Origin of the sequence: Bacteroides sp. OF03-11BH (genome assembly GCF_003604005.1) — a bacterium.
Taxonomy (GTDB): Bacteria; Bacteroidota; Bacteroidia; order Bacteroidales; family Bacteroidaceae; genus Bacteroides; species Bacteroides ovatus.
On sequence record NZ_QTMW01000014.1, the window covers coordinates 57,672 to 115,342 of the forward strand.

Annotated in this window: 30 protein-coding genes (2 of these 30 cut by a window edge); 25 read left to right on the top strand and 5 right to left on the bottom strand. The window is 42.7% G+C overall.

What is annotated here, in order from left to right; translation table 11 throughout:
- The 3 genes from DXA54_RS12610 to DXA54_RS12620 form a co-directional block, all read left to right on the top strand.
- On the top strand, positions 1 to 489 hold the 3' portion of the coding sequence (locus DXA54_RS12610) for a DsbA family protein (RefSeq protein ID WP_004307474.1). It extends 123 nt beyond the left edge of the window; only the last 489 of its 612 coding nucleotides appear in the window; its start codon lies off the left edge, out of view; it ends in the stop codon at positions 487 to 489.
- A gap of 476 nt (positions 490 to 965) precedes the next feature.
- Positions 966 to 1,310, top strand: a complete 345-nt coding sequence (locus tag DXA54_RS12615; RefSeq protein ID WP_004307475.1) for a hypothetical protein — start codon at positions 966 to 968, stop codon at positions 1,308 to 1,310.
- 333 nt (positions 1,311 to 1,643) lie between these two features.
- On the top strand, positions 1,644 to 2,120 hold the full coding sequence (locus DXA54_RS12620) for an HU family DNA-binding protein (protein ID WP_004298336.1): 477 nt from the start codon (positions 1,644 to 1,646) through the stop codon (positions 2,118 to 2,120).
- A gap of 96 nt (positions 2,121 to 2,216) precedes the next feature.
- Here DXA54_RS12620 and DXA54_RS12625 read toward each other — a convergent pair whose 3' ends face one another.
- From DXA54_RS12625 to DXA54_RS12640, 4 genes are read right to left on the bottom strand one after another with little or no spacing between them, the layout of a single operon-like run.
- Positions 2,217 to 3,872, bottom strand: coding sequence for a RagB/SusD family nutrient uptake outer membrane protein (locus DXA54_RS12625; protein ID WP_120079621.1), 1,656 nt, complete (start codon positions 3,870 to 3,872; stop codon positions 2,217 to 2,219).
- 8 nt (positions 3,873 to 3,880) lie between these two features.
- Positions 3,881 to 6,652: a SusC/RagA family TonB-linked outer membrane protein gene (locus tag DXA54_RS12630; RefSeq protein WP_120079623.1), complete on the bottom strand. Its 2,772-nt coding sequence runs from the start codon at positions 6,650 to 6,652 to the stop codon at positions 3,881 to 3,883.
- Between the two features lie 27 nt (positions 6,653 to 6,679).
- Positions 6,680 to 8,476, bottom strand: coding sequence for a RagB/SusD family nutrient uptake outer membrane protein (locus tag DXA54_RS12635; RefSeq protein WP_120079647.1), 1,797 nt, complete (start codon positions 8,474 to 8,476; stop codon positions 6,680 to 6,682).
- An 11-nt stretch (positions 8,477 to 8,487) separates the two neighbouring features.
- Complete coding sequence (locus DXA54_RS12640) at positions 8,488 to 11,613, bottom strand: SusC/RagA family TonB-linked outer membrane protein (protein WP_061447849.1); 3,126 nt, start codon at positions 11,611 to 11,613, stop codon at positions 8,488 to 8,490.
- Between the two features lie 484 nt (positions 11,614 to 12,097).
- Here DXA54_RS12640 and DXA54_RS12645 point away from each other — a divergent pair, with 484 nt between their 5' ends.
- The 5 genes from DXA54_RS12645 (at position 12,098) to lpxA (ending at position 22,204) form a co-directional block, all read left to right on the top strand.
- The gene (locus tag DXA54_RS12645) at positions 12,098 to 15,205 is read left to right on the top strand and encodes a glycoside hydrolase family 2 TIM barrel-domain containing protein (RefSeq protein ID WP_120079625.1); all 3,108 of its coding nucleotides are present in this window, start codon (positions 12,098 to 12,100) and stop codon (positions 15,203 to 15,205) included.
- A 184-nt stretch (positions 15,206 to 15,389) separates the two neighbouring features.
- The gene (locus DXA54_RS12650; RefSeq protein ID WP_032841908.1) at positions 15,390 to 16,565 is read left to right on the top strand and encodes an efflux RND transporter periplasmic adaptor subunit; all 1,176 of its coding nucleotides are present in this window, start codon (positions 15,390 to 15,392) and stop codon (positions 16,563 to 16,565) included.
- Between the two features lie 15 nt (positions 16,566 to 16,580).
- Positions 16,581 to 20,012, top strand: coding sequence for an efflux RND transporter permease subunit (locus DXA54_RS12655; RefSeq protein ID WP_120079627.1), 3,432 nt, complete (start codon positions 16,581 to 16,583; stop codon positions 20,010 to 20,012).
- Positions 20,013 to 20,023: 11 nt separating this feature from the next.
- The gene (locus DXA54_RS12660; protein WP_120079649.1) at positions 20,024 to 21,415 is read left to right on the top strand and encodes a TolC family protein; all 1,392 of its coding nucleotides are present in this window, start codon (positions 20,024 to 20,026) and stop codon (positions 21,413 to 21,415) included.
- An 18-nt stretch (positions 21,416 to 21,433) separates the two neighbouring features.
- Positions 21,434 to 22,204: an acyl-ACP--UDP-N-acetylglucosamine O-acyltransferase gene (lpxA, locus tag DXA54_RS12665; protein WP_004307481.1), complete on the top strand. Its 771-nt coding sequence runs from the start codon at positions 21,434 to 21,436 to the stop codon at positions 22,202 to 22,204.
- Between the two features lie 84 nt (positions 22,205 to 22,288).
- Here the strand turns inward: lpxA and DXA54_RS12670 are convergent, their stop codons facing one another.
- A complete protein-coding gene (locus DXA54_RS12670) occupies positions 22,289 to 22,930 on the bottom strand; it encodes a carbohydrate-binding family 9-like protein (protein ID WP_004307482.1) in 642 nt (213 codons plus the stop codon).
- 187 nt (positions 22,931 to 23,117) lie between these two features.
- Here DXA54_RS12670 and DXA54_RS12675 point away from each other — a divergent pair, with 187 nt between their 5' ends.
- From DXA54_RS12675 to DXA54_RS12755, 17 genes are all read left to right on the top strand, one after another.
- A complete protein-coding gene (locus DXA54_RS12675) occupies positions 23,118 to 24,128 on the top strand; it encodes a LacI family DNA-binding transcriptional regulator (protein WP_008023950.1) in 1,011 nt (336 codons plus the stop codon).
- 125 nt (positions 24,129 to 24,253) lie between these two features.
- A complete protein-coding gene (locus DXA54_RS12680; protein WP_032852686.1) occupies positions 24,254 to 26,890 on the top strand; it encodes a family 78 glycoside hydrolase catalytic domain in 2,637 nt (878 codons plus the stop codon).
- A 124-nt stretch (positions 26,891 to 27,014) separates the two neighbouring features.
- Positions 27,015 to 29,417, top strand: a complete 2,403-nt coding sequence (locus DXA54_RS12685; protein WP_120079629.1) for a glycoside hydrolase family 2 protein — start codon at positions 27,015 to 27,017, stop codon at positions 29,415 to 29,417.
- Positions 29,418 to 29,422: 5 nt separating this feature from the next.
- Positions 29,423 to 30,391 (top strand): ROK family protein, encoded by a 969-nt coding sequence (locus tag DXA54_RS12690; protein ID WP_120079631.1) that lies wholly within the window; start codon positions 29,423 to 29,425, stop codon positions 30,389 to 30,391.
- Between the two features lie 5 nt (positions 30,392 to 30,396).
- Positions 30,397 to 30,975: an SIS domain-containing protein gene (locus DXA54_RS12695; RefSeq protein WP_004310374.1), complete on the top strand. Its 579-nt coding sequence runs from the start codon at positions 30,397 to 30,399 to the stop codon at positions 30,973 to 30,975.
- A 22-nt stretch (positions 30,976 to 30,997) separates the two neighbouring features.
- Positions 30,998 to 32,599: a hypothetical protein gene (locus DXA54_RS12700; protein WP_008641751.1), complete on the top strand. Its 1,602-nt coding sequence runs from the start codon at positions 30,998 to 31,000 to the stop codon at positions 32,597 to 32,599.
- A gap of 136 nt (positions 32,600 to 32,735) precedes the next feature.
- Positions 32,736 to 33,890, top strand: a complete 1,155-nt coding sequence (locus DXA54_RS12705) for an MFS transporter (protein ID WP_008649023.1) — start codon at positions 32,736 to 32,738, stop codon at positions 33,888 to 33,890.
- A 12-nt stretch (positions 33,891 to 33,902) separates the two neighbouring features.
- Entirely contained in the window at positions 33,903 to 36,002 is a 2,100-nt protein-coding gene (locus tag DXA54_RS12710; RefSeq protein WP_008649021.1) for a glycoside hydrolase family 36 protein, read from the top strand.
- Positions 35,999 to 39,508: an alpha-galactosidase gene (locus DXA54_RS12715; RefSeq protein WP_004310366.1), complete on the top strand. Its 3,510-nt coding sequence runs from the start codon at positions 35,999 to 36,001 to the stop codon at positions 39,506 to 39,508. The genes DXA54_RS12710 and DXA54_RS12715 overlap by 4 nt, the downstream gene beginning before the upstream one ends.
- Positions 39,509 to 39,545: 37 nt before the next feature.
- On the top strand, positions 39,546 to 41,294 hold the full coding sequence (locus tag DXA54_RS12720; protein WP_049701572.1) for a leucine Rich repeat-containing domain protein: 1,749 nt from the start codon (positions 39,546 to 39,548) through the stop codon (positions 41,292 to 41,294).
- 28 nt (positions 41,295 to 41,322) lie between these two features.
- Positions 41,323 to 44,562 carry a SusC/RagA family TonB-linked outer membrane protein gene (locus DXA54_RS12725; protein ID WP_008641742.1) on the top strand — a complete coding sequence of 1,080 codons (3,240 nt, stop codon included), beginning with the start codon at positions 41,323 to 41,325 and terminating at the stop codon, positions 44,560 to 44,562.
- Between the two features lie 19 nt (positions 44,563 to 44,581).
- The gene (locus tag DXA54_RS12730) at positions 44,582 to 46,420 is read left to right on the top strand and encodes a RagB/SusD family nutrient uptake outer membrane protein (protein WP_120079633.1); all 1,839 of its coding nucleotides are present in this window, start codon (positions 44,582 to 44,584) and stop codon (positions 46,418 to 46,420) included.
- A gap of 12 nt (positions 46,421 to 46,432) precedes the next feature.
- Entirely contained in the window at positions 46,433 to 49,465 is a 3,033-nt protein-coding gene (locus tag DXA54_RS12735; RefSeq protein ID WP_009039092.1) for a SusC/RagA family TonB-linked outer membrane protein, read from the top strand.
- Positions 49,466 to 49,476: 11 nt separating this feature from the next.
- Positions 49,477 to 51,249 (top strand): RagB/SusD family nutrient uptake outer membrane protein, encoded by a 1,773-nt coding sequence (locus DXA54_RS12740; RefSeq protein WP_004310361.1) that lies wholly within the window; start codon positions 49,477 to 49,479, stop codon positions 51,247 to 51,249.
- A 22-nt stretch (positions 51,250 to 51,271) separates the two neighbouring features.
- The gene (locus DXA54_RS12745; RefSeq protein ID WP_004310360.1) at positions 51,272 to 52,342 is read left to right on the top strand and encodes an endonuclease/exonuclease/phosphatase family protein; all 1,071 of its coding nucleotides are present in this window, start codon (positions 51,272 to 51,274) and stop codon (positions 52,340 to 52,342) included.
- A 5-nt stretch (positions 52,343 to 52,347) separates the two neighbouring features.
- Entirely contained in the window at positions 52,348 to 53,643 is a 1,296-nt protein-coding gene (locus tag DXA54_RS12750) for an acetylxylan esterase (protein ID WP_008649016.1), read from the top strand.
- A gap of 195 nt (positions 53,644 to 53,838) precedes the next feature.
- On the top strand, positions 53,839 to 57,671 hold the 5' portion of the coding sequence (locus DXA54_RS12755) for a two-component regulator propeller domain-containing protein (RefSeq protein WP_120079635.1). It continues 226 nt past the right edge of the window; 3,833 of the gene's 4,059 nt are visible here — the first part of the coding sequence; its start codon is at positions 53,839 to 53,841; its stop codon lies off the right edge, out of view.

Below are 57,671 nucleotides of genomic sequence, written 5' to 3' on the forward strand. Positions count from 1 at the left end.
CACAAATTCACAGGAATAAGCCGCAGTTTACTGGCGGGCGCCATGCAGTCTTTCCAAAACGAGTTGAGAGATTTGATTGCCAACGGATGGATTGTGGAACTGGGAGATATCGGATATTTTTCAGTGTCTTTAAAGGGACCTCGTGTAATGAAGAAAAAAGATGTGCACGCACAATCTATTGAGCTGAAGAATGTCAATTTCCGGGTAGGCAGCCAGTTTAAGAAAGAAGTAGGCCAGCAAATGAGACTAGAACGTGGAGAATCGATGACTCGTCACCATGGGAAAGGGCACAGTGAAGAAGAATGTTTGACAATAATCAACCAGCATCTGAACAAATATCCCTGCCTGACCCGCACCGACTATAGCCGATTGACAGGACACGACAAAAAACGTGCTTTGAAAGAACTGAATGCTTTTATCGAACGTGGACTCTTAATCCGTTATGGAACAGGCAAACAGGTGGTTTATGCAAAGAAAACAGAAAGTTAAGTTAAAATCATCTAGCAGAATTACCTAGAATTCCAATTCTGAACTGAACAAAAAAACAATAATTCAGTGTAGGGTTCTTTTTATATTAATCATATTTATACTGACTTTTAGTAAATCAGAACTATCTATGAAATTATAAAACAAGATTACTTGCTTTATCAATATTTATTGCTACTTTTGTAGCGGTTTCCTTTCATACGTAGAGAGGAACATTTTATTTTTTATAGAGAACGATTATTTATTGCATTCAACCATAAATTCGGCAAAAATTTACCGCGAATGGCAATAAGTGATGTCAGGTCTCGCGCACACTTCTGTATATAATTTGTTTATATACCCAATGGGCGTGGGACTATCACTTATGTCGCGGAGGGTCTTTGCCGAGCCTATGGTTGGCGTACAGTTGGTAGTTTCCCACGCTCTCTTTTTTTAAACCGCGCACCACAGGGAAATGATGCGACAAACATAACAAAGATATGTACGACGACCTGAAAGAAAACATTATTCTAGTAATGCAGCACCCTATCGCGCGCCGCCCCATCTCCAACTTATCAGATGAAGAACGAGAAAAAGCATTTGACTTGTTGAACTATCTTTCAACTTTATCCGTTGACGAAAACTATACCTTGTTAGATTACATCCAAATGGCACGTCTTGAATATGCACTTGGAGAGCTTGAGTATAAAACAACCAATGATACAGAAAAAGTAATACGACATTTTAGAACCGCCCTCCAACATCTGGAGAAAGGAGGGTTCGACTTAAGTATAAGCAAGTGGACAGAGTTAGTCAGCCTGCGAACCAAAGAAGACACGGAATAATTCAGAATCATAACCCTTACCAGTATATATAGAAGATAGACAACAAAGCGAAAAAGATTGCTTGTGCAAGTAGTCCTTTCGTTCTATCTTTGAAGAGGATGCCTTCCCCACACTTGATACCCCAATATCTTAATCGGCATCCTCTTCTTCTATCTTTCTGCTAAATCTTTTTTACATAAAATTCCCCAATACAGCAGCATTCTACTTATTAACTAATTTATTAACGCACAATTCTTTTTCAGCTTGGTCATGAATTTCGGAAACCATATCTTTGCATCGTGATCACAAAACAACAATAAAACAGATTAACTAACTATTAAAAAAAGAAAGACTATGGCATTAAAGTATGTTGTCAAGAAAAGAGTTTTCGGCTTTGACAAAACAAAGACTGAAAAGTATGTAGCACAGAATGTAATTACCAATACGGTAAATTTCAGAGATTTATGCAAGGAAGTATCCATGTTCGGTATGATTCCCGAAGGCGCAGTGAAACACGTGATTGACGCACTGATTGATGCGTTGAACACGAACCTAAACAAAGGATTGTCTGTGCAATTAGGTGACTTCGGATGTTTCCGTCCGGGCATGAGTTGCAAAAGCCAGAAAGAGGAAAAAGATGTAGATGCCGATACCGTTCGTCGGGTGAAAATTGTATTTACGCCGGGATATAAATTTAAGGATATGCTGGATAATGTAAGTATTTACAAGACGGAAGGAAACGGCGGCACCTCTTCCGGAAATGGAGGGGGAAATAAACCGGAAAATCCGGACGAAGGCGGTAGCGGTGAGGCCCCGGATCCTGCAGCATAAAACTGGAACAAGGGACCACACATAGAAAAGGACTTCTTCCCATAAAAATGAACCCTAAAAGTTAGACAAAAACTTTTAGGGTTCGCTTAGTCATAGTTACCAGCCTGTATTTTGACCTAAATTAGGATTCTTATAATATTCAGTCTGTGGTATAGGATATAAGTACATCTTATCATCCCAGTTACGTGTTTCAAGCAATTCTTTCTTATAAACAGGCAAGCTGTTTTCCAAAGTGATCTTGATGCAATAAATAGCTTTGGTTTTATCACCGATTTTCCAACGGCGGATATCCCAGAACCTATGGTCTTCGAACGCAAGTTCCACTCGTCTTTCACGACGGACGCTTTCAGTAAACGCATTGCCGCTTGTTGTAATGGCAGGCATATCAGCAGCAGCACGCACCTGATTCAGTGCCGCACGTGCAGACAACGGATGATCATTATCCGTATAATCAGCGTCTTTCCAGGCATCCATTGCTTCCGCATAGTTCAGGAGAATTTCCGCATAACGGAATATGATGAAATGGTGCGGTTTCTTTTTCTCATTGGAAGGAGCTAGAGAAACAGTCTCATTCATATACTTCTTCAAATAATAACCTGTAGTAGTCGCTCCGGTTGTTCCGGCACCGTCTTTTCCTCCTTCATAAGACTGGATGGTCAAGTTCATCCATGTATCGCCATTGCAAAGCACCGTTTTATAGAATCTTGGGTCTCTGCCTTCATACGGATTCTGCCCCGGTGTAATCTGTTCCCAGTCAAAGTCTTTTCCATTAGTCATCTGGAAGGCATCCACCAGGTTCTGGGTGGGCACGTTGCCTGTTTTCCCCTTTTCATAACTGATGGGCAAATTGTTAGCTTCAAAATCAAAGCTTTCCCCATTTCTACGTTCAAAAATTAATTGCGGAGATTTCAATACATCGTTTCCACCATTCTTGTCATACAGAGGATCTACATTCGTCTTCGGCAAACTGTACCAGTTCTCTTTTATGATAGCATAAGCCGCATCGGCAGCCGCTTTCCATTTATCAGCATCCTGTGCGGGATTATGCAACAAACTCGCCGCATAAAGAAGAGCACGGGATTTCAATGCCAACGCTGTACCTTTGGTCACACGTCCCGTCTCCGCCCAAAAGTCCTGATGACTGACAGGCAGAGTTTTGGCCGCGTCACTACATTCATCACAGATATATTTTATCACTTCATTGAAAGAAGTCTTTTCCACGCCGTTGATTTCATCCAAAGCATACGTACGTGTCAAAAGTGGAATATCACCGTATCGTTTAGCCAGTTCGAACAGATAAAAAGCTCGCAACACCCGTAATTCTTCACGATACATGGTAGCTTTGGCTATGTCTTCTTCATACGTGTCGTTCCAGCGGAAACGCTCCAGTTTTTCCTGTGAATAGTTTTCAAGAAATGAATTGACGGAACGGATAGCTCCATAGCACTTCGACCACATATTATCGACTGCATTGTTGGGACTCCAGGCATTGTTATAAAAGTCGTGAACACTATTATCACTCCAGATATAAACAGAATTATCCGTTGCAGACTCCCTCAAAGCCCCGTCGAGCACTCCGAGATCTCCGGGCAACTGGCTATAAACGTAGGTAGCCAAACCTTTCACATTGCTAAAGTAGGAATAGGCCTCTTCCCTGTCCAAGCCTGTCGATTCGTCCAATTCGAGCAAGCTACACCCCGATACGGATAATAGCAAACCTGTATATAATAGGATATATTTTCTCATGGTCATCTCACATTTTAGAAGTTAATATTCAACCCGAAATAAACAGAAGTCATATCCGGATAATTGATTTTCAGATCTTCACAGTTCATATACTTCACATGATCGAGCGAAAAAAGATTGTTAGCTCTCGCATACACCTGAATCTTCTCCATTTTCACTTTCTTCGCCCAAGAGGAAGGAAGGTTATAGTAGACATTCAGGTTACGAAGTTTGAAATAGCTCCCGTTCTCCAACCACTGTGTACTGTTTCTGAAGTTATTGGCATTATCCAGCGTGGTCAGGCGGGGGACATTTGCGATGTCTTTCGTTTCTTCCGTCCAGCGGATTCTGTCATTCAGATACCAGTTGGAAATATTCGTGTTGTTTCTCAACGGCCAGTATACGCTGGCAGTGTTCAACATCACACTATAATGGGCTACTCCTTGAAACAGAGCATCCACGCCGAAACCTTTATATTCAAATCCCAAATTAATGCCATAATAAATCTCCGGTATGGCAGTGGAATATCCTATCGCCTTCTGGTCATTGTTGTCAATCACGTTATCGCCATTCAGATCCCTGTACTTGACATCACCTGGACGTACTTCCGAGAATTTCTGCACCGGACTGCTCTTTATGTCCGCCTCATCTCTGAAATAACCGATAGCCTCCCAGCCAAAACACTGCCCGACAGGGTAACCTTTTTTAGACAAATAGCCATACGGCTGATATCCCTCACCATTTTCTACGACTTTACTTTTGGCATAGGAGAAGTTGGCTCCGATATAATAGTTGAAGTCCTTGTATTCCTTTTTCCACATGGCAGAGAGTTCCGTTCCTTTTGTTTCCACTTTTCCTGCATTCATCTGCGGAATAGTAACCCCGATTGCCGATGAGATCAGCCCACTTCCGTCAATCAGGATATTAGTACGCTTGTCATAAAAACCGTCAATAGAAAAAGTCAGTCCCTTGAACAGGCTCATATCCAAACCGATATTATATTTATCCGCAACTTCCAGATCCAGTTGTTCCATTGCCAACACTCCTTCCTTCAGGCTACTTCCGGCAGAAGTATTTCCGGCCTGAAAATAGTAAGCACCGCTTCCTACCCAATATTGCTTATCCATGTCATAATCATAAATATCATATCCGGAGCGTCCGTAAGAAGCACGAAGTTTCAGATAATCAAAAGCGGAAATTTCTTTCATGAAATTCTCGTTCGAAAGTATCCAGGCGGCAGAAATGGCGGGATATGCACGATACTTGTCGTTCTTCCCCAATACGCTACTTCCAAAACAGTTGGCTACGATATCCACCATATAACGGTTGTCAAAATTATAACCTGCGGTTCCGATGATGTATTGACGGTAACGACTGTTATTAGCCCCTGTCAACGTCATTGATTCTTGACGAAACATAGCACTGGCCGTAAAATCATGTTTATCCCATGTCCGGTGATAATTGACCTTCGCTTCAAAATTGGCATGTATGTATTGATTGGCCAATCCTTTGTTGCTGATTTCCAGTTCATCGTTAGGATTTCCGTAATTCGTGTAAATCGGTTCTCCGTCTGTGCCTTTTTCAATGGTCTGGTACATAAAACTTTTCTTGGCTGTTTCCTGATAGGTCGCATTATTATCATAAGCAATAGCGAGTTCCGCACTCAACCCGCGAGTCAATACAGACAAATCCTGCACCAACCGCAAATCCGCCTGCAACATACGCTGATTCAGTTTATAATAACCTACGTCCGCCAGATTGGCTATCGGGTTTGTTTTCAGCACATTGTTACTGCCCCAGAATCCATTCAGTGTCTGCACGGGAAATGCGGCGGACGGGGTGTTGAAAATCTGTTCAAACAAAGTAGCTTCCGATGTGGTGGGACGCTTGGTCTCTCGCAGCATACCGAGCATACTCAATTTCAATTTTGTCGCGTCCGTAATATCCACATCCAGATTCATGCGAAGATTGAGGAAGTATTTCTTCATCTGGGAGTTATAGCGATCTGTATAATCAGTGTACTTGCTATTCAGCAGCCCCATATCGTTTTTGTAATTGAGGACACTGAAATAACGAAGCCGCTTGCCACCTCCGCGGAAAGTGATGTCCAGTTGATGACTGGTTGTATGATTACGTAACGCTTCTTTCTGCCAGTCCACATTCGGATAAAGATCGCTATTGCCTCCGGACAGGAAAGAAGCCTCATCCATGTCCGGTTGCAAGCCATCATATCTCAATGCTTCATTACGGGCTTTGGCATAGGTATAAGCATCGGCAAACTCCGGCTGATTAACAGGGAAGCCTAAACCAAACTTGTAGTCTACTTTTATATCCTTCTGGCTATATATACCGCGTTTGGTAGTTATCAATACCACTCCGTTAGCGCCTCTGCCTCCCCAAAGAGCAGTAGCAGCACCGTCTTTCAAAACGGATATTGATTCTATTTCCGAAAGGTTAATATATTCGAGAGGGCGTGCAAAACCATCTACTACAAATAAAGGTGTATCTCCATTCAAAGAACCGCGTCCCCGCACATTGAGACGAGATTTATCTGTGCCCCAGCTAGTGTTCTGCATCACACTCAATCCCGGCAACAAGCCATAAATGGCATTGTAAGGACTAGTGGCAGCATTTTTATCTAATTCATTCGAATAAATGGTAGAGACAGCCTGTGTCTTCCGTAATTCGGTGGTCGTCTGTGTGCCCAGATCGATTACCTTATCTTGTCCTTCATTATTTTGCGCTATACCCGTAGTGGCAAACGCCAACGAGAAAGCTACGATATAAAGTGATTTATTCATAATCATTCTTCTTATTGTTCAACGATTTGATTATTACCAACCCGGATTCTGAATCAATCCATATTTCTTGTTTATCTCATCTATAGGCAGAGGCAACAGGAAATACTTGTCGTTCCACTTTTCAGGTTTTGCATACTGACGCGTTTCCGCCATTGCATGAGATACGGCATAAGAAAAGCCGCTTGGCTCACCGGCCGCTTTTTTAATAATCAGACGTGACAATTGTCCGGTAAATATATCTGCGCGTTTCCAACGTACCAGATCGAAATAGCGTACTTCTTCATAGCCGAATTCAATGGCTCTTTCGCGTAATATTGCTTCACGCAACGGTTTGCCGGCCGGAACATCTGTTGCCGAAATCGCAGGCATACCCGCACGCAGTCTGGTTTTATTCAGATAATCATAAGCCGTATTGCCAAACTCATCACGGACTTCCGCCTTATTCAATTCGTTCATCGCTTCGGCCATATTCAAATAAACCTCCGGAAGGCGGATCAACGGACAAGAATAAAATTTACCATTCACTTCGTCATTGAAGTTCCGTATGAATTTTCTCATGGCAACCCCATTGTAACTCATTCGTCCGTCTTTATAAGGCGCCTGGGTGGCTCCTTCATAAATCTGCACTTTCTGGGCGCCCTTAAACTTATCTCCATTCACAGCAACCGTTTCATATAAGCGGATGTCTCTTCTGGGGTTTCCGTCCTTATCAAAGAAAGGGAATTTATTATGGTCCGGATTGTTCCAGTCGAATTCTGTTCCGTCTTTCATCTGAAACATATCGACATAAGTCAATGTAGGAGAAGCAACTCCATAACGCATCTGGGCAAACGGAAGCTTTCCGGTAGCATAAGTGGTGAATCTTCTGGAAGAAATCAAGACTTCACCGTTATGGCGATTGAAATATCCTGCTGCAAAATCATCGCGGGGATTACCTGTATTCACCAGTTGATAAGCGTCCAAGTTCTTTTTATTAGCCCGCATAAATTCTAATCCGGCATCCAACGCCTTCTGCCACCTGTCTGGTGAATAGTTACCATACCAAGTAAGGAATTGAGACGAAGCATCTCCTTCCAGATAGGGTTTTTCAGCATTAAATAAAGGACTCGCCACAAACTGAAGCACCCTGGACTTTAACGCTAAAGCAGAAGCAGCCGTCATTCGTCCGTCATTATCTGCATTCACCTGCCAAGGCAGTACAGAGGCTGCCGCATCCAGTAATCCAACAATCTTCTGTACGGTTTCTTCCACTGTCATACGAGGAAATTTCATCGCATCTTCTGCCGTATATGCATGGTCTATCCACGGCATACCACCATAATAACGGAGCATTTGAGAATAATGATAGGCAATGATTACTTGCGCTTCCGCTTTTCCTATCGCTTTCTCATCCGCAGTCATATCCGGCACTCTATCCACATTCTCAATGTAAATGTAGGCTCTTCGAATACCATAAACCGGCCCTACTCCTATCGTAGCACTGGCGACATCCAACCGATATGGAAGATGTTCCAGATATGTATTTGTTCCGTCCACTGTTCCTGTATAGAATTTAGGCGCTCCCTTTTTCGTCCAGTCACCCAGATCGGTTAGCATTTCCAGAACGCCATATCCCAGACGTCCTTGCATCGGCAGATAATCCGGCAGGGAATGATAAGTTTCCGCCAGTGCCTGCTCAGCATATACCTTTTTGTTAAAAACAGAATCGATATTCTGTTCGTTACTTATCGGCTTATCCAGAAATTTCTCTCCAAATTTAAGGTCTTCGCACCCTATCAGTGTCAATACAGAGAGAGAAAGACAGCCTATATATTTTTTATAGTTTTTCATTGTCAGCACTATTAAAAGGTTAGATTAATACCTAAATTATATATTTTAATGATAGGGTAAGAATCCGCATTATTCGGATTACATTCAGGGTCCATGATGTCAAACTTATCAAAAGTCAGCAGATTATAGCCTGTCAGTTTTATACCTAACTGCTGGATACCCAGTTTCTTCAACATCTTCTTATCTGTGAAGTTATATCCTATTGTCACATTCTTCAGCTTCAAATAAGAACCGTCTCGCACCCACAAAGAGGAGGAACGCATATTATAGACTGCATTTGTCTCTGTAAACCGCGGTGTAGTAGCTGTATTAGCCGTTTCCGGTGTCCAGCGCGTATCTGCATGGAACTGCATCAAACCACGGATTTTACCATTACCAAAAGGTTCTCTGAAAGCTCCGTCCAGCAACAAAGAGCGTTGTGCAGCACCAGTCCAGTTCATCGTCAGGAAAAAGCCTTTGTAATTGATGCCATAATTCAATCCGAATGTATAAGCCGGACGAGTCGGGTTTCCAATGATAGTCTGGTCGTCGGAAGTAATTTCCTCATCACCGTTCAAATCCCGGTATTTCACATCACCCGGTTTCACGGACACACCCGGATCGGGCAGACCTGCTACCAGTTTGCCGTTCTCTCCGAAGTCCGCTTCTGTATAGAAACCGTCCGCTACATACCCGAAGAGTGTCCCGACCGGATTTCCTGTCCGCCACATATAAGGTTCATTAGGCTCAACCTCGTCTTGGAAAATAATCTTATTCTTTGAATAGGAAACGTTTGCCTGAACATTATACTGAACCTGCCCAATCTTGTCATTCCACCTCACTTCTACCTCATATCCACGGTTTTTCACTTTACCCATATTTACGGCAGGTAGAATTGATGAAGTCAACCCCGTTAATAAAGGTACTGTCTTACGATTGATGAGAATATCCTTACGTTCTTCGAGGAAATAGTCCAAAGAGATTTTCAGACGGCTCTTCAAGAAATGAACGTCCAATCCATAGTTCTGTTTCAGCGCAGTTTCCCAAGTCACGTTCGGATTACCCAGACGCTTCTCCAATGCACCCAGAATTAACGCCTTACTGTTATAACCAAAGTTGAATCCATACTTATTGTTATTCCATCCGTCTACTCCGCTCAGATTCACATCATAAGAGTCCGGCAGGAATAAGAAGCGGTTATTTCCAAGATTGTCATTTCCGACCAAGCCGACAGAAGCACGGAATTTCAGATAATCAACCACCTTCTGTTTTTTCATGAAGGCCTCTTCCGACAGGATATAACCGATGGAACCGGCAGGAAACGCACCGAATCTCTTACCCGGAGCAAAATTCTCAGAACCATTATAACCGAAGTTAACTTCTGCCATATAGCGGGATTTGTAATCATACGTCAGACGGCCTACAAAACCGATGTAAGCAGACGGTACTCCCACCCATTGAGCGGGATAGTATTTCTTACTCTGATTGTACAAGAACAATCCCCCGACATTATGAAAACCAAACTTACGGTTATATCTCAAGCTTGCTTCCAGATACCAGTCTCGTGCCCGCGAGGAAGTTTCCTCATATTGCAAGCTCTTATTTTCTCCTTTGATCTTATAAACAATATTCTTGTTGAAATCTGGCGAATCATAACCAAGTGACGGATCTTCCAAAGAAGATTGATAGAAAGGCATAAATTGTTCCACTTGCCCTTTACGCTTTTTGGTAAAACCATAACTCGTATTATAAGCACCTTTTATTTCCGCCGACAATCCTTTGGTTATGAAATCCAACTTCTGATTCAACAGAAGGTCCAGATTCATCGTATTATTAATAGCAGTTGAGTAACCCGTTCCATAACATTTAGGCAAAGCACTGTTGCCCAGATTTATTTTATTATCAAAACGTTCCTCGGGGGTAACTATGAGTTGTCCGTCAATTACACCCGGACTACTGAACGGAGTTGTCTGATTAATCAGTGTCCAGATCGAATTAGTCGCATCATTAATCATCGGCTCATTCCGGTTACCTACAATCCCGCCGATACCAATCTTCAGCGTGGTAGTCTTAGTTACATTAAAGTCTAAATTCGCACGATAATTGTATCTTTTGTATTTATAATTATTATCATACCCCACTCCTTCAAACTGTTTCAACAGACCATTCTGATATAAGAAACCTAAAGATATGAAGTAACGTATATCCTTTGTTCCTCCGGAAATATTCAGGTTATGCTGTGTCTGCATAGATGTTTTATTAAGCAGATACTTTCTCCAGTCGATACTGGGGTACATAATAGCTTCATCATTCAATCTGAACCGTTCAACTGCATAATTATTGAACACCAAATCGTTCTCGGTAGCATTTGGTTTGTCATTTGTTATAATCTCGTTTCTTAAAGTAGCATACGTATAGCTGTCTGCCATTTCAAGCATACGGGTGGGCATCTGGATACCAACTGAAGAATTTACGGAAATTTTCGCTTTGCCTTCCTTACCACGACGTGTAGTCACCAAAATTACGCCATTTGCACCACGCACACCGAACACGGCAGTAGCAGAAGCGTCTTTCAGAACCGTCACGCTCTCTATTTCATTCGGGTCCATTTGATAAAACGAACGTTCTATACCATCCACCAAAATCAAAGGAGAGGAAGCACTTTCTGTCAAGGACCCCACTCCGCGAATAAACACCTTAGGGTCTTCCTGTCCCGGCTGACCGCTAGTCTGGACGGATGAGAGTCCTGTAATCTGACCCGCCAGGGAATTGGCCACACTTGCATTCGGCGAACGTATCAACGCTTCATTGTTTACAGCAGAAATAGCTCCTGTCAGAGTTTCTTTCTTTTGTGTACCATAGGCCACAACTGTAACTTCCTGAAGTTCATTGGCCGTTTCTTTTAAAATAATTTTCAGTTGTTTGCGTCCATTTAATGGCACTTCTTGAGGTTCATATCCCATGAACGAAATTTGCAGAACTGCTTTTTGAAGATTGCTTACTTTTAAATGGAAAACACCATTCATGTCAGTAATAGCACCGTTGGCCGTGCCTTTTTCCTTTACATTGGCACCAATCACCTCTAAGTTAGATTCATCCAATACAGTTCCCGTTACTGTATTTTGCGCCCATGCCAAGAGCGAACAACACATAAGCATTAACGTACTGATGCACCTCTTGCATCTTTTTAGTCTCGTCAGTTTGTTCATAATAATAAATTTAAGAATTTGAAATAGGTTTGTTAAAAACACTCGCCACAAATTAAGTGAATGTAATAGTTTTTAAGATACAATTATCATACTAAAAAGGGACAAAATAGTACAAAATAAGAAATAAAAAGCATTAAAATTAGCTGTATTACTCATAGTATCAGGATGTCACGCTAGAAAAATACAGCCTATTCATCGTTTCTTCTTGACTTTACCATACTCGAGAGGTGATACTCAAAAAGTTAATTTACCAAGTTCTTCTTTCACCGTAAATCTATGCCAACTCCACATACCATTACCAGACTCCATTGAATAGTTCATAAATAAATTAAAATTGAACTATTGACATACCTATTAGACTTATTATTCTCCTTTATTAATCAAATTATTCCCTATCTTTGACTCCCGAAATTCAAACCTAATACAAAAACCCATGAAGAAACAACTACTCTCTTGCTGCTTGGCTGCATTGGGACTGACAGCAATTCAAGCACAAAGCTTCAATGAGTGGAAAGACCCGGAAGTGAATTCCGTAAACCGCTCCGCTATGCACACTAATTACTTTGCTTACGCATCGGCTGATGAAGCTAAAGCCGGCATTAAAGAAAATTCAACGAATTTCATGACCCTGAACGGTCCGTGGAAATTCAACTGGGTAAGACATGCAGATGCACGACCGACCGACTTTTATCAAACTAATTTCAACGACAAAGGTTGGGATGACCTTCAGGTGCCTGGCGTTTGGGAGTTGAACGGTTACGGTGATCCTATCTATGTCAACGTAGGATATGCCTGGAGAAGCCAATTCAAAAACAATCCTCCGCAAGTGCCGACAGAAAACAATCACGTAGGCTCTTACCGGAAAGAAATCATCCTTCCCGCCGACTGGAAAGGCAAAGAGATTTTTGCGCATTTCGGCTCGGTAACTTCCAACATGTACCTTTGGGTGAACGGACGTTACGTAGGATATAGCGAAGACAGCAAACTGGAAGCCGAGTTCAACCTGACCAACTACCTGAAACCGGGTAAAAACGTGATTGCCTTCCAGGTATTCCGCTGGTGCGACGGCAGTTATCTGGAAGATCAGGACTTCTTCCGCTACTCTGGCGTAGGACGTGACTGCTATCTTTACGCACGTGACAAGAAATACATCCAGGATATTCGCCTCACTCCAGATTTGGATAGCCAATATAAAGACGGTACGCTGAACATAGCCGTTGATCTGAAAGGAAGCGGCACAGTTGCCTTGGACTTGACAGATACTCAAGGTAACAGTGTAGCAACTGCCGACCTGAAAGGCTCTGGCAAATTAAACACTACCCTATCCATCTCCAACCCGGCCAAATGGACTGCCGAAACGCCTAATCTCTACACGCTGACCGCTACACTGAAAAACGGCAACAACGTAGTAGAAGTAATCCCCGTTAAAGTAGGATTCCGCAAGATTGAGCTAAAAGGCGGACAGATACTCGTCAACGGGCAACCGGTACTCTTCAAAGGAGCCGACCGCCACGAAATGGACCCGGACGGCGGTTATGTCGTTTCTCTCGAACGTATGTTGCAGGATATCAAAGTAATGAAAGAATTGAATATCAACGCTGTGCGTACCTGCCATTATCCGGACGACAACCGTTGGTATGACCTTTGTGACCAATATGGTCTGTATGTAGTGGCCGAAACCAACGTAGAATCTCACGGAATGGGTTACGGCGATCAGACACTGGCAAAGAACCCGAGTTACGCTAAAGCTCACATGGAGCGTAACCAACGCAATGTACAACGCGGATACAACCATCCGTCCATCATCTTTTGGTCACTGGGCAACGAAGCCGGCATGGGACCGAACTTTGAGGAATGCTACACTTGGATTAAGAACGAAGACAAGACACGTGCCGTACAGTATGAACAAGCAGGAACCAGCGAATTCACCGATATTTTCTGCCCGATGTATTATGACTACGACGCTTGTATCAAATATAGCGAAGGCGACATCCAAAAGCCGTTAATCCAATGCGAATACGCGCACGCAATGGGTAATTCACAGGGAGGATTCAAAGAATACTGGGACATCATCCGCAAATATCCGAAATATCAGGGTGGATTTATCTGGGACTTTGTAGATCAGTCCTGCCACTGGAAAAACAAAGACGGAGTAAATATCTATGGTTATGGCGGTGATTTCAACAAATACGACGCTTCGGACAACAACTTCAACGATAACGGTTTAATCAGCCCCGACCGCGTGCCTAATCCGCATGCTTATGAAGTAGCTTATTTCTATCAGGATATATGGACTACTCCTGCGGATCTTGCCAAAGGTGAAATCAATATCTTCAACGAATATTTCTTCCGCGACCTCTCTGCATATTATATGGAATGGCAATTACTGGCAAACGGGGAAGTAGTGCAAACAGGCATTGTATCCGACCTGAAAGTTGCACCCCAGCAAACTGTGAAAGTGCAAATTCCGTTTGACGTGAAGAATATCTGTCCTTGCAAGGAATTGTTGCTGAATGTGAGCTATAAACTGAAAGCCGCCGAAACGTTGCTGCCAGCAGGAACGACTATCGCTTACGACCAGTTAAGCATCCGCGACTACAAAGCACCGGGACTGAAACTGGAAAATCAACAGGCTTCCAACGTTCCGGTTATCGTGCCCAGTATTTTGGATAACGACCGCAATTACCTGATTGTTAAAGGTGAAAACTTCTCTATGGACTTCAATAAGCACAATGGTTACCTTTGTCGCTACGACGTCAATGGTATGCAAATGATGGAAGACGGCAGCGCATTGACTCCTAACTTCTGGCGTGCACCGACCGACAATGATTTCGGAGCCGGACTGCAACATAAATATGCTGCATGGAAGAATCCGGAGCTGAAACTGACTTCTCTAAAACATGCTATTGAAAACGATCAGGCAGTGGTTCGTGCTGAATATGATATGAAATCGATAGGTGGAACATTGTCACTGACTTATACTATTAATAATAAAGGTGCAGTGAAGGTTACGCAGAAGATGGTGGCAGACAAGAGCAAGAAGGTTTCTGAAATGTTCCGCTTCGGTATGCAAATGCGTATGCCTGTCAACTTCAATGAGGTGGAGTACTACGGCCGTGGTCCGGGAGAAAACTATGCTGACCGTAACCACGGAGCCATGCTAGGCAAATACCGCCAGACAGTAGAAGAACAATTCTATCCTTACATCCGCCCGCAGGAAACCGGAACCAAAACGGATATCCGCTGGTGGAGACTTCTGAACATTAGTGGTAACGGATTGCAATTCATATCGGATGCTCCTTTCTCTGCTTCTGCCCTGAATTATACCATCGAGTCATTGGATGACGGTGACGGTAAAGATCAACGTCACTCACCGGAAGTAGAAAAGGCAGACTTCACCAATTTCTGTATCGATAAGGCACAAGCAGGGCTTGCTTGTGTGAACAGTTGGGGAGCTATACCACTGGAAAAATACCGTCTTCCTTACCAAGATTATGAGTTAAGTTTTATTATGACTCCTGTATATCATAAAATAAAGTAAAAAACATAGTTAAAAAACACGGTATCAGAGAACAAGAATACCGAATTTAAAGTACTTTTGCAGCCGGAAACTAATTTAACCGAATTAGTTTCCGGCTTTTTCTTCCTTAACCCCCTTAATCTATATGGACGAACAGCACACTGGCAACAAACGCATTAAATTAAAAAACAGATATTTATTAAGTATGAAAAGTAGAATTGTTTTATTTGCATTTTGCGTAGCCCTCTTGTCTAGTTGTGGCAATAAGGGCAATGACACAGGAAAGGCTCCTGAATATGCAGTACAAGAGTTACAAAAAACAACTGCCAATTTAACAACCGCTTATCCGGCTACAATCAAAGGTAAACAAGATGTAGAAATCCGCCCCCAAGTATCGGGCTTCATCACGAAACTGTGTGTAGACGAAGGAGCAACTGTACGTAAGGGACAAGTGTTGTTCATTGTTGACCCGACTCAATATGAAGCAGCCGTACGCACTGCCAAAGCAGCAGTTGCTACAGCCGAAGCAGCAGTGAGCACTCAACAAATGACGTATGACAATAAGAAAGAGTTGAACAAGAAGCAAATTATCAGTGACTATGACCTGGCAATGGCAGAAAACTCTCTGGCACAAACCAAAGCACAGTTGGCACAGGCAAAAGCACAACTGACCACTGCTCAACAGAACTTGTCATTCACACAAGTTAAAAGCCCGTCAGATGGTGTTATCAACGATATTCCTTATCGTATAGGGGCACTAGTAAGCCCTTCTATCGCTACACCGATGACTACCGTATCCGAAATTGACGAAGTATACGTATACTTCTCAATGACAGAAAAGGAATTGCTGGCAATGACCAAGTCCGGTAGCACAATCAAAGAAGAAATCAGCAAGATACCGACTATCAAACTGCAACTAATCGACGGTTCCACATACGATGTAGATGGAAAAGTAGACGCTATCACAGGCGTTATCGACCAATCTACCGGTTCGGTAAGCATTCGTGCTATCTTCCCGAATAAGGAACATGTATTGCGTAGTGGAGGCACGGCAAACGCTCTGATTCCTTATACCATGGAGAATGTAATCACTATACCGCAGTCTGCAACAGTAGAAATCCAGGATAAGAAGTTCGTTTATGTTCTGCAACCGGACAACACAGTGAAATATACAGAAATCAAAATCTTTAATCTGGATAACGGGAAAGAGTACTTGGTTACTTCCGGTTTGAATTCAGGAGATAAAATTGTAATCGAAGGAGTACAAAACCTGAAAGATGGCCAGAAGGTTCAACCTATCACACCAGCGCAGAAAGAAGCAAACTATCAACAACATTTGAAAGACCAACGCGACGGTAATTTAGCCACAGCCTTCAACTAATAATCAGATAATCATATGAAATTAGATAGATTTATTAACCGTCCGGTACTATCAACCGTTATTTCTATCCTGATAGTCATCCTGGGGGCTATCGGATTGGCGACACTGCCTATCACGCAGTATCCGGACATCGCGCCTCCTACTGTTTCGGTAAGAGCCACCTATACGGGAGCCAGTGCATCGACCGTATTGAATTCCGTGATTGCTCCATTGGAGGAACAGATCAACGGTGTTGAAAACATGATGTATATGACCTCAACTGCGTCAAACACAGGTTCCGGTGAGATATCCATATATTTTAAACAAGGAACAGACCCGGACATGGCCGCTGTCAATGTACAAAACCGTGTCTCTATGGCACAAGGTCTGTTGCCTGCCGAAGTAACTAAAGTCGGTGTAACCACTCAAAAACGCCAGACTTCCATGCTGGTAGTATTCTCTCTATATGACGAGACAGATACATATAGCGAATCATTTATTGAAAACTATGCTAAAATCAACCTAATCCCACAAGTACAACGTGTTCAAGGTGTAGGTGATGCTAACGTTTTGGGTCAGGATTATTCTATGCGTATCTGGTTACGACCGGACGTCATGGCACAATACAAGCTCGTACCTAGTGATGTTTCCACTGCTCTGGCAGAACAAAATGTCGAAGCAGCTCCAGGACAGTTCGGTGAACGAAGTAACCAAACTTTCCAATATACTATCCGCTATAAAGGACGTTTGCAACAGCCTGAAGAGTTTGAAAATATCGTTATCAAATCTCTTCCTGACGGTGAAGTACTCCGTCTGAAAGATATAGCAGAAATTCAGCTGGACCGTTTGGGATATAACTTTACCAACCGGGTAGACGGCCACAAATCTGTGACTTGTATCGTATACCAGATGGCAGGAACCAATGCGACACAGACCATCAGTGATATTGAAGCATTGTTGGATGAAGCATCAAAAACGTTACCTACCGGATTGAAACTGAACATCTCCATGAATGCCAACGACTTCCTCTTCGCTTCTATCCATGAAGTATTGAAGACGTTGATCGAAGCATTTATCCTGGTGTTTATCGTAGTGTATATCTTCTTGCAGGATTTACGTTCGACATTGATTCCGACTATCGCCATTCCGGTAGCTCTGATCGGTACTTTCTTCATCCTGTCCCTGGTAGGATTCAGTTTGAACTTGTTGACGTTATGTGCGCTCGTGCTTGCTATCGCGATTGTGGTCGACGATGCGATTGTGGTCGTCGAGGGTGTGCATGCCAAGCTTGACCAAGGTTATACATCTGCCCGTCTGGCTTCTATCGATGCCATGAATGAATTGGGTGGTGCTATCGTATCTATTACGTTGGTCATGATGGCCGTATTCGTTCCGGTAAGTTTCATGGGAGGTACAGCAGGAACATTCTATCGTCAGTTCGGTATGACTATGGCTATCGCTATCGGTCTGTCCGCATTGAACGCATTGACTTTGAGTCCGGCTTTGTGTGCCGTTCTTCTGAAACCTCACAAAAAAGAAGACGGAACAACGGAAGACTCCACATTGAAAGAACGCATGAAAGTAGCCTATACGGCAGCCCATACAACCATGATCAACAGATATACCGAGGCTATCGGAAAGATGTTGCATCCGGGAATTACACTTACTTTCACGCTTATTGCCATTCTCGGCATGATCTTTGGTTTGTTCAGTATCAATCCAATAGTCACTGCAATTTTCGTAGTGCTTAGTATTCTGGCACTGATCGGAATGAGTACGAAGAAGTTTAAAAACAGATTCAACGATACATACGAATCAATCCTGAAACGTTATAAGAAACGAGTACTGTTCTTTATCCAGAAGAAATGGTTGTCTATGGGATTAGTTGTCGCTTCCATTGTGATACTTGTATTCTTCATGAACACCACTCCGACAGGTATGGTGCCTAATGAAGATACCGGAACGCTGATGGGAGCAGTAACATTGCCTCCGGGTACTTCTCAAGACCGTTCTGAAAAAATCATGGCACGTGTAGACAGTCTGATCGCTTCCGATCCTGCGGTATTGTCACGTACCATGATTTCCGGATTCAGCTTTATCGGTGGCCAGGGACCATCATACGGTTCTTTCATCATCAAACTGAAAGACTGGGACGAACGTTCCATGATACAGAATTCAGACGTTGTAGTCGGTTCCTTATATATGCGTGCACAAAAGATTATTAAAGAAGCACAGGTATTGTTCTTCGCTCCTCCTATGATCCCGGGTTACTCGGCATCTACGGATATTGAGGTCAATATGCAAGATAAGACCGGTGGTGACCTGAACAAATTCTTCGATGTGGTTAATGATTATACGGCAGCACTGGAAGCACGTCCGGAAATCAATTCGGCAAAGACTTCCTTCAACCCGAATTTCCCGCAATACATGATCGACATCGATGCAGCAGCTTGTAAAAAAGCAGGTATCAGCCCGAGCGATATCCTCACTACTATGCAAGGATATTACGGAGGTTTATATGCATCCAACTTCAATCGTTTCGGTAAGATGTATCGTGTTATGATTCAGTCAGATCCGTTATCACGCAAAAACCTGGAATCTTTAAAAAATATCAAGGTGCGTAATAGTGCAGGCGAGATGGCCCCGATTGCCCAGTTCATTTCTGTGGAGAAAGTATATGGTCCGGATATTATTAGTCGTTTCAACCTTTATACCTCTATGAAAGTAATGGTAGCTCCGGCAAGTGGTTATACATCCGGTCAGGCATTGACGGCTCTTGCCGAAGTTGCTCAAGAAAACCTGCCTACCGGTTATACGTATGAACTAGGAGGTATGGCGCGTGAAGAGGCTCAAAGTAGCGGAAGTGCTACCGGACTGATTTTTGTACTCTGTTTTGTATTCGTTTACTTATTGTTGAGTGCACAGTACGAAAGTTACATTCTTCCATTGGCCGTATTATTATCCATTCCGTTCGGTCTGTTAGGCAGTTTCCTGTTTGTGAATGGTGTAAGTGCTATCGGTAATATTTCGGCATTGAAGATGATTCTGGGTACGATGTCAAACAATATCTATATGCAGATCGCGTTAATCATGTTGATGGGTCTGTTGGCGAAGAATGCCATCTTGATCGTAGAGTTCGCCCTAGATCGTCGCAAGATGGGTATGAGTATCACTTGGGCAGCTGTATTGGGTGCCGGTGCTCGTCTCCGCCCGATTCTGATGACATCATTGGCGATGGTAGTCGGTTTGCTTCCGTTGATGTTTGCCTTCGGTGTAGGTGCCCACGGTAACCGTACACTAGGTACTGCCTCTATCGGTGGTATGTTAATCGGTATGATTTGCCAAATTTTCATCGTTCCTGCCTTGTTTGTTATCTTCCAGTATCTGCAAGAGAAAGTTAAACCGATGGAATGGGAAGATATTGACAATGCAGATGCCGTAACAGAGATTGAACAATACGCTAAATAATGAAATTCGATATGAAGAAACAGATTCTATATATGTTGTGCGCAACTGCTCTCTTGAGCAGCTGCCACATCTATAAGTCGTATGACAGACCCGAAGATATCACTACTTCCGGCCTGTATCGCGATCCGGTAGCGGATAATGATACACTGGCTTCGGATACAGCTAACTTCGGAAATCTGCCGTGGAGAGAAGTCTTCACCGACCCGCAACTCCAGTCACTCATCGAAGCAGGACTGAAACAAAATACGGACCTCTTGTCTGCTGCACAGAATGTGAAAGCGGCAGAAGCATCCCTGATGTCGGCACGTTTGGCTTATGCTCCGTCACTGGGATTGTCTCCGCAAGGAACGATTAGCTGCTTCGACAAGAACGCAGCTACAAAAACTTATTCATTACCTGTCACAGCTAGTTGGCAAATTGATTTGTTTGGTCAGCTACTGAATGCTAAACGGAGTGCCCAGGTTACTCTGAAGCAAACTAAGGCTTACCGCCAGGCAGTACAGACACAGGTTATCTCTAACGTCGCCAATATGTATTATACATTAATGATGTTGGACCGCCAGTTGGAAATAACCAAGGCTACAGCAGAAATTCTGAAAAAGAATGCAGAAACGATGGAAGCCATGAAAGATGCGGCCATGTATAGCATCAATTCAGCTGGTGTAGAACAAAGTAAAGCCGCTTACGCACAGGTACTTGCCAGTATTCCTGATATCGAGCAGAGTATCCGCGAAACGGAAAATGCACTGTCTACTCTTTTGGGAGAGGCTCCCCATGCCATCAAGCGTGGTGAATTGGAAGCACAAGTACTTCCAACCGAACTTTCCGCCGGTGTGCCTATTCAGCTATTATCCAATCGTCCGGACGTAAAAGCAGCCGAAATGTCATTGGCTAGTTGCTATTATAATACCAACTCGGCTCGTGCCGCTTTCTATCCGCAAATCACACTTAGCGGTTCAGCAGGATGGACAAATAATTCAGGAGCCGGAATCGTTAATCCCGGCAAATTGTTGGCCTCTGTTGTCGGTTCACTGACACAGCCATTGTTCTACCGCGGACAGAACATCGCTCGCCTGAAAGCTGCTAAAGCGCAGGAAGAACAAGCGAAATTATCTTTCCAACAAGCCTTATTGAATGCTGGTAGTGAGGTTAGCAATGCGCTAAGTTTATACCAAAAGACCAGTGAAAAGGTAGAATCTCGCCAAATGCAGGTAGAATCTGCTAAAAAAGCTTCGGAAGATACAAAAGAATTGTTTAACTTAGGGACCTCAACCTACCTGGAAGTATTGTCTGCACAACAGTCTTACCTGAGCGCACAAATCTCTCAGGTTTCTGATTGCTTTGATCGAATGCAGGCAGTAGTAAGCCTTTACCAGGCACTGGGTGGTGGAAGAGAAGAATAACTTTAAACATATACTATTATGATTAGTCCGTTAGCTTACGTAGATCCCGAAGCAAAGCTAGGCAAGAATGTAACTGTTCTGCCTTTTGCCTACATCGAAAAGAATGTAGAGATCGGAGATGACTGCGTCATCATGTCTTACGCTAGTATCTTGCAAGGTACTAAAATGGGAAAAGGAAATAAGGTACATCAGAATGCCGTCCTCGGAGCGGAACCGCAAGATTTCCACTACACAGGAGAAGAAAGTAGCCTGATTATTGGAGATAACAACGATATTCGTGAGAATGTGGTAATCAGCCGCGCTACATTTGCCGGCAATGCTACCAAAATCGGAAATGGAAACTACCTAATGGATAAGGTACACCTTTGCCATGATGTACAAATCAGCAATAACTGTGTAGTAGGCATAGGTACTACCATTGCAGGAGAGTGTATGCTGGATGACTGCGCTATCCTAAGTGGCAATGTCACCTTACACCAATATTGTCATATAGGTAGCTGGACACTGGTACAAAGTGGATGCCGTATATCTAAGGATGTGCCTCCATACGTTATCATGTCAGGAAATCCGGTGGCATATCACGGTGTAAATGCTGTGGTTCTCTCGCAACATCGCAATACATCGGAAAGAGTCCTCCGTCACATCGCCAACGCATACCGTTTGATTTATCAGGGTAATTTTAGCGTTCAGGATGCTGTACAGAAGATCATCGATCAGGTTCCTATGAGTGAGGAGATCGAGAATATTGTAAATTTCGTGAAGAACTCGGAAAGAGGGATTGTGAAATAAACAAAGTGAGTCCATATAAAGAAGGTTGATACTTTTTCAAGTATCAACCTTCTTTTTTATCTTCAAATTCAAAGATTCAATTCACTATTCAAACTCCAACGTTCCGAAGAAATCAGGGCGGTGGAAATCCGGCTGTTCAATCTGTATCGGATTCCATGAAAGGAAATGAGGGGTCTGCAATTCATCGCCACATTTATAGAAATTAGCTTTTATCTCCTTTCCGTCGAGCGAATCAATCTGGTGCTTAAAGAACACAGAATACGGAATAATAAGGGCCACTTCCCAGTCCGTTTCACCGATGCGTTCAGCAAAAGGCTGATTACCCAGACTAGACCAGCGTTGTACAAGAGCAGTCACCTCTTTCGGTGCATGTTCGCGGTTGTTACGCACAGGTCCGGCACCCACCAGAATAGTTCCGATGCAATTGCATTCTATATTATAATAGATCCCGTCGCCTGCAGGTATGGAAAAGAATTCCACGCAGGAGTCAGTCCATACAGAACCGTTATCTTCTCCATACTTGGCACGTACACTCTCCTCTTTCACTTTAAAATGTAGCAAAATCGAGTTCTGTGTGTGAGCAATTCGAAAATTCACTTTAGGTTTGTAAGGATATTCAGCCCAATTGACACACTGAATCGGCTGAAAATCTATTTTTTCTTCATCGAATAGTTTAGGAAGCGAACAAGCCTCCACGTTAGCCGCACTAATTTTCTTTACTTTCATATATCTTTCGTTTGAATGATACAAATATAGTTACTTTCTTTGGTTTACACCTTATTTCTATGTTATTTTTAAATTGCAAATTATTATATCAAAAAATAATATTTAGTTAAATATTGCTCAACTATTATATAATGAGATATTTTTTCATATATTTGCCATCACTTAACCGATTAAATAGATACTGTTTATGAAAACATCCCTTAAAGACATAGCAGAAACCTTAAAATTATCCAAGACAACAATCTCTTGGGTACTTTCTGGTAAGGGGGATGAAAAAGGTATTAGTCTTGCTACACAAGAAAAAGTCTTTCAATGCGCCAAACAGTTGAATTACCAGCCTAATTTATTAGCCAGAAGCCTAAATACAGGTATATCAGGCACAATCGGATTAATCATACCGGATATTACAGACTCTTTTTACTCCAAAGTTGCCCGTTCTATAGAAAAGGAAGCGGAAACACAAGGCTATTCATTAATGATTTGTAGCTCTGAATCTGAAATAGAAAGAGAAAACAGAATGATCCGGTTATTCAAAGCGAAACAGGTGGATGGAATTATAGTAGCCCCCACAAAAGTTTCTAAAATTGAAATACAGAATCTAGTCAAAGAAGGCTATCCATTAGTCTTATTTGACCGCTACTTTCCTGAGATGCAGACAAACTACATCATTATTGACAATGAAGGCAGTAGCTACGAGTTAGTAAAGAAAATGATCGATAACGGATCATCTAAAATAGCTATTATTACCACGAATCCTCATCTCCGCACAATGAATATGAGACGAGAAGGGTATGCAAGAGCTTTAATTGAAGCCAACCTACCCGTTGATCCTGATCTATATGGAGAGGTGACCTTTGTTGATTATGAGAAGAATGTTTTCAAGACTCTTGATCAAATATTCAGCAAAGTACCTGATGTAGATGGGTTCTTCTTCACAACCCATATTTTGGCTCTGGAAGCATTCCGTTACTTTTATGAAAAAGGAATCAATATAAATAAAGGATATGAATTGGCTTGTATTCATGGAGTATCAGCATTCCGTGTCTTAGCACCTAATATGAACATCGCAAGAATGCCAATAGAAGAGATCGGTAAGAATGCCGTAAGGATTCTACTTGGCGATATCAAATATCGCTTGGAAAATTCGACCGAAAAAAGAGAAGTAGAAACACTTGTCCTGCCATGTTCATTACCCTAGTCATGATTTTACATTTTTTCTTCAATCACTTAACCGGTTTAGTGAAAATAAATAATGATATCAAATTAACAAATGTAACAATAAAGAAAATAGCCCTCTAATTATTAACATAAAGATACAGAATTATGAAGTTCCAAATTAAAAATGAAAAATACATGCTGGCTCTATTAGGACTTCTAGTATGGGCATGCAGCAGTAACAACATTGATATTGAAAATATGCGATGTGAATATCAAATTTCTCCAATTGGCATTGATTCACCAGCACCGCGTTTTACTTGGAATTACACAACCAATAATGAAGATGCAACAGAGTTTTCTCAAGACAGCTATCAGCTATATATCGCCACCCGGGAACAAGATTTGAGAAACTCATCCGATAATAGCTGGCAATCTGACACTATTTACTCTGACACTCCTCATGCGACCTATCAAGGATCAGAAAAATTGAAATCCAGAACTCGTTATTACTGGCAAGTAATAGCATGGGATAAAACAAAGGAACATAAGATTATCTCTCCTATATCCAGTTTTGAAACAGCTCAACTCAACCAAAGTGACTGGACAGGAGTATGGATTACTGATAATCATGATAAAGATTATACGCCAGCGCCCATGTTGCGCAAGTCGTTTATCGCTCAAGATGATATACAACAAGCAAGATTATATGTAAGTGCCGCTGCATATTATAAAATGACATTAAATGGTAAATCAATAACATCATCACATCTCAATCCGGGTTTTACTCATTATGATAAAAGAAATCTGTATAACACATACGACGTCACTTCACAACTGCTCAAAGGAGAGAACGTACTATCTGCAATACTTGGGAACGGATTCTACAACGAATCGGCCCCTGTAGCAACATGGAGCTATGAGCAAGCCCGCTGGCGTAACCGCCCAAGAATGATCTGCGAAATGGAGATATTATATAAAAATGGAGAAAAGCAAACCATCCATTCAGATTCTACTTGGAAAACGAGTATCGGTCCTTATATACAAAACAATATTTATAGTGGTGATACCTATGATGCATGTCTTGCAATTGCTGGATGGGACAAACCGGGTTTTGATGACTCTAAATGGACAAATGCAATTCAGGTGGCTGCCCCTTCTCCCCTACTAGTATCACAAAACATGCCTGCTATTGAAACGGAACAATTTATCACTCCAATCAATATGCGTTCTTTTGGTGATACAGTCTATGTATACGATTTTGGAGTTAATATGTCAGGGGTCTGTACTCTTTCTATCAATGGCAAGAAAGGCACTAAAGTCAGTATGCAACACGGCGAATTGCTAAAAGATAACGGACGCTTGGAAATGCGCAACTTAGATATTTACTACAAACCATTACCTGGCCTCGCTTTTCAAACAGACACTTATATATTGGACGGAAAACAAGGTACATTCACTCCAGATTTTACATATCATGGATTTCAATATGTAGAAGTTCGTTCAGATCGTCCTGTAAAACTTACTAAAGAGAGCTTAACCGCTCAATTCATACATACGGCTGTTCCTCCTGTTGGTAAATTCAGTTGTTCAAATGAACTATTAAATAAAATATGGAAAGCTGCTAATCAATCATATTTATCAAATCTGATGAGTATCCCGACTGACTGTCCCCAACGAGAGAAAAATGGATGGACTGCCGATGCACACATAACAATGGATTTAGGATTATTAAACTTCGATGGTATTACTTTCTATGAAAAATGGCTCGATGATATGATTGATAATCAAAATGAAGAAGGACGTATATCGGGAATCATTCCTAGTTCCGGATGGGGCTATGATGACTGGATAGGTCCTGTATGGGATGCTGCCATGTTTATCGTGCCAATGGCAATTTACCACTACTATGGAGAAACAAGAAGCATCGAAAAACTATGGCCTGTATGTACTAAATACCTTGCCTACCTCGCAGGACGCGAGGACGCGGAAGGAACCGTAACTTACGGAATTGGTGACTGGGTATTCCATAAAACACAAACCCCTACAGAATTCACCACTACCTGCTATTACTATTTAGACAATCTGTATATGGCTAAATTTGCAGAACTCATAGGAAAAGACGGTAGTAGTTATGCTAAGAAAGCAGAAGAATTGAAATTACTTATCAATCACAAATACTTCGACACATCCAAAGCTATTTATGCCAATGGTTCGCAAGCAGCACAAGGAGTTGCCTTATACCTTGGAATCGTTCCTAAAGAATACGAACAGCAGGTTGCAGATAATCTTTCTACGATGATAAAAGCCAATAAAAACCTGCTCGATTTTGGAGTTTTAGGCAGTAAAACAGTCCTGCGGATGCTTTCCAAATATGGATATGCTGACTTGGCATATCAGATGGCCGCACAAGAAGAAGCTCCATCTTGGGGTAACTGGATAAAACAAGGTTTCACTACACTGGCAGAAACATGGATACTTTCACCTGAATTTAGAGATGCCTCTATAAATCACATGTTTCTTGGAGACATTAATGCATGGATGTACAATGTATTGGCAGGCATTAATTATGATGAACAGAAACCCGGATTCAAACATATTCTTATCCAACCTCATTTCGTAAAAGGTCTTGACTGGGTAAAAGCAGAATATAAATCTGTAAACGGAATCATTCGTTCTGAATGGGAACGTAAAGGAGAACAAGTGATTCTCAAAGTCACGATCCCAGTCAATACGAATGCGACAGTAGAATATAATGGTAAAAAGATAGATTTAAGGTCAGGAAAACATCAACTCACATTTTAATTGAAACAAAAGAAAGGAGGTTTAATAGAGATATATAAAGAAGCAAAAAAATGAGACCGTTATGTAATACTATAAAAATATAACACTAGTTACTTTGTCACACCATCAATCAAATCTATTAACAATGAATAAAATCAGTACACTGCTATTTTTGATATTTCTCACTTGTACAAGTGGTGTTTTTGCCGATTCCGGTAGTTCCATCTCCTTAAATGGAACATGGGAACTCTCTTATTGGATGCAACCTGAAGAACCTATAACTTCGCCCAAGGACATGCAACTAGCTGAAGTGAAACATCTATCAGCCCAAGTCCCCGGTAATGTAGAACTAGACCTAATGGCTGCCAACTTAATTAAAGATCCGATGATTGGCAGTAATGTAAATGAATTACGCAAATGGGAAGGCTATCAATGGTGTTATTCCAAATCATTCGTAGCGCCACAACTAAAACCAGGACAACAATATCAACTCTTCTTTGCCGGAATAGACTGTCTGGCCGATATATGGCTGAATGGAAAACACATTGGCAAAGCAGAAAATATGATGATTGAACATGCTTTTGATGTAACTAAAGAAATAAAAGCAGGAGAAAGCAATCAACTCCAAGTGATACTCCGTTCATCTGTTATTGAAGGACAAAAACATCTGTTAGGGACATTCAGTATTGGAAACTTCCCGTCTGAAGAATCCGTATTCATCAGAAAAGCTCCGCACACCTATGGATGGGACATTCTGCCACGATTAGTCAGTGCAGGTTTGTGGAGAGATGTAGAATTACGCGTATTGAATCCGGCACGTCTCACAGATGTTCACTATATGGTCGCCAATGTAGACACTGCTACCAGAAATGTACGTTTGTATACTGATGTACAAGTAAAACTACCTTTCGAAAAGTTCGACAAAGTGAAAGCCGTATATACACTAAGTCGCCATGGGAAAGAAATATATAAAGGAAGCTCTGTTGTCGTTTCCCCAGCATTCCGATATATAATGGAAATCAAGAATGCTGATTTATGGTGGCCAAGAGGATATGGAGAACCGGCTTTATATGATGCAAAAGTAGAGTTAGTAGATTCTGACGGCACTATTTTATCAACAGATAATAAACGGGTAGGCCTCCGCACGATTCAACTAGACATTACAGACATCAACCTCCCACCGGATCATCCGGGTAAATTCTGTTTCATAGTCAATGGAGAACCTATTTTTATTCACGGAACCAATTGGGTACCCATGGATGCACTCCATAGCCGGGATCATTCTTTCGTAGACGAATCTATCCGCATGGCTGTAGAATTAAACTGCAATATGATACGTTGTTGGGGTGGCAACGTGTATGAAGATCATCATTTCTTTGATTTATGCGATGAAAACGGCATTATGGTATGGCAGGATTTTACGATGGGATGCACTTTCTATCCTCAACGTAGCTCATTTACACAAGCATTGGAAGAAGAGGCCATTTCTGTTGTATGCAAATTACGTAATCATCCATCACTCGTTTTATGGTCAGGAAATAATGAAGACGATTGTGCACTGCGCTGGTCTTTGCAACCATTTAATATTAATCCAAATCAGGATGTAGTTAGCCGCAAGGTCCTTCCGGCAGTTATTTATGAGTTTGACCCTACCCGCCCTTATCTTCCCAGCTCTCCTTACTACAGCCAAGCGGTATATGAAAGAGGAAGTGCTGACCAATATTTACCAGAAAACCATTTATGGGGTCCCAGAGGATATTACAAAGACAAATTCTATACGGATGCTACTTGCTGCTTTGTCAGTGAAATCGGCTATCACGGCTGCCCTAATTTAGAAAGTCTCCAGAAAATGATGACAAAAGATGCCGTATATCCCTGGACAAAAAATCATGAATGGAATGATGAATGGGTTACCAAATCTGTTCGTAGATTCCCAGAATGGGGAAAGACATTCGATCGCAATAATCTTATGATTAATCAGGTACGTTTACTTTTTGGTGAAGTTCCCTCCAAACTGGATGATTTTATATTCGCTTCTCAATCCGTACAGGCAGAAGCTATGAAATATTTCATAGAAATGTGGCGTGGAAAGAAGTTTGACGACAAGACTGGTATTGTCTGGTGGAACCTGCGGGATGGATGGCCAGTGATCTCTGATGCGATTGTTGACTACTACAATTCAAAGAAGATGGCATATTATTTCATCAAGAATGTTCAACAGGATGTTTGTGTACTAATCAATGATGCAGAAGGCGGAAATTACCCACTGATAGGAACGAATGACACACGCAACGTACAAAGTGGTAATGTAACGGTAACAGATGCATCCTCGGGACGTAAAATCTATGAGAGCACTTTCCGTATTCCAGCCAATCAAAAGGTCAGAATAGCCTCACTACCGGAAGAAAGCGGTCAAGGAATCTATCTGATCCAATACCAGATCGGTAATCAGAAATTCATGAATCATTACCTATACGGCAAGGCACCTTTCAACTTGAAAGAATACAAGCGGCTGTTACAAAAAACCGGATTATACGCTAAAAAATAATAGTTATGAAAGAGAACTTGTTAGGAATTGACGTAGGAGGCACCAAATGCGCCATCATCTACGGTATCAAAGAAAACGACGAGCTACATATCATCGACAAAAAGAAATTTGATACGACCACAGTCGACGAAACAATAGACAGAATTCTCTGTGAAACCGAAAAGATGATGAACCTCCACCAGCTAACCCCTACTAACACAAAAGCGATTGGAATCTGTTGCGGAGGTCCTCTCAACAGTGAAACAGGCATCGTGATGTCTCCCCCTAACCTACCGGGATGGGACAACATCCCCATTGTGGCAATGGTGGAAAAAAAGACGGGCATTAAAACCAATCTACACAATGATGCCAATGCCTGTGCTTTAGCCGAATGGAAGTTCGGAGCAGGAAAAGGAACTAAGAATATGGTCTTTCTCACATTCGGTACGGGACTGGGAGCAGGATTAATATTAAATAGCAAACTGTATACGGGCACCAATGACAATGCCGGAGAACTGGGACATATCCGCCTGTCGGATTTCGGTCCGATAGGTTACGGTAAAAAGGGCTCTTTTGAGGGATTTGCCAGCGGTGGAGGTATTGCTCAACTCTCCAAAATGTATGTGATGGAGAAATTGCAGACCGGACAGAAAGTTGAATGGTGTACCTTACAGGAACTAGATCAGCTTACTGCCCGAAAAGTGGCTGAAGAAGCTGCCAAAGGTGATAAATTAGCCCAAAGCATATATGAGACGTCTGCTATTTATCTGGGAAAAGGATTATCCATGGTGATCGATATCTTGAATCCGGAAGTCATTGTGATAGGTGGCATCTATACCCGGAATAAAAATATGATGGAACCCATCATGCAAAAGATAATCGATCAGGAAGCATTATCCTGTGCAAACAGAGTATGTAAAGTGAAACCAGCCGCCTTGGGAGAGCAGATAGGAGATTATGCAGCTCTTTCTGTAGCCGCTAACTTAACCGATTAACTATTATGAAAGAGCTTATTGAAACAACACTGGAAGAGGCTCGGCAAACGTTGGAGAGCTTTCTTGAGGAAACAACAACAGTCGGGATTATTTCACAGGCAGCCTCTACCTGCGCCGAAGCATTAAAAGCCGGAAATAAGATTATCAGCTGTGGTAATGGCGGTTCTTTATGTGATGCCACCCACTTTGCAGAAGAACTAACCGGACGTTACCGCAACAACCGCATCCCGCTACCGGCAATTGCAATCAATGACCCGGCTTACATGACCTGTGTGGGAAATGATTTTTCGTTCAACGAGATCTTCTCCCGCTATGTAGAAGCTATGGGATGTAAGGGAGATGTATTATTGGCCATCAGCACAAGCGGACATTCCGAGAACATACTGAAAGCTGCCGTACAAGCACACAACAATGGAATGAAAGTGATAGCGCTGACTTCAAAAGGAGAGAATGAACTGTCACGACTGGCAGACATTGCAGTCTGCGCGCCACGAGCAGCACATTCCGACAGAATACAAGAAATTCACATCAAAGTTATCCACATTCTGATTCAGGCAATTGAGGCAGAATTAGGCTTTGAATAATAACCTACTAAATTTAATCAATATGGCAATGAAAATGACACATATCAGTAAAACTCTATTGAGTATTGTTTGCACACTTTGGGGAATGTCCGCCTGCTCGGATGATTATAACAAATATGACGATTGCCCGGCTTGCAACTATTATCCTGTTGCAGTAGGGAATTCAACAGGAACTCCGGTTCATGCTATCGGTGTCGAGATGGATCCACACTTCTTCTCACAAAACATCACCCGCAATGATGGTTCAAAGGCTGAAGATTGGGAAAATATAGTTGTACAACGGGTAAAGAAAATGAAAGTACAACAATTCCGAATCATGATGCAGCCACAATGGTGGGAACCCTCCAATGACAACAACGATCCTAATGTCGCGGATATGAGCAAATTCACTTTTGATTCGGAAGAAATGCAATCTGTATACAAAGTATTGGATCTGGCCCAGGAGAATAATATCGGAGTGACATTAGTCGTATGGGGAGCCATTACCAATATCGACTTACTATCAGGCATTAACAATGGTCAAAAGCATTTCTTGTGTGATGCACGAAGTTATAACGTTAATCCGGGTTGGATTGCCGGTATAGATAACTATGAAGAATTTGCTGAAAACTTCTCCACAATGGTGAAATACCTGATTGAAGAAAAGCATTATACCTGTATCAATCAAATTACTCCATTCAATGAACCTGACAGTCATATAGCAGGTTACGGCCGCATCATGTGGCAAGGTGATTTTGAAACCATGGGTTGGCAGGACACCTACGCCCCCATGGTGAAAGCACTGGATGCCAAGTTTAAAGCAGATGGAATACGCAGTAAGGTACACTTCAACCTTTCTGACAATACAGACGGTACACCCGGATATATCGCTGCCTGTGTTTCCGCTTTCACAAACGATGAAGCCGACCTGTATAACTCTCATGTATACAAGTTTGACTACAACACCCCTAATTCGACTCTCGTAAATTGGGAACGTCAAAATATAGCTTCTGCAGGAGGTAAAAGACATTTTGTTGGAGAATTCGGTTTTCCTGGATACGGAAGTGCCCGTCAATATGGTATAGACACGTATACGCGAGGGGTACAGATAATCCGCGTTGCTCTGAACTATCTGAATGCCGGTGCTTGCGGAGTAAGCTACTGGAGTCTGATCGATCAATATTATAACCGCAATGCCTCCTATTCGGAAATGCAGCAACTCGGTTTATGGAAATATCTAAAATCCGCTTATACCGAAGACCCAGATGTATATTCCAAAATCAAGGAAGACTACGAGGTACGTCCTCAATACTATGCATATAGTCTGTTGACACGTTTTGTCCGCCAGGGCGACGAAGTATATCCATTGGATCTCGGCGACGAGTTGATAGCCGGAAGTGCTTTTCTCAACACAGAGGGAAAATGGACGTATGTACTTTCCAACGCTACAGACAAAGACAAGATGATACAGTTGGAAAATGATAAAGAAGGTGCCAATGGAGAATACAATGTCTACAAATATATGGAAGGACGCCTACCGGAAGGTGATAATCTTATAGAATCAACAGAAACGGTCAACACGCAAGAGAATAACCTAAAACTTAAATTATCTCGTTCATCAATCAGGGTATTAGTACAAAAATAGAAGTATATACACCCCATTTAGTGGGGATATATATACACCGTATTGGGCATATATATTCACCATGTTAGCCATATATATCCGCCGTGCTGGATATATATGCCCACCAACCAAGTAATTTATCATCAAAAGTACACGAATGAAAAAAGAAATATCCATAGTAAAAATGCTCTCCGTCATGTTCGGATTCTTCGTTATGGGATTTGTTGACATTGTCGGAATAACCACGAGCTATGTGAAGAATGATTTCAGCCATCTCACCGATACGATGGTTAATCTCATCTCTCTATCCTGTTTCTTGTGGTTCCTGGTGCTTTCTATTCCCACCGGAATGTTAATGAATCGCATCGGACGCAAGAAAACCGTATTACTTAGCTTCGCATTCCATGTATTAGCTATGTGTCTTCCACTCGTTGCATATGACTTTACCGCCATATTAATCGCATTTGCCTTGATAGGTATCGGTAACACTCTATTGCAAGTTTCACTCAACCCATTAGTAACGGATGTCGTTGCAAACGATAAGTTGACAGGTACATTAACCCTAGGACAATTTGTCAAAGCAGTCAGTTCATTCCTGGGTCCTATCCTGGCAGCTTGGGTGACTGGTAGTTTTTTCGGATGGAAAATGATATTCCCCGTTTATGCCGGACTGTCACTGCTCGCTTTGATATGGCTATGGCTTACCCCTATACAAGAAAAACAACAGGAACGGAAGAACATTTCTTTCAAAGTCACTCTTGAATTATTCAAAGACAAATACATTCTTGCTTTCTTTATCGGTATTCTCGTGCTGGTAGGTGTAGACGTAGGTATCAATATGACTTTCCCTAAATTCCTGATGGAACGTTGTGATCTACCACTGACAGATGCAGGAATGGGAAATAGTGTGTATTTCTTCGCCCGCACTGTAGGAGCCTTTTTGGGTGGTATCCTACTGATGAAATATTCAGAAAGTAAATTCTATATTTATAGCGTCTGGATAGCTCTCGCAGGATTGATACTGATGACCATTAGCACTAATCTCTGGTTTATCCTCGGATGTGTAGCAGTTTTCGGGATAGGATATGCCAATCTGTTTTCCATCATCTTCTCTCTGTCTTTGAAACGTGTTCCCGAGAAAGCGAACGAAGTATCTGCACTTCTTATCGTCGGTGTATCTGGCGGTGCCGTCCTCCCGCCTATTTTAGGAGTAATTACCGATTCATTCCACAGTCAGTTATCTGCAATCATAGTACTTGCCATTGTATGGTGCTATCTGATCGGAATAATGAGAAAAATAAAAACCACATAAACCTATATTCTAATGAAACATTTCAAGAAAATCGAATCGAAATTCCTGTTCTCATTACTGATTATGAGTGTGTGGAGCATCATAGCCGTGGGTCAGACGACGGCTAAAATCTCCAAACACATTCCTGAAATCGAAAAATGGATTCAGAAACAATTCGCTAAAGGAAAAACACCTCCGTTCTCGTTTATATGTGACGGGAAACCTTCCGCAGAATTTATCCGCCAATGGGACTATTCCCAGCAAAAGATAGAATCCGAAGAAGCGGATGTGATAAAGTATCTCTTTACCTACTACAATCCTACCAACGGACTGAAAGTAGAATGTACCGTAAAAGGCTATCCCAGTTATCAGGCTGCCGAATGGGTATTGAACTTCACCAACAAAGGTACGAGCAACTCTCCCACTCTGGAACAAGTGAAAGTAGTGGACCTTGCCATGCAATACGCTTCTAAAGGAGAATTCAAGTTACACTATGCAGACGGAAACCATATCTCCAAATATGATTTCCATCCACGTTCGGTTACTCTGGCAACGGGTGAAACCAAACAGATGTCTCCACAAGGAGGACGCTCTTCAGAAGGGGACTATCTTCCTTTCTTCAACATTGAATCACCTGCCGGACAGGGAGTCATATTAGGAGTAGGCTGGTCGGGCACCTGGTATGCAGATGTATGCGCACAAGATAATCGTACAATATCCATGGCTTCGGGAATGAAAACCATGAAATTATACTTACGTCCACAGGAAACAATTCGTACCCCAAGTATCAGTCTGATGTTTTGGGAAAATATCGACCGGATGGCAGGACACAATAAATTCCGCCGTTTTGTCCTGGCACACAAGTCACGGAAAATCAACGGAAAATTTGCCGAATATCCTCTTTCCAGCGGATTCAACTATCGGGACCCCGCACCTTGTACGGAATACTCATGCCTGACAGCCGATTATGCCATTGCCATGGTGAAACGTTACATACAGTTCGGATTGAAGCCCGAAGTATTCTGGCTGGATGCCGGATGGAACACCGATGCTGCAGACTTCGAACATGGCAAGACCTGGGCCAACACAGCCGGTAACTGGACTGTAGATACATTGCGCTTCCCCAAAGGACTTCGTCCTGTAGCCGACGAAATACACAAAGTAGGAGCTAAATTCATGGTCTGGTTCGAACCCGAGCGTGTCATCCGTGGTACCCAATGGGCAGTAGAACACCCCGACTGGATGCTCGACATTCCCGAACACAACAATGACACCTACCTACTGTTCGATCTGGGAAATCCGGAAGCCTGCCGCTGGATGAGTAAATATATAGGCGATATGCTCGAAGAAAACGGCATAGACTATTATCGTCAGGATTTCAATATGCAGCCGGATATCTACTGGACAGCCAACGATGAGCCCGGACGTGCAGGAATGAAAGAGATACGACACATCGAAGGACTATACTACTTCTGGGATTATCTGCTGAGCCGATTCCCGAACCTGCTCATAGACAACTGTGCCAGTGGGGGACGACGTATTGACTGGGAAACAATCGGCCGAAGCGCACCACTATGGAGGAGTGATTATTATCATTACGACGATCCGGACGGCTACCAATGTCACACGTATGGCCTGAATTTCTTCCTGCCTTTACATGGAACGGGTAGTTTACAGACCGATCCGTATTCTTTCCGCTCAAGCGTCAGCACCGCTTTGATTTATAACTGGAAAATAACCGATAAAAATGCCTCCGTTTACGAAATGCAACGTTGTCTGAAAGAATTCCACGAAATCAGACCTTACTATTACGAAGATTATTACCCACTGACGGGTACAGAAGACATGACGCGGGATAATATCTGGCTAGCCTATCAAATGCATCGTCCGTCGGACGACAGTGGTATTATCGTTGCTTTCCGCAGAACCGCCTCCAAAGACAAAAAAATCACCGTCAGACTTTCAGGAGTGGATCCGGAAAAATACTATACAGTGACAGACATGGATAGCCGACAGAGCAAAATCTATCAGGGAAAAGAACTGACCAGTCAGTTGCCACTGATCCTCGAAAAGCCACATAGTTCCTTATTACTAAAATATAAAGTTACCAACGAAAAACCGAATAAAGAATGAAAAAAAGAATACTATATTATCTATTCATTCTGCTTCTGTTCCCTCATAATGGAACAGGACAGACGGTAGCCCGCATGAGCGACCGCCCGGTAAACACCAGCCAATGGATAACCACCCACTTTGCCCGCGGTGTGGTCCCTCCTTTCTCTTTCGAATATGGAGGTAAACCTTCACAGGAATTTATCAAAAGCTGGTCTTATACGGCTACGCGTCAGAAAAGTGACGATCCCAAGGTTCTGAAATACCTTTATACTTATCGTGAACCATCCGGAGGATTAAAAGTCGAATGTGAAGTGAAAGGCTTTACCGACTTCAATACGGTGGAATGGGTACTCCGTTTCACCAACCAGGGAAAGAAAAATACGCCGGAGATTGCCAACATAAAAGTGTCTGATATCACATTCCGCTACCAGCATCCGGGAGCATTCAACCTTCATCATTCCGAAGGCAGCCATGCATCCAAATCAGATTTCAGCCAGCAACTTACAATCTTGTCTCCGGGTGATAATCTTTATATGAGACCGGAAGGTGGACGCTCTTCACAAATGCGTATGCCATTCTTCAATATTGAATCTCCGGCTAATCAAGGAGTTATCGTAGCCATCGGATGGACAGGAACCTGGTTTGCCGATGTGCGCTGTGCAGACCAGCAAAGCGTAGCGCTTACCTCCGGAATTGAACGTTTGAAAACCTATCTGTATCCGGAAGAGAGCATCCGCACTTCCAGTGTATGCCTGTCATTCTGGAACGGTTCCGACCGGATGAAAGGACACAACCAGTTCCGCCGTTTCGTGCAAGCCCACCACACTTGGAAAGTAGGTGGTAAACCGACCGTATATCCAATATCGACCAGTTTCAACTACGGTGATCCTACTCCCTGTAATGAATATACCTGCCTGACTACAGATTATGCCATTGCTATGGTGAAACGGTATGAACAATTCAAATTAGTACCCGAAGTATTCTGGCTGGATGCCGGATGGTACAATCACTCTGCAGATGTAGCCAATCATAAGAATTGGGCGAACACCGTAGGAAACTGGACCGTCGACTCTATTCGTTTCCCCGAAGGATTACGCCCCATCGCCGACGAAGTGCATAGAGTTGGTTCCAAGTTCATGGTATGGTTTGAACCGGAGCGTGTTATGAAAGGCTCAGCTTGGGCACTGCAACACCCTCAATGGATGTTGGATGCCAGAGGAAAAGCCAAACAGGAAGACTGGACAAAAGATGGTGAGCACGACTCTTATCTATTCAATCTCGGAAATCCGGAGGCATGTCGATGGATGAGTAAATATATCGGAGACTTCCTCGAAGAAAATGGCATAGACTACTACCGCCAGGATTTCAATATAGAGCCGGAAGGTTTCTGGGCTGCCAATGATGAACCTGGCAGACAAGGTATCTGCGAAATCCGATACATTGAAGGACTTTATTCTTTCTGGGAATATCTGCTGAACCGCTTTCCGGGCTTGCTGGTTGATAATTGTGCCAGTGGCGGACGCCGTATTGACCTCGAAAGTATCTCACGCAGTGCACCGATGTGGAGAACAGATTACAGTTATGGAGAACCAATCGGCTATCAATGCCATACTTACGGATTGAACTTATACCTTCCCCTGCATGGTACAGGAACTGTGAGTGCCGATAAATTCACTTTCCGTTCCAGCCTCGGAACCTCTATTATCTACAACTGGAAAATAACCGAAGCTGGACAATCCATCTATGATATGCGCGACCGCCAGGCAGAGTTCAAAGAACTCCGCCCCTATTTCTATGAAGATTACTATCCGTTGAGTGGAATAAACAACATTACTTCGGAAAATATCTGGCTAGCATACCAACTTTATCGTCCGTCGGATGACAGCGGATACATCGTAGCTTTCCGCCGCAAAGACAATCCGGACAAGAGCTATACTGTCAATTTATCAGGGCTACACCCTGACCACACTTATATACTCACCAATAAAGATACAGGAGAAGCTATAAAGAAAACCGGTAAAGAACTGGCTAACGGCTTCACGCTGACACTGGATAACCCGCAAAGTAGTCTGATAATCAAATACCAAAGTTCAACAACTGCCATACAGAAACTTTCTGTAGGAAAGAAAACCGGTGTAAAGCTCCGTGCTATAGGTGCAGAACTAGATCCCCACTTTCTCTCACAAAATGTGACCCGCAATGATGGAGCTAAAGCTGAAGACTGGGATCGCATCGTTGTGAAACGTGTCAAAGAAATGGGACTGCAAAGCTTACGGGTGATGGTGATGCCACAATGGTATGAGCCAAAGAATGACAATCCGGATGCATCCAAAATCGACTGGCATAATTTCACTTTCAACTCTGTAGAAATGCAATCACTCTACAAAGTATTGGATATGGCACAAGAACAGAAAATGGAAGTCACCCTTGTACTTTGGGGAGCCCCTCCGGGACATTTCCTGGCCGAAGGGAATTATGGTAACTGGGTAGTAGCCCCGACTAACTATGAAGAATGGAGCGAGAACTTTTCCGCACTTGTACAACACCTGCTCAACAACAAAAAATACACGTGCGTCAAAGAGATTACTCCGATCAACGAACCAGATTGGTCATATATCATCAAAGGTAAAGCTGCTCCCACCGCCGACTATATTGAAATGTGTAAAGTACTCGACAGACGTTTCAAAGAGGATGGAATAAGAAATAAAGTACATTTCAGCCTTTCTGACAATTCAGACGGAGGTACAGGAACGCATAAATATCTGGCAGCCTGCACGAAAGGACTGGCGAACGTTGCTGACGTATTCAACTCCCACACCTATATCTTCGGCTACGAAACTCCGAACTCCACAATTCTGGATTGGGAAAAACAAAACTCTCAATTGGCCTCTTCAGTTGGAAAAGCCCATTTCATCGGTGAATTCGGAGGTAATCAATGCGTAGGTGCCACCAGACAAAAAGATATCGACTTGTATGAACGAGGAGTACTCATGACACGCATAGCCATCAATCTACTCAATGCAGGAGCAAGCGGTGTTAGCTATTGGAGCCTGATAGACCAATACTATGGTAAGGATGCAGACTACGGAGCAATGCAGCAACTGGGTTTATGGAAGTATGTAAAGAAAACATACGCTTCGGAACCATACTACAACGATATCAAAAGTGATTACGAGGTACGCCCACAGTACTATGCCTATTCTCTGTTGACACGTTTCATACGCCCGGGAGCTGAAATCTATCCGATAGCAACACCGGAAGAATGGTATGCAGGAACTGCTGTTCGAAACACAAATGGCAAATGGGTATATGTTTTCGCCAATGGAATGGACCAGGAGAAAGCAATAAGCCTCATCAACCAACATACGCAAACCAAAGGGAATTATCAGGTTTACCGTTATATCAAAGACGGTTTACCTACCACAGACCAAATGTTGGCTCCGGACGCCCAGCCTCTCAAAGTGAACGATAAAATTCTATGTTTACTTCCGGCTCATTCTGTGATCGTCTTAAAACAAGAATAACTATGTACTCTATTTATTCATTAAACAAATAGTATTTATGAAAACACATTTCTACATTTTATTAATGCTTGGAATGGTATTCCTTTTGGGATGTGAAGACGAAAAGTTAGGCACAGACCTAGGAGTAACCAATGTAGTGCTTCCGGATATTTCGGAAGAATCCCTGGGCACAGAGATTACCATTCAGGGAAATGGCTTTATCGACTGTGATGTACTGGCTCTTTCTCCCCTTTCAGGAGGAACCGAACAGCCCATCTACATGGAAACCAGAGAAGTACAATCCGATCATATCACGGTACTTTACCCCTCTACGGCCACCAAAGATTCTTATGGACTTGTATTGGTACGCGGTAGCAAAATGCGAACATTAGGCGTCATCAACAGTACTGTTGGAGTTATGCCCGACGAAAACCTGCGTAATGCCTTGTCTGCTCTTTTCCCTGATATATTTAAAGGAGAAAAGATATCTTCCAGTGCTAAATATGTCACTTTCACTGATGGCACACTAAATATCAGCGATAAAAATATCACTTCTCTGGAGGGACTCGAATATTTCAGCAACATTCGGAAACTGATCTGCAACAATAATGATATCAGTGAAATTCCTGCAGAAGTACTATCCAGACTGTCTGAACTGACTGCACAAAACACTGGTCTGACCAAACTGGAACTAGCCACTTCGGAACAGCCGAACACGACATTGGTATCTCTCAACATAGATGGAAGTACCAAACTAGAATCTGTCGACCTGTATTATTGTTATAACATTGAGAAGTTCTCTGCTCTAAACTGTAAACTGGTATATCTGGATGTACGCAATTACCACAGTATCTATGGCGGATGTCTGAACTACAACAGCACAGACTTCAAATTTACTTTCAGCGATGACGCAAGTAAAGAACGACTCCTGAAAATGGAATCCTGGTGGATGGACTCATACTACAGCAATAGCGGTTCTATCGTAGATGCCATCAATAATGGAGTGACAGTGGAAGGGTACGACTGGATGCACGACTATCCCGATGGAAACAACAACTATTATTACAGTTACGGAAAATATCAGAAGACAATGAAAAAGTACGGAGAAATTCCTGATATCAATCTGCGAAACGCACTCAAAGCATTGGTTCCGGATGTATTCGATGGAGATAAAGTTCTGACAGTGGCTGCTCTGAATACTGAATACTTCAAGAATAACACGACCCTTGATCTTAGCAATAAGGGAATCACTAATCTGGAAGGACTACAATACTTCTGCGGATACAAAAACCTCATTCTGGATGGAAATAATCTGGGAGAAATCGATCTTAGTAAATACGCAATCAGTACCAGCTACACGGCAGGTCCGGTAGATGAGAAAGGAATTCAGACTTTCAGTGCCAAGAATGCAGGATTAACCAAATTCATTTCTGGCGATCAGTATATGATAACCTCTATAGATGTGAGCAACAATCCGGGATTAGCATATCTGGATATAAACCGGTGCAAATCCATCACATCACTAAATGCATCCGGTTGTCCGCTCACTTATGTTGATCTGCGTAATCTGGCAGGTACTTATTCCGTACTAGGTTACTCCGGTGGAGCTGTAGATGCCTCAAAAGTTCAGTTCTCATTTACCGACAGCTCTTCAACTCAAAGGAAGCTACTAGTAGAAGAATGGTGGATGGATAGCCCATGGAATGGCACAAGCCCATGTATTACCGCAAAGAATCAAGGTGTCCGGATAGAACGCTATGAATACATAGGATACGACAAGGATAAAATGTTGAGTTCATTTAATTAGACAGAAAACAATCTTAAACGTTATAGTTATGAAAAAAAGTTATTGGCTATACAAAATGTGCCTGTTGCTTGGGTTGGGAATCTGTATTCCCGTTACAGGAAATGCATCGGATATCGGAGATGCTACCCTGACACAGCAACAGTCTAAAATAACAGCCTCTGGAGTCGTCGTAGACGAGTCCGGTGAAAGCCTGATCGGAGCTTCCGTCATAGAAAAAGGAGCAGCAACGAATGGTACTATTACAGACATAGACGGTCGTTTCTCTTTATCGGTTGCCCCCAACGCTATACTGGAAATCAGTTATGTAGGTTATCAAAAGCAGGACATTCCTGCTAAAAAAGACATGCGTATCATCATGCATCCGGACGTAGCGAACCTGGAGGAAGTTGTAGTGGTAGCTTACGGTACCCAGAAAAAGGTTTCTGTCATCGGTTCCGTAGCTTCCATTGATCGAAAAGATTTGATGAAATCCTCATCGCCCAACCTAAGTTCCGCTTTATCCGGAAAACTCCCAGGATTGACAACTATCCAGACCTCCGGTGAACCGGGACGTGACGAAGTCACCATGTTCCTGCGTGGTGCTGCCACTACAAACGGAACAAACCCATTAATTATGGTAGATGGAGTAGCTGTAGACGATATGCGATCTATCGACCCGAACGAGATTGCTAATATCTCCGTATTGAAAGATGCTTCCGCAACAGCAGTATTCGGAGTACGTGGTGCCAACGGAGTGATAATGATTACCACTCGTAGAGGTGAAAAAGGAACTGCCCGTATCAGTGCCAATGTAGAATTCAGCATGCAGGAAATCGCTTTCAAGCCCGAACGTCTGGATTCATGGGACTGGGTCAGACTTCGCAATGAAGCACTCGTGAACGACGGAAATTCCGCTGAATTCCTCGGGCCGGACATTGATAAGTTCGACTCATGGAAAACAGGTAATCCTGTAGACCCGGATTTTTATCCGAATAATAACTGGCAAGATATCTTGTTCAGAGATTATGCTCCCATGACCAGAGCCAACATGAACGTTTCGGGAGGTTCGGACAAACTTCAATACTTTGTAAGTGCAGGCTATCTGCATCAGGGAGGTATGTTCAACGTAGAACCTAAATCCAAGTTGGGATACAATGCCCAGTCTTCATTAGACCGCTACAACTTCCGCTCAAATATCGACTACAAAGTCAATAAGTCGGTAAAGATTAACTTAAACGCTTCCTCTTATCTGGAACGGATCAACGGAACTTCCGCAAGTATGTCAAGTGTATTCAACAGCGCTTTGACCTCACGCCCTACTTCCATGTATCTCACCCCGGAAGGTGCATACGCTACTGATGCTATACGTACTTTCCCTATTGGTGCCGGATTATCCGTAGAAGATCCCGCCAACAATTCATTGAGTGCATATCCGCTAATCAACCGTTCGGGCTATCAACTGGAAACCAGATCGGGAATCAATGTTATCGGAGGAGTAGAAATAGATTTGGGATTTATCACTAAAGGGCTCTCTGTCAAAGGCCAGGTATCTTTCGACTCCAAAGGATTTGGGAAAACAATCGGAAAACGTTCCTATACCTGGTATACGTATCAGACATTAGCTTCAGGAGAGCATTTGTTTATCAATCGCCATCCTAGCCTGGAGGACGAAGACGGCCCGATTGAACTCACAAAGTCTTCCGAATCTTATTGGGTTATGAACTTACAGGGACAAATCAACTATAACCAGACCTTCGCCGGAAAGCATAATGTCACTGCTATGTTTCTAGCTCAACGGGACATCAAAGAATCCAAAGAAACATCCGGTGACCTACTGCTTCCTTACAACGTCATCGGTATTGCCGGACGTGCAACTTATGACTATGACAGACGTTATTTTGCAGAGGTCAACGTAGGTTATAACGGCTCTGAACAATTTTCACCGGACAAACGATTTGGTCTCTTCCCGGCTGCCTCTTTCGGTTGGCTGATTACTAATGAGGGCTTCCTTCAGGATAATCCGGTTTTGACCAATCTGAAGTTAAGAGCTTCTTGGGGAAAAGTTGGTAACGACGCCTTCGGTTCAGCCCGTTTCCTTTATCTGGATAATATCAGTCAATATTCCGTAGTCACCGACAGTAAAGGAGATCATTGGTTATCCCCAAGCTTGGGATATGCTTCCAATGGTTCCGGTTGGGGACAAGGTTACAAGATAGCCGAAAACTACATAGGAAACAAAAGCATCACATGGGAAACAGCTGAAAAACAGAATTATGGTATAGACATATCCTTGTATCATGATCTTTCCTTCTCATTTGACTACTTTGTTGAAAAAAGAAAAAATATTCTGATTATCCCGCAGACTACTCCTATGATTCAAGGTCTTCCCTCATCCGCTCTTCCACTGATGAACGATGGTGAAGTAAAGAATCAGGGATTCGAAATGGTCCTCGGATATCAGAAACAATTCAAAAACGGGCTATCTGTTTCTGCTAATGCAAACTTCAGTTATGCCAAAAACAAAGTATTGGAATATGACGAGCCACTATTAGGTAAGGATTATGCTTATCGCACCCGCACCACCGGCTTCTCATTAGGACAAAACTGGGGATATATCATCGACCACAGCTATGATCCTGAAAAAGGGCGTGACGGCACAGGATTCTTCTATAGCGACGAGAGTATTGCCAAGAGCGGACTGACTTATGAAGGTGTAGGAACACCGGAACCCGGAGACTTTATTTATAAAGATCTCAACGGAGACGGTGTCATCAATGACCGTGACAAGGCTCCCATTGGCTATTCCTCCCTATTGCCTCGCATCAACTACGGTTTCTCTTTATCTGCCAACTGGAAAGGATTCGATGTTTCTATCATGTTGCAGGGAGTAGGCCAATACAGCAAGACTTATTCAGGAGCCGGTATTTATGAAAGCAGCGGCAACTTTTACAAGATGCACATGGAACGTTGGAGCGAAGAACGCTATAATAATCACGAAAAGATTACGTATCCTCGTCTGTCCAGCAGTGGCGGCCCGAGCTTGCAGCCCAACGACTTCTTTATCATGGATGCCTCATATATACGTCTGAAAAATGCAGAAGTAGGATATACATTACCGGAAAGCATCAGCAAGAAAATCGGTGCTTCCAATGTACGTTTCTATTTAAGTGGTAACAACTTGTATACATGGACTCACCTGAAGACTGACAGCTTCGATCCCGAACAAAACAGTCCGGCAGCCTATCCAACAATGCGTACGTACAATGTAGGTTTAAATATTACATTTTAACGGCTAAAACAAAACCGATATGAAAAAAAGATTGATTTATATATGCATGTTTGCTTCCTTGCTCACATTCAGTTCTTGTAATGAAGCGTTGGATGTAGCTCCCGACGGAAGATTATCACTGGACGAAGTATTCCAAGATCCCGATCTGACTAAAGCTTATTTCAGTACTTGCTTTGACTATCTGCCTAAAAAGAGTTTACGATATCATTTCTGGAGCAACTATCCCGTAGCACTTAGTGATGAAGCGTGGGATTGCACGGATGGTTCCGGTGCCGGCTTTGCACATGCCGCATCCGGCAACTGTACCACCACCGACTTCTATCTCGACGTTCGCAGAGATATGGGTGACACCTACTCAGAAGGAGGATACTGGCAGTTATACTGGGGGCAAATCCGTATTATCAACACATTCCTCCAACGGGCAGCCACCGCCGCCATACCAAGAGAAAGCGACCGTGACCGTTGGGTAGCAGAGGCTCATGTACTCCGTGCTTATTTCTATATGGAGTTACTGAAATGGTATGGTCCTGTGCCTATTGAGAAAGAGCCATACGGTTTAGACTATGATTATTCAACTCTATCACGTCCTACTTTCGAAGACTGTGCCCGATTCATTGTAGATGATTGCGAAATAGCTTTGCAATCCAGCAACCTCCCTTGGCGACTGACAACACTCAACGAGAAGATCAGAATGACCAAAGGTATCGCAATGGCTATCCGTTCCGAAGCATGTCTATTCGCAGCCAGCACTTACAACAATGGCGGCAAAGATCTTTGGGAATGGGCTTACACAATCAACAAAGACTGTCTGGAACAGCTGAAAGCCAATGGATATGAATTGTATACTAAATGTGCGGATACTGAAAAGTACTATAACAATGCTTATATGGAGTACTTTACGCTCAATAACTATATCGGAACAGATCCCAGTGATAAAGAAACAATCTGGCAAAGTACCGAAGGCTATTGGCCCGACCCATACACCAATCCTTTGTATGACGTTATCGGAGCTCCGGTATTGGGAAACGCTCAATTAACTATTGTTCCTTCCCAAGAATTAGTAGACGCCTATGATATGCTAGCAACAGGAAAGCCTGTACTGGATTTATCGAAACCTTATAACGATGAGAAGCATCTGTCACCTAATTATGACCCTAATAGCGGTTATGACCCAGCCAACCCTTATAAGGGACGTGATCCTCGTTTCCAGGCTACAATTTTTTATAATAACAGTCCTGTGCTGTTAGGAAAGGAACCGGCAGTAGTAGAAACGTACGTGGGAGGAAATAGCGAAATCCGTACAAGTGGAAATACGAATACACGTACCGGTTATTATTGGAGAAAAAGAATGGTAAACGGTAACTGTAAGGCAGCCGGAGTGGCTGGATATGATGGCCGTTTCCGTTTTTACCGATTAGGCAAAATTTATCTGAATGCCGCCGAAGCCGCTATTGAAAGCGGACACCTTACCGAAGGCCTGGAATGGATCAATGAAATCCGTCATCGCGCAGGTTTTGATCCTTCGGTTGATCTGTCGACAAACGACAAGAACGAAGCTCGTTTATTGGTACGCCACGAACGCCAGATAGAGCTGGCTTGTGAAGAAGACAGATATTTCGATATCCGCCGTTGGACACCCGCCAATGAGAATATGGAAAATGAGAAGTTTACCACAGGTATGAGAATCACCAAAAATGGAAACTCATTCTCTTATGAAAGAATCAATCTAGGAACAGACGGCAGCAAACCGAGCAAAATGAGTTATGAAAAGAAATGGCACGTATATCCTATCCCTGCCAATGAAGCAGCCGTATTGGAAGGCACGACAGGACAGACGTGGCAAAATGCAGGATGGTAATCATAAAACAGAATGTATATGAAAAACAGAATAATCACACTTTTGTGCATCGTATGCCTGTTCACAGGCAATGAAGTATGCCGGGCACAAGTGCAAGAAGTTATATCCGGTGTGGTGCGGAATGAGAGCAACGAACCTTTAGACGGCGCAATCATTTCTGTCCCGGACAATCCCGAATACACCACAAGCAGTGATAAAGACGGAAAATTCATCATGGAGATTCCGTCGGGAGCCAGTATGGTCATTTGTAAGATTCCGGGATATCGGAACCAGACAATGAAATTCACTCTGAATAAACCGGTAGAGTTTTGTCTGATATCAGACATCGCCGGTCAGGATACATCTCTCGAAGTAGCCATGCTGCAGAAAGAGAGAAAAGGAGGTTATACAGGAGCAATCTCTACCGTTCAGGGAGAAGAGTTAGTTAAAACACCTAATAGCGGATTTTCAGCTACGCTGACCGGACGCTTGGCAGGATTGACTTCTATCCAATCCACCAGCACACCAGCCGATGATGCAACAACGATGTATATACGTGGTCTGAATTCCATAAACGGTAATTCACCTTTGGTTGTACTCGATGGAATTCCGGCTCCATTATTCGATATGAATACACTCGATGCCAACACTGTAGAATCTGTCAGTATTCTGAAAGATGCCGCAGCTAAAGCATTATATGGTCCGCGAGCTTCTTCCGGAGTAATTCTTATTACTACAAAAAGAGGCGAAATAGGACGTACTAAAGTAAATGTGAACATGGACTTCTCCATACAACAGGCTACCCAGCGTCCTAAAATAGTAAGTACCGGTGAATACGCACAAATGCGTAACCAGGCCTTACTCAATGACGGTGGCACTCCACTCTATTCTTTATATGAAATAGCCGGGTTTACAGATGGAACTATGCCGGGACACGACTGGTATGACACTTTCATGAATGATGCAGCCAGTATGCAACGTTACAACGTAAATATCAGCGGAGGTAACAACCGGGTTAAATACCTTGTTAATGCCGGTTATCTTCACCAAAACAGCCTGATTGATGCAGAGAAGAATGATAATTATAATCCTGCACTCAAATTGCATCGCTTCAACATTTTAGCTAATGTGGACGTCACTCTGCATCGTTATCTAAACTGTTTCCTTAACACAAATGTCACTATCGACCGGATAAATCAAGGATACAACGGGACAGGAGATATCATGAATTCGATCTATCAGATGGCCCCCACCGTACCTGGACCTATCACCGAAGACGGAAAAGTGATTACTGCAGAATACAATGAATATCCTACTTACGGACTTATCAACCGCTCCGGATATAGCCATCAAACAGGTATCAATCTGAACGTCGCTTATGGAATGAATCTGGATCTGGGATTCCTGACTAAAGGATTGAGCGTAAAAGGAATAGTAGGTTATGAAGCAAACTATGACGGAACAATCTATGGTTCTACTGACTACGCACGTTATGCAGCCAATGGCAGCGGACTTTTCGGTACTCACACCACTCTTCCTCTAAGTTTAAGTAAGACCGCTAATATGCGCTACTTTATCAACTTCCAAGGGTTCATCAACTATAATCGTATTTTTGGAGGCAAACATGAAGTAGATGCATTTGTCAGCTATTTCAATGAGAATATGATGAAAAACGGTGATCTCCCATACGATCGTTTGTCATTAATGGGACATGTGAAATACGGCTATGATTCACGGTACTATATACAGGGAGACTTTACCTATGATGGCACAGAACAGTTCAAACCGGGTAACCGTTTTAAATTCTTCCCGACAGTATCTGCCGCTTGGGTGGTATCCAACGAAAGTTTCCTGAAAGACACAGATTGGTTGTCCTTCCTCAAAATACGCGCATCTGCCGGCTGGCTGGGCAATGACCAGATATCTGACACCCGTTTCCTGTATGCTACAGATGTACGTTATAAAGATGCAGGTTACTTACTAAGCAACTACTATGGCTTTCATACTGTAGAAGGTATGCAAGGTAATCCGTATATCCATTATGAAGAATCTTTCCAGCAAAATTACGGAATAGATGTTACCTTATTCAACTCACTAGGTATCACATTTGATTATTGGAACGTGAAACAGACCCAAATGGCTATCCAAAATAACAGTGTATCTTCTGCACAAGGTATCGCCAGTGAAAATCTGCCATTTGAAAATCTGGGTAAGATGAACAACAAAGGATTTGATCTTGAACTATCTTATATCAAGAATCTGAAATGTGGATTAAGAATGACTATCAGAGGGAATATGGGATACAATAAAAATGAAGTAACTGACATAAAAGAGTTGAACCGTACCGCCAGCGGATATTACTATCCATATCGTAAAACCGGCTATTCTGCAGGACAACAGTTCGGATATCTGATTGACTATTCCAACGGAAACGGCTACTATAATAGCCAGGAGGAAATAGATAAAAGCGGTCTGCGATTCTCTGGTGCTTCTCCGCGCCCAGGTGATTTCATTTACAAAGACTTAAATAACGACGGAAATATAGATGAGCGTGACCAGGCACCGATGGACAAAGCCCAGACACTACCTACACTTTCTTATGGTGGTTCTATTCAACTGGAATACAAAAACTTTGACTTGTATGTTCAGTTACAAGGTGTATCAGGTACAGCAGCCTATTACAGTGGATGCGGTATCTTCGATAATGCTTACCAAGGAGTGTACACAGACCTGCACCGTAATGCCTGGACAGCAGATCGCTATGCGGCAAATGAAAAAATCAGCTATCCGGCTTTGACCACAGGAAGCTCTTCAAGTCTCCAATCGAATGAATTCTTCTATTCCAAAAATAACTATATGAGATTGAAGAATGTAGTATTAGGTTATACACTTCCTAAACGTTGGAGCAGTAAGCTGAAACTGGAGAAAATGAGATTCTATATCAGCGGAGCCAATTTGTTGACCACCTCATCTCTCAAGTTCGATAATCTGGACCCGGAACAATATTCCTACTCTGTATACCCCATTTACAGAACATTTAACATAGGACTTAACCTGAATTTCTAAAGACTGAAGTTATGAAAATAAATAAAATCATATCAGGAGTATTCTCCTTACTCATATTATCCTCATTCATAGGATGTACTGAAATTGAAGATCATCCGGACGGCCGTACGGATTACAGCGATTTGTTTACCACGAACCGTAAAACGTATACTTATATGAATCAATGTTATGGATGGATTCTGAATTACGGAATGAACTATAACTATACCATGCTAGCTGGTTGTACGGATGAAGCCAAAGATTCCTGGGAACTACAGAACGGAGTTACCCGCAAATGGAATGAAGGACAATTATCTCCCTTCAGCAATCCGCTGGAGGGCATCGAAGGAAATCCGGAAAACTACAATTATTATTATCAAGGGATTCGTGCCTGCAACATCTTTCTTGCCAATATCCCTACTGCCAGTGTCTACTCGGAAGATATACGTAACAGTTTCAAGGCACAGGTACTTACATTACGCGCTTTCTATTATCTTCAATTGGTGAAACGTTATGGAGGTGTTCCCATCATAACAACTCCCGACTACGATTATACCAAGGTTAAAAGAGGTACATTTGGCGAGTGTGCCCGCCAAATATTAGCTGATTGTCAGGCTGCTATTGATATTCCCACTGTTGAAGAATGGGGATGGCGTTCCTTAGATAAGGAGAACTACCGTCACGTTATGACAAAAGCCATCTGTGCAGCCATCCGTTCACAGATATCACTCTATGCAGCCAGTCCTCTGTACAATGACGGAACAATCACTTGGACAGAAGCCGCAGAAATTACTAAAAAGTCTCTGGATGACTGTCTGGCGAACAATTATGAACTTTATAAGAAACAGCCGAATGCTACAGCTGGTTATTCTCCTTATGATGTGTATTTCTATTCGCGCACTGACTTGCCGGTAGTTAATGACAAAGAAACCATTATGGAAGTTGGACAAATGTATATGTGGAATTATGCTGGCCTGCCAACTACCGACGGCCAGACAGATGCCGGTGCGTGTCCGTCGCAAGAGCTACTTGATGCCTATGAAGTTGTGAACGGTGACATGACAGAATCTTATCCTCTGCTCAATTTAGAGAGCCCTTATCTAGATGCCAATCATCTGCAGCCTAACTTGAATTCGGCTGTTGAAGGTCTCTACAATCGAGCCAAACCGTATGAGAACCGTGATCCGCGTCTTAAAGCTTCTATTTATTACGATGGTTCCAAACTAAACCTGGAAACCGGTGCACTACTCTCAACCAAGACAGGAGGAAACTGTGCACTTGATCCCAGTAACGCACGTTACACCTGTACCGGCTATTATACGCGTAAGTTCTCACATTATAAATCCGGACGTTCCGGCAATCTGGATGGTTACTTCAAAGAGTTCCGCCTGGCTGAATTATATTTGAATTATGCAGAGGCAGCTAATGAAGCATCTACTACCGGAACTGTACCCAATGATGCCGTAGATGCAGTCAATGCAGTACGTTCCAGAGTAGGTATGCCAGGCATTCCTTACGGATTATCCTGTGATCAATTTCGTCTGCGAATCAGGAACGAAAGACGCGTAGAACTTGCTTTTGAAGAACACCGTTTCTTTGATGTACGCCGTTGGAAGATGCTGGATCAAACAGATAAAGTAATTACCGGAATGAAGGCAAACTCAGATGGAAGTTACTCCCGTTTTGTAGTAGATAATAACCGAAAAGCATATAGTGAAAAATTCCTATTATATCCAATACCGGGTGACGAAGCGATCCGGTTACAGAATGCTTCAGGAACTAACTGTCAGAATCCGGGCTGGTAATCAAATCTAAAAAATACAGATTATGCAAAAGTGGTTATTAACTATTATTATTGCCATACTTCCTGTTATCACTGCATGTTCTAAAACCGATACGGAAGTATCTGTACCGGAAGAAGAAACAGGAAAGAAAACAGAGATTAAGTTCCTTCAACTCAACTTATGGGTGGAGTGTACCAAGGTGGAGCATGCTCCGGAATATCTGATAGAACAGATTGCTACCCTACAGCCAGACATTGCTACATTTTGCGAATTATATAAAGGTCCACAAGACGATCCCGTGATGCCTAAACTAATGCAAGGGCTTAAAGATAAGGGACTCATCTATTACGATGCACGAATAGACGGAAGAGCGGTCATATCAAAATATCCGATCAAAGAGACAGAACGCATCAACAAATGGATGTTCAAAGCGATTCTGGATGTCAATGGGAAACGAGTGGCCGTTTACCCGGCACATTCAGAGTATCGTTACTACACCTGTTACTATCCCCGGGGATACAATGACGGTAGCGTTAATTGGGATAAACTTCCGGCTCCTATCACTGATGTAAACAAGATACTTGCTGTCTGCGAAGAATCAGACCGTATAGAATCCGCCCAAGCTTTTATCAACAACGCTGCCAAAGAGCTAGAGCAAGGAGCACTCGTATTTTTTGCCGGAGATCTGAATGAGCCTTCTTATCTGGATTGGCAGGCCGATACAAAAGATCTATTCGATCATCGCGGATGTATCGTCAATTGGGGAACTTCCAAATTGTTGGTTCAACGGGGATATAAAGATGCCTACCGGGTAATTCATCCCGATCCGGTGAAATGTCCGGGATTCACTTTTCCAGCAGACAATAAATCAGTCATTCCAGAGAATCTCTCATGGGCACCGGAGGCAGATGAACGCGAACGAATTGATTTCGTTTACTATTATCCAAATAAAAATCTACAAATAAAAAGTGCCCAGATAGTAGGTCCAACAGGCTCTATTGTACGCGGACAAAGAATAGAAGAACAAACCAAAGATCCAATCATTCCGCCCGTAAACAATCAGTGGCCAAGCGATCATAAAGGAGTGCTGATTACGTTTTATATCAAAGAGTAATTACAATGATTAACAGGATGCAAAAGTGGATATACGTCATTATACTCCTGACCGGATACTCAATAAGAAGTTATACACAGAAGACCATAAATCTCAATATTCCTGTTGAGCAAAACTGGATGTTCGATAACGAACATCCAGTACGCTTCATGCTGGAATTGACATCTGCACAGTCAGGTTTTTCGGATAGGATACGTATGGACATTGCAACAGATTTCGGCAATGCTGTATCGTCTACCTTTATAACCTACTCTTTCGGAACAGATTCGATAGCTCCCGGTGGAGGCTTTCGCAGTCGTGCATCAGTCACTCTCACGAATCTCACTCCCGGATTTTACCAGGTTTGTTTCATTGCCGGCACCGACACTCTGAAACATTTCTTCTTTGGATACGAAGCCGAACAGATTTTATCCAAACCGGATGGTCCCCCTAACTTAAAAAGATTTTGGAATAAAACCATCACCGAACTTAAACGTGTACACCCTGCCTATAAAATGACACGTCTACCTGAATCTTCGAAGCCAGAGCGTGATGTTTACGAAGTAGAAATGCGCTCGCTTGAAGGAGAAATCTTACGGGGGTATTGGGCAGTCCCTACAGATGGTCAGAGTCATCCGGCCGTAGTGGTTTATCAAGGTTATGATGCCGTCACCTGGATTCCCAGTCCCAACGACTATCCCGGTTGGTGTATCTTGGTCATTCCACCCCGTGGACAAGGCCTCAACAAACCTTATAACCGCTTTGGTGAGTGGATTGCTTTCGGACTGGATTCACCCAAACATTACTATTACAGAGGTGCTTTTGCTGATACAGTCCGCAGTATTGATTTTATTTTTGCTCAGCCATGCTTTGACGGACAAAACCTTTTTGCTACAGGTATTTCGCAAGGTGGAGCGCTCACATTAGCAGTAGCGTCACTCGACCATCGTATTTCCGCAGCTGCGCCTATCGTACCCTTTCTGTCAGACTATCCCGATTATTTCCGTTTGGTTCACTGGCCTGCCAACTTGGTATTCGAAGGAGCTGCCCGGCAGAATATTGACAAAGATAAAATATTCTCATTACTAACTTACTTTGACTTGAAGAATCTGACCGGATGGATCAAATGCCCAGTATTAATGGGATTCGGACTTCAGGACAACATTACACCACCACATACAAATTTTGCAGCATACAATCACATCCGTACACCTAAACGCTGGATATGTTACCCTACATCAGGACACTTTGCAGCTTATGAGAACATGGACTCATGGATTGCTGAAAGTACTCGTTTTTTCAATCAGTATGTAGTGTGGTAATAATCTGAACTGATAAAAACGAAACAGGCACAAACACTATAACAAGAGGTTAGTTAGGTTAGAAACCGGAAGAGTAATTCTGTTAAATAGAATTCTCTTCCGGTGTTTTATAGTTACTTTCTTCTAATAAGATTCACTGAAATCGAATAAAAACAATATATTTGCATAGATGTAAACACCTTAAAAAATAAATTAGTGAGAAAAGTAATTCTTTTATTTCTGCTATTTTTAAGCGTAGCTGGAGTCCGCACACAAGGTCAAAACATCACTTTTAGCCACTTGACCACGGACGACGGACTCTCCCAATTTTCTGTCAATAGCCTTTATATTGATGAACGGGGGATTATATGGATTGGCACGCGTGAAGGACTGAACCGGTATAACGGTAACGATATCAAAAGTTTCAAACTTAATAAAAACGATCCGAACAGTTTGTTCAGCAATACAGTGCTGCGTATCACCGGAAACAAAAACGGGAAGGTATACCTGCTCTGTACGGACGGGGTAGCAGAGTTCGATCTGACCACACAAAGATTCAAAACGTTGCTGCAAGGCAATGTGGATGCTATTTATTTCAACGAGAAATTATATATCGGGAAAAGAGAAGAAGTGTTTGTATATAATGAAAGTACCGGAAACTTCGATCTCTACTATCATCTTGCCGGAAAAGATATCACCCTCTCCTGCCTCCACCTGGACGAAAAGAAAAATCTGTGGATGGGAACTACCAGTAACGGACTTTACTGTTTATCGGGAGACAAAAAGATTTCCCAACCTGTCACAAGAGGTAATATCGCGAGTATTTACGAAGATTCGTCTAAAGAATTATGGATCTGTACCTGGGAAGAAGGACTCTACCGGATAAAAACAGATAGTACCATTGAGAACTTCCGTCATGATCCTAAAAATCCAAACAGTATTTGCACCGATTTCGTAAGGAGTTGCTGTGAAGATAATGCAGGAAATCTGTGGATAGGAACCTTTCACGGGTTAAATCGCTATGAAAAGAGCACAGGTAAATTCCAACTTTACACTGCCAACGCGAACAAACCCGACGGACTTACCCACTCCTCCATCTGGTGCATCGTCAAAGATGAACAAGGAACAATTTGGCTGGGTACTTATTTCGGAGGTGTCAACTATTTCAATCCAGAATATGAAATCTATACCCGTTACAAAACCGGAGATACAGAGAAAGAAGGTCTAAGTAGTCCGATCGTCGGTAGAATGACTGAAGATAAGGACGGAAACCTGTGGATTTGTACCGAAGGCGGCGGCGTGAATGTGTATAACCGGAAGGATAACACCTATCGGTGGTATCGCCACGAAGAGGGCAAAAATAGCATTTCCCATAACAATGTCAAAGCAATCTACTACGACCGGACTAATGAAATCATGTGGATAGGTACACACTTGGGAGGATTGAACAAACTCGACCTGCGTACTAACCGTTTCACAGTCTACCGAATGAAAGCCGGAGACCCAACCTCACTACCTTCGGATATCGTCCGAGACATTGTACCTTATAAGGACAAGCTGGTTGTCGCCACACAAAACGGTGTTTGTCTTTTCAATCCGGCAACAGGCGCTTGCCAACAGCTCTTCAAAGAGACTAAAGAAGGAAGAGGTATTGGCATGGTAGCCAGTCTTTGCATTGATAAAGACGGTACATTGTGGATTGCGGCTACCGGGGAGGGTGTTTATTCTTACCGGTTCGACAGCGGTAAACTTACTAATTATCCACACAATCCCGCTAATCCGAACAGTCTTAGCAACAATAATATCAACAGTATCATGCAGGACAGTAACGGTAATCTGTGGTTCTGCACCTCCGGAAGCGGTCTCGACCGTTACCGTAAGGCAAGTGATGACTTTGAAAACTTCGATGTACAGACAGATGGTTTATCCAGCGACTGTATCTACGAAGTATGCGAATCGTCCATACAGAAAGGAGACTTATTGCTGATTACCAATCAGGGATTCTCACAGTTCAACTATCCAAGCAAGAAATTCTATAATTACGGTACGGAGAATGGATTCCCGTTGACTGCCGTCAATGAAAACGCACTATTTGTGACACATGACGGAGAAGTATTCCTTGGCGGTATTCAGGGAATGATTTCTTTCTGGGAGAAAAAATTACATTTCACTCCCAAATCATATAATATCATTCTTTCCCGCCTGTTTGTCAACGGAAAAGAAGTAGTTCCGGGAGATGAAAGCGGCATCCTGGAACAGTCGATCTGTCATACTCCGGAAATCAGTCTGAAAGCGAATCAATCGATGTTTAGCATCGAATATGCCACTTCCAACTTCATCCCTGCCAACAGAGATGAAATTCTCTATCGCCTGGAGGGTTTCTCAGACGAATGGAACCATACTTACCGGAAGCAAACGCTGATTACTTATACAAACCTGAATCCGGGTAAATATACCCTTGTCATCAAATCACAGAGGGAAGGAATAAAAGAGGCCAGACTGCTGATTATCGTACTCCCTTCATGGTATGAGACATGGTGGGCTTACCTGATTTATACCATTGTCACTATCAGCCTGTTATGGTATCTTATTCAGAACTATAATTCGCGCATCAAACTCCGTGAGTCTTTGAAGTACGAAAAGAAGCATATTGAAGACCTCGAAGCATTGAACCAGTCGAAACTCCGTTTCTTCACTAACATCTCGCACGAATTCCGCACACCGTTAACGCTGATCGTGGGACAAGTGGAAACTTTGTTGCAGGTGCAGACATTTACGCCTAACATATATAATAAGGTATTGGGAATCTACAAGAACAGTCTCCAATTACGGGAACTGATTACGGAACTACTTGATTTCCGTAAACAGGAACAGGGTCACATGAAGATCAAAGTTAGCCAGCACAATCTGGTTAACTTCCTGTATGAGAATTATCTGCTCTTCCTCGAATATGCGAGCAGTAAACAAATCAACTTCAAGTTCAACAAACAGAAGGATGAATTTGAAGTATGGTATGACCAAAAGCAGATGCAGAAAGTAATAAACAACCTGCTGTCTAATGCAGTGAAGCATACCAAGGCCGAAGATACAATTTCGATTAATGTATCGCAGGAGAAAGACCATGTCATCATTGAAATAAAAGATACCGGGACAGGTATCGCCGCTGCCGAAATTGATAAGATATTCGACCGTTTCTATCAGACCGAACATCTCAACTCGCTGAATACCGGAGCCGGTACAGGCATCGGACTGGCACTGACAAAAGGTATTGTGGAACTTCATCACGGCACAATCCGGGTAGAAAGCGAACCGGGCAAAGGAAGCAGTTTCATTATCACCCTCAAACTAGGCAAGGAACACTTCACAGAAGAGCAAATAGCGAAAGATGATACGGAAACCATCCAGCAAACAGAGACTATTGTTCCTTCAGTAGAAATAATCCCTGATTCGGAATGGAAAGAAGAAGATAACAAGCGCATCGAAGACGCCAAAATGCTGATAGTGGAAGACAATGAATCTATCAAACAGATGTTAGTCGGTATTTTCGAAACATTCTATCAAGTCAGTACGGCTTCCGACGGAGTAGAAGCATTAGAGATGATACAGAAGGATATGCCGAGCATCATTTTAAGTGATGTCGTAATGCCACGCATGTCGGGTACGGAACTTTGCAAACAGATCAAGACGGACTTTAACACTTGCCATATTCCGGTGGTATTATTAACCGCACGTACTGCTATAGAGCACAATATCGAAGGTTTGAAGATTGGTGCGGATGATTATATCACGAAACCGTTTAATACCAATCTTCTGATTTCCCGCTGCAATAACCTGGTTAATTCCCGCCGGCTATTGCAAGAGAAGTTCAGCAAACAACCACAGGCTTTTGCCCAAATGTTGGCTACCAACCCGATGGATAAGGAGATGCTCGACCGCGCGATGGCCATTATCGAACGTCATCTGGACAATACGGATTTCAACGTTAATATCTTCGCCCGCGAAATGGGTATGGCACGTACGAACCTATTCACTAAACTGAAAGCAGTTAC

Coding starts and splice junctions, on each gene's coding strand:
- DXA54_RS12615 (WP_004307475.1), top strand. CDS start 966: ATGTACGACGACCTGAAAGAAAACATTATTCTAGTAATGCAGCACCCT.
- DXA54_RS12620 (WP_004298336.1), top strand. CDS start 1,644: ATGGCATTAAAGTATGTTGTCAAGAAAAGAGTTTTCGGCTTTGACAAA.
- DXA54_RS12625 (WP_120079621.1), bottom strand. CDS start 3,872: ATGACCATGAGAAAATATATCCTATTATATACAGGTTTGCTATTATCC.
- DXA54_RS12630 (WP_120079623.1), bottom strand. CDS start 6,652: ATGATTATGAATAAATCACTTTATATCGTAGCTTTCTCGTTGGCGTTT.
- DXA54_RS12635 (WP_120079647.1), bottom strand. CDS start 8,476: ATGAAAAACTATAAAAAATATATAGGCTGTCTTTCTCTCTCTGTATTG.
- DXA54_RS12640 (WP_061447849.1), bottom strand. CDS start 11,613: ATGCTTATGTGTTGTTCGCTCTTGGCATGGGCGCAAAATACAGTAACG.
- DXA54_RS12645 (WP_120079625.1), top strand. CDS start 12,098: ATGAAGAAACAACTACTCTCTTGCTGCTTGGCTGCATTGGGACTGACA.
- DXA54_RS12650 (WP_032841908.1), top strand. CDS start 15,390: ATGAAAAGTAGAATTGTTTTATTTGCATTTTGCGTAGCCCTCTTGTCT.
- DXA54_RS12655 (WP_120079627.1), top strand. CDS start 16,581: ATGAAATTAGATAGATTTATTAACCGTCCGGTACTATCAACCGTTATT.
- DXA54_RS12660 (WP_120079649.1), top strand. CDS start 20,024: ATGAAGAAACAGATTCTATATATGTTGTGCGCAACTGCTCTCTTGAGC.
- lpxA (WP_004307481.1), top strand. CDS start 21,434: ATGATTAGTCCGTTAGCTTACGTAGATCCCGAAGCAAAGCTAGGCAAG.
- DXA54_RS12670 (WP_004307482.1), bottom strand. CDS start 22,930: ATGAAAGTAAAGAAAATTAGTGCGGCTAACGTGGAGGCTTGTTCGCTT.
- DXA54_RS12675 (WP_008023950.1), top strand. CDS start 23,118: ATGAAAACATCCCTTAAAGACATAGCAGAAACCTTAAAATTATCCAAG.
- DXA54_RS12680 (WP_032852686.1), top strand. CDS start 24,254: ATGAAGTTCCAAATTAAAAATGAAAAATACATGCTGGCTCTATTAGGA.
- DXA54_RS12685 (WP_120079629.1), top strand. CDS start 27,015: ATGAATAAAATCAGTACACTGCTATTTTTGATATTTCTCACTTGTACA.
- DXA54_RS12690 (WP_120079631.1), top strand. CDS start 29,423: ATGAAAGAGAACTTGTTAGGAATTGACGTAGGAGGCACCAAATGCGCC.
- DXA54_RS12695 (WP_004310374.1), top strand. CDS start 30,397: ATGAAAGAGCTTATTGAAACAACACTGGAAGAGGCTCGGCAAACGTTG.
- DXA54_RS12700 (WP_008641751.1), top strand. CDS start 30,998: ATGGCAATGAAAATGACACATATCAGTAAAACTCTATTGAGTATTGTT.
- DXA54_RS12705 (WP_008649023.1), top strand. CDS start 32,736: ATGAAAAAAGAAATATCCATAGTAAAAATGCTCTCCGTCATGTTCGGA.
- DXA54_RS12710 (WP_008649021.1), top strand. CDS start 33,903: ATGAAACATTTCAAGAAAATCGAATCGAAATTCCTGTTCTCATTACTG.
- DXA54_RS12715 (WP_004310366.1), top strand. CDS start 35,999: ATGAAAAAAAGAATACTATATTATCTATTCATTCTGCTTCTGTTCCCT.
- DXA54_RS12720 (WP_049701572.1), top strand. CDS start 39,546: ATGAAAACACATTTCTACATTTTATTAATGCTTGGAATGGTATTCCTT.
- DXA54_RS12725 (WP_008641742.1), top strand. CDS start 41,323: ATGAAAAAAAGTTATTGGCTATACAAAATGTGCCTGTTGCTTGGGTTG.
- DXA54_RS12730 (WP_120079633.1), top strand. CDS start 44,582: ATGAAAAAAAGATTGATTTATATATGCATGTTTGCTTCCTTGCTCACA.
- DXA54_RS12735 (WP_009039092.1), top strand. CDS start 46,433: ATGTATATGAAAAACAGAATAATCACACTTTTGTGCATCGTATGCCTG.
- DXA54_RS12740 (WP_004310361.1), top strand. CDS start 49,477: ATGAAAATAAATAAAATCATATCAGGAGTATTCTCCTTACTCATATTA.
- DXA54_RS12745 (WP_004310360.1), top strand. CDS start 51,272: ATGCAAAAGTGGTTATTAACTATTATTATTGCCATACTTCCTGTTATC.
- DXA54_RS12750 (WP_008649016.1), top strand. CDS start 52,348: ATGATTAACAGGATGCAAAAGTGGATATACGTCATTATACTCCTGACC.